At 59.2% G+C, this 53,481-nt stretch carries 61 protein-coding genes (2 of these 61 cut by a window edge); 32 read left to right on the forward strand and 29 right to left on the reverse strand.

The window, feature by feature from the left end:
- Positions 1-189, reverse strand: the 5' portion of a protein-coding gene (locus tag AC6I8F_RS22005) for an ROK family transcriptional regulator (protein ID WP_349844637.1). 981 nt of this gene lie to the left of the window's left edge; 189 of the gene's 1,170 nt are visible here — the first part of the coding sequence; the start codon lies at positions 187-189; its stop codon lies off the left edge, out of view.
- A 265-nt stretch (positions 190-454) separates the two neighbouring features.
- Here AC6I8F_RS22005 and AC6I8F_RS22010 point away from each other — a divergent pair, with 265 nt between their 5' ends.
- From AC6I8F_RS22010 to AC6I8F_RS22030, 5 genes are read left to right on the forward strand one after another with little or no spacing between them, the layout of a single operon-like run.
- A complete protein-coding gene (locus AC6I8F_RS22010; protein ID WP_104093420.1) occupies positions 455-1,693 on the forward strand; it encodes an extracellular solute-binding protein in 1,239 nt (412 codons plus the stop codon).
- 9 nt (positions 1,694-1,702) lie between these two features.
- Entirely contained in the window at positions 1,703-2,614 is a 912-nt protein-coding gene (locus AC6I8F_RS22015; RefSeq protein ID WP_021508901.1) for a carbohydrate ABC transporter permease, read from the forward strand.
- On the forward strand, positions 2,604-3,443 hold the full coding sequence (locus AC6I8F_RS22020; RefSeq protein WP_125310204.1) for a carbohydrate ABC transporter permease: 840 nt from the start codon (positions 2,604-2,606) through the stop codon (positions 3,441-3,443). The genes AC6I8F_RS22015 and AC6I8F_RS22020 overlap by 11 nt, the downstream gene beginning before the upstream one ends.
- The gene (locus AC6I8F_RS22025) at positions 3,443-4,393 is read left to right on the forward strand and encodes a carbohydrate kinase family protein (RefSeq protein ID WP_498029023.1); all 951 of its coding nucleotides are present in this window, start codon (positions 3,443-3,445) and stop codon (positions 4,391-4,393) included. The genes AC6I8F_RS22020 and AC6I8F_RS22025 overlap by 1 nt, the downstream gene beginning before the upstream one ends.
- A gap of 3 nt (positions 4,394-4,396) precedes the next feature.
- Positions 4,397-5,479: an ABC transporter ATP-binding protein gene (locus AC6I8F_RS22030; protein ID WP_498028885.1), complete on the forward strand. Its 1,083-nt coding sequence runs from the start codon at positions 4,397-4,399 to the stop codon at positions 5,477-5,479.
- A gap of 119 nt (positions 5,480-5,598) precedes the next feature.
- Here the strand turns inward: AC6I8F_RS22030 and AC6I8F_RS22035 are convergent, their stop codons facing one another.
- Positions 5,599-7,008 (reverse strand): MFS transporter, encoded by a 1,410-nt coding sequence (locus AC6I8F_RS22035; protein WP_058758997.1) that lies wholly within the window; start codon positions 7,006-7,008, stop codon positions 5,599-5,601.
- Positions 7,009-7,123: 115 nt separating this feature from the next.
- Here AC6I8F_RS22035 and AC6I8F_RS22040 point away from each other — a divergent pair, with 115 nt between their 5' ends.
- The 5 genes from AC6I8F_RS22040 (at position 7,124) to AC6I8F_RS22060 (ending at position 9,302) form a co-directional block, all read left to right on the forward strand.
- Positions 7,124-7,969 carry a helix-turn-helix transcriptional regulator gene (locus AC6I8F_RS22040; protein WP_498028886.1) on the forward strand — a complete coding sequence of 282 codons (846 nt, stop codon included), beginning with the start codon at positions 7,124-7,126 and terminating at the stop codon, positions 7,967-7,969.
- Between the two features lie 99 nt (positions 7,970-8,068).
- Positions 8,069-8,314 (forward strand): AbrB/MazE/SpoVT family DNA-binding domain-containing protein, encoded by a 246-nt coding sequence (locus AC6I8F_RS22045; protein WP_058770344.1) that lies wholly within the window; start codon positions 8,069-8,071, stop codon positions 8,312-8,314.
- A complete protein-coding gene (gene mazF, locus AC6I8F_RS22050) occupies positions 8,314-8,646 on the forward strand; it encodes an endoribonuclease MazF (protein ID WP_498028887.1) in 333 nt (110 codons plus the stop codon). Before AC6I8F_RS22045 ends, mazF begins: the two co-directional genes overlap by 1 nt.
- Before the next feature lie 105 nt (positions 8,647-8,751).
- The gene (locus tag AC6I8F_RS22055; protein WP_021508895.1) at positions 8,752-8,925 is read left to right on the forward strand and encodes a hypothetical protein; all 174 of its coding nucleotides are present in this window, start codon (positions 8,752-8,754) and stop codon (positions 8,923-8,925) included.
- A 29-nt stretch (positions 8,926-8,954) separates the two neighbouring features.
- Positions 8,955-9,302 carry a hypothetical protein gene (locus tag AC6I8F_RS22060; RefSeq protein ID WP_498028888.1) on the forward strand — a complete coding sequence of 116 codons (348 nt, stop codon included), beginning with the start codon at positions 8,955-8,957 and terminating at the stop codon, positions 9,300-9,302.
- 39 nt (positions 9,303-9,341) lie between these two features.
- Here AC6I8F_RS22060 and AC6I8F_RS22065 read toward each other — a convergent pair whose 3' ends face one another.
- Positions 9,342-10,535, reverse strand: coding sequence for a zinc-dependent alcohol dehydrogenase (locus AC6I8F_RS22065; RefSeq protein ID WP_058781047.1), 1,194 nt, complete (start codon positions 10,533-10,535; stop codon positions 9,342-9,344).
- Positions 10,536-10,798: 263 nt separating this feature from the next.
- Between AC6I8F_RS22065 and AC6I8F_RS22070 the strand changes: the two genes are divergently transcribed.
- On the forward strand, positions 10,799-11,506 hold the full coding sequence (locus AC6I8F_RS22070) for a phage antirepressor KilAC domain-containing protein (RefSeq protein ID WP_021508892.1): 708 nt from the start codon (positions 10,799-10,801) through the stop codon (positions 11,504-11,506).
- A 34-nt stretch (positions 11,507-11,540) separates the two neighbouring features.
- Here the strand turns inward: AC6I8F_RS22070 and AC6I8F_RS22075 are convergent, their stop codons facing one another.
- Both AC6I8F_RS22075 and AC6I8F_RS22080 read right to left on the reverse strand, forming a co-directional pair.
- On the reverse strand, positions 11,541-11,756 hold the full coding sequence (locus tag AC6I8F_RS22075; RefSeq protein WP_021508891.1) for a hypothetical protein: 216 nt from the start codon (positions 11,754-11,756) through the stop codon (positions 11,541-11,543).
- 141 nt (positions 11,757-11,897) lie between these two features.
- Positions 11,898-13,169, reverse strand: coding sequence for an NAD(P)/FAD-dependent oxidoreductase (locus AC6I8F_RS22080; protein ID WP_498028889.1), 1,272 nt, complete (start codon positions 13,167-13,169; stop codon positions 11,898-11,900).
- Positions 13,170-13,286: 117 nt separating this feature from the next.
- Between AC6I8F_RS22080 and AC6I8F_RS22085 the strand changes: the two genes are divergently transcribed.
- From AC6I8F_RS22085 to crtB, 5 genes are read left to right on the forward strand one after another with little or no spacing between them, the layout of a single operon-like run.
- Entirely contained in the window at positions 13,287-14,192 is a 906-nt protein-coding gene (locus AC6I8F_RS22085) for a polyprenyl synthetase family protein (RefSeq protein WP_022547229.1), read from the forward strand.
- A gap of 14 nt (positions 14,193-14,206) precedes the next feature.
- Positions 14,207-15,484: a glycosyltransferase gene (locus AC6I8F_RS22090; protein ID WP_498028890.1), complete on the forward strand. Its 1,278-nt coding sequence runs from the start codon at positions 14,207-14,209 to the stop codon at positions 15,482-15,484.
- Positions 15,484-16,650: a lycopene beta-cyclase CrtY gene (gene crtY, locus AC6I8F_RS22095; RefSeq protein WP_498028891.1), complete on the forward strand. Its 1,167-nt coding sequence runs from the start codon at positions 15,484-15,486 to the stop codon at positions 16,648-16,650. Before AC6I8F_RS22090 ends, crtY begins: the two co-directional genes overlap by 1 nt.
- Entirely contained in the window at positions 16,650-18,131 is a 1,482-nt protein-coding gene (locus tag AC6I8F_RS22100; protein WP_058770350.1) for a phytoene desaturase, read from the forward strand. The genes crtY and AC6I8F_RS22100 overlap by 1 nt, the downstream gene beginning before the upstream one ends.
- Entirely contained in the window at positions 18,128-19,057 is a 930-nt protein-coding gene (crtB, locus tag AC6I8F_RS22105) for a 15-cis-phytoene synthase CrtB (RefSeq protein WP_059009308.1), read from the forward strand. Before AC6I8F_RS22100 ends, crtB begins: the two co-directional genes overlap by 4 nt.
- Here the strand turns inward: crtB and AC6I8F_RS22110 are convergent.
- Positions 18,996-19,529: a sterol desaturase family protein gene (locus AC6I8F_RS22110; protein WP_022547228.1), complete on the reverse strand. Its 534-nt coding sequence runs from the start codon at positions 19,527-19,529 to the stop codon at positions 18,996-18,998. The genes crtB and AC6I8F_RS22110 overlap by 62 nt on opposite strands.
- Before the next feature lie 308 nt (positions 19,530-19,837).
- Between AC6I8F_RS22110 and AC6I8F_RS22115 the strand changes: the two genes are divergently transcribed.
- Positions 19,838-21,028: a CynX/NimT family MFS transporter gene (locus tag AC6I8F_RS22115; protein ID WP_211724528.1), complete on the forward strand. Its 1,191-nt coding sequence runs from the start codon at positions 19,838-19,840 to the stop codon at positions 21,026-21,028.
- Positions 21,029-21,030: 2 nt separating this feature from the next.
- On the opposite strand, the gene sfnG is transcribed toward AC6I8F_RS22115, so the two are convergent.
- Positions 21,031-22,125: a dimethylsulfone monooxygenase SfnG gene (gene sfnG, locus AC6I8F_RS22120; protein ID WP_058770353.1), complete on the reverse strand. Its 1,095-nt coding sequence runs from the start codon at positions 22,123-22,125 to the stop codon at positions 21,031-21,033.
- 220 nt (positions 22,126-22,345) lie between these two features.
- The gene (locus AC6I8F_RS22125) at positions 22,346-22,693 is read right to left on the reverse strand and encodes an ArsR/SmtB family transcription factor (protein WP_498028892.1); all 348 of its coding nucleotides are present in this window, start codon (positions 22,691-22,693) and stop codon (positions 22,346-22,348) included.
- A gap of 159 nt (positions 22,694-22,852) precedes the next feature.
- Here AC6I8F_RS22125 and AC6I8F_RS22130 point away from each other — a divergent pair, with 159 nt between their 5' ends.
- The 3 genes from AC6I8F_RS22130 (at position 22,853) to AC6I8F_RS22140 (ending at position 24,861) form a co-directional block, all read left to right on the forward strand.
- Entirely contained in the window at positions 22,853-24,079 is a 1,227-nt protein-coding gene (locus AC6I8F_RS22130; RefSeq protein WP_498028893.1) for an MFS transporter, read from the forward strand.
- 192 nt (positions 24,080-24,271) lie between these two features.
- On the forward strand, positions 24,272-24,592 hold the full coding sequence (locus AC6I8F_RS22135) for a type II toxin-antitoxin system RelE/ParE family toxin (RefSeq protein ID WP_498028894.1): 321 nt from the start codon (positions 24,272-24,274) through the stop codon (positions 24,590-24,592).
- A 17-nt stretch (positions 24,593-24,609) separates the two neighbouring features.
- Positions 24,610-24,861 carry a helix-turn-helix domain-containing protein gene (locus AC6I8F_RS22140; protein ID WP_498028895.1) on the forward strand — a complete coding sequence of 84 codons (252 nt, stop codon included), beginning with the start codon at positions 24,610-24,612 and terminating at the stop codon, positions 24,859-24,861.
- A 73-nt stretch (positions 24,862-24,934) separates the two neighbouring features.
- On the opposite strand, the gene clcA is transcribed toward AC6I8F_RS22140, so the two are convergent.
- Positions 24,935-26,338: a H(+)/Cl(-) exchange transporter ClcA gene (clcA, locus tag AC6I8F_RS22145; RefSeq protein WP_088517419.1), complete on the reverse strand. Its 1,404-nt coding sequence runs from the start codon at positions 26,336-26,338 to the stop codon at positions 24,935-24,937.
- 297 nt (positions 26,339-26,635) lie between these two features.
- Here clcA and glsB point away from each other — a divergent pair, with 297 nt between their 5' ends.
- From glsB to AC6I8F_RS22160, 3 genes are all read left to right on the forward strand, one after another.
- Complete coding sequence (gene glsB / locus AC6I8F_RS22150; RefSeq protein ID WP_222952208.1) at positions 26,636-27,559, forward strand: glutaminase B; 924 nt, start codon at positions 26,636-26,638, stop codon at positions 27,557-27,559.
- 578 nt (positions 27,560-28,137) lie between these two features.
- The gene (locus AC6I8F_RS22155) at positions 28,138-28,554 is read left to right on the forward strand and encodes a DUF2946 domain-containing protein (RefSeq protein ID WP_021508875.1); all 417 of its coding nucleotides are present in this window, start codon (positions 28,138-28,140) and stop codon (positions 28,552-28,554) included.
- Positions 28,555-28,619: 65 nt separating this feature from the next.
- Positions 28,620-30,359 (forward strand): DUF2534 family protein, encoded by a 1,740-nt coding sequence (locus AC6I8F_RS22160; RefSeq protein ID WP_498028896.1) that lies wholly within the window; start codon positions 28,620-28,622, stop codon positions 30,357-30,359.
- Positions 30,360-30,427: 68 nt separating this feature from the next.
- On the opposite strand, the gene ahr is transcribed toward AC6I8F_RS22160, so the two are convergent.
- Together ahr and AC6I8F_RS22170 are read right to left on the reverse strand one after the other, a co-directional pair.
- Positions 30,428-31,444 (reverse strand): NADPH-dependent aldehyde reductase Ahr, encoded by a 1,017-nt coding sequence (gene ahr / locus AC6I8F_RS22165; RefSeq protein ID WP_104187595.1) that lies wholly within the window; start codon positions 31,442-31,444, stop codon positions 30,428-30,430.
- 123 nt (positions 31,445-31,567) lie between these two features.
- A complete protein-coding gene (locus AC6I8F_RS22170; protein ID WP_010616678.1) occupies positions 31,568-31,837 on the reverse strand; it encodes a hypothetical protein in 270 nt (89 codons plus the stop codon).
- Between the two features lie 332 nt (positions 31,838-32,169).
- On the opposite strand from AC6I8F_RS22170, the gene AC6I8F_RS22175 reads away from it, so the two are divergent.
- Both AC6I8F_RS22175 and AC6I8F_RS22180 read left to right on the forward strand, forming a co-directional pair.
- A complete protein-coding gene (locus tag AC6I8F_RS22175; protein WP_498029024.1) occupies positions 32,170-33,066 on the forward strand; it encodes an extracellular solute-binding protein in 897 nt (298 codons plus the stop codon).
- Positions 33,063-33,845, forward strand: a complete 783-nt coding sequence (locus AC6I8F_RS22180; protein WP_059009321.1) for a molybdate ABC transporter permease subunit — start codon at positions 33,063-33,065, stop codon at positions 33,843-33,845. Before AC6I8F_RS22175 ends, AC6I8F_RS22180 begins: the two co-directional genes overlap by 4 nt.
- On the opposite strand, the gene AC6I8F_RS22185 is transcribed toward AC6I8F_RS22180, so the two are convergent.
- The 7 genes from AC6I8F_RS22185 to AC6I8F_RS22215 form a co-directional block, all read right to left on the reverse strand.
- Entirely contained in the window at positions 33,842-34,231 is a 390-nt protein-coding gene (locus AC6I8F_RS22185; protein WP_021508870.1) for a response regulator transcription factor, read from the reverse strand. The genes AC6I8F_RS22180 and AC6I8F_RS22185 overlap by 4 nt on opposite strands.
- 210 nt (positions 34,232-34,441) lie before the next feature.
- Entirely contained in the window at positions 34,442-35,218 is a 777-nt protein-coding gene (locus AC6I8F_RS22190; RefSeq protein ID WP_498028897.1) for an ABC transporter ATP-binding protein, read from the reverse strand.
- Positions 35,218-35,901 carry an ABC transporter permease gene (locus tag AC6I8F_RS22195; protein WP_211724521.1) on the reverse strand — a complete coding sequence of 228 codons (684 nt, stop codon included), beginning with the start codon at positions 35,899-35,901 and terminating at the stop codon, positions 35,218-35,220. Before AC6I8F_RS22195 ends, AC6I8F_RS22190 begins: the two co-directional genes overlap by 1 nt.
- Positions 35,902-35,910: 9 nt before the next feature.
- The gene (locus tag AC6I8F_RS22200) at positions 35,911-36,630 is read right to left on the reverse strand and encodes an ABC transporter permease (RefSeq protein ID WP_058758979.1); all 720 of its coding nucleotides are present in this window, start codon (positions 36,628-36,630) and stop codon (positions 35,911-35,913) included.
- A gap of 12 nt (positions 36,631-36,642) precedes the next feature.
- Positions 36,643-37,491 (reverse strand): transporter substrate-binding domain-containing protein, encoded by an 849-nt coding sequence (locus tag AC6I8F_RS22205; protein WP_021508866.1) that lies wholly within the window; start codon positions 37,489-37,491, stop codon positions 36,643-36,645.
- A gap of 15 nt (positions 37,492-37,506) precedes the next feature.
- Positions 37,507-38,694 carry a M20 metallopeptidase family protein gene (locus AC6I8F_RS22210; protein WP_498028898.1) on the reverse strand — a complete coding sequence of 396 codons (1,188 nt, stop codon included), beginning with the start codon at positions 38,692-38,694 and terminating at the stop codon, positions 37,507-37,509.
- A 271-nt stretch (positions 38,695-38,965) separates the two neighbouring features.
- Entirely contained in the window at positions 38,966-39,865 is a 900-nt protein-coding gene (locus AC6I8F_RS22215) for a LysR substrate-binding domain-containing protein (RefSeq protein ID WP_498028899.1), read from the reverse strand.
- Positions 39,866-39,969: 104 nt separating this feature from the next.
- Between AC6I8F_RS22215 and AC6I8F_RS22220 the strand changes: the two genes are divergently transcribed.
- The 3 genes from AC6I8F_RS22220 (at position 39,970) to AC6I8F_RS22230 (ending at position 41,175) form a co-directional block, all read left to right on the forward strand.
- The gene (locus tag AC6I8F_RS22220; RefSeq protein WP_498028900.1) at positions 39,970-40,674 is read left to right on the forward strand and encodes an SDR family oxidoreductase; all 705 of its coding nucleotides are present in this window, start codon (positions 39,970-39,972) and stop codon (positions 40,672-40,674) included.
- A gap of 208 nt (positions 40,675-40,882) precedes the next feature.
- Positions 40,883-41,014, forward strand: a complete 132-nt coding sequence (locus tag AC6I8F_RS22225) for a hypothetical protein (protein ID WP_256378117.1) — start codon at positions 40,883-40,885, stop codon at positions 41,012-41,014.
- A gap of 29 nt (positions 41,015-41,043) precedes the next feature.
- Positions 41,044-41,175: a hypothetical protein gene (locus tag AC6I8F_RS22230; RefSeq protein ID WP_498028901.1), complete on the forward strand. Its 132-nt coding sequence runs from the start codon at positions 41,044-41,046 to the stop codon at positions 41,173-41,175.
- Between the two features lies 1 nt (position 41,176).
- Here the strand turns inward: AC6I8F_RS22230 and AC6I8F_RS22235 are convergent, their stop codons facing one another.
- The gene (locus tag AC6I8F_RS22235) at positions 41,177-42,109 is read right to left on the reverse strand and encodes an AraC family transcriptional regulator (RefSeq protein ID WP_498028902.1); all 933 of its coding nucleotides are present in this window, start codon (positions 42,107-42,109) and stop codon (positions 41,177-41,179) included.
- 160 nt (positions 42,110-42,269) lie between these two features.
- Between AC6I8F_RS22235 and AC6I8F_RS22240 the strand changes: the two genes are divergently transcribed.
- Entirely contained in the window at positions 42,270-43,004 is a 735-nt protein-coding gene (locus AC6I8F_RS22240; RefSeq protein WP_058758975.1) for an SDR family oxidoreductase, read from the forward strand.
- Between the two features lie 77 nt (positions 43,005-43,081).
- Here the strand turns inward: AC6I8F_RS22240 and corA are convergent, their stop codons facing one another.
- The 3 genes from corA to AC6I8F_RS22255 form a co-directional block, all read right to left on the reverse strand.
- Positions 43,082-44,050, reverse strand: a complete 969-nt coding sequence (corA, locus tag AC6I8F_RS22245; RefSeq protein ID WP_262258342.1) for a magnesium/cobalt transporter CorA — start codon at positions 44,048-44,050, stop codon at positions 43,082-43,084.
- A gap of 96 nt (positions 44,051-44,146) precedes the next feature.
- Entirely contained in the window at positions 44,147-44,467 is a 321-nt protein-coding gene (locus AC6I8F_RS22250; RefSeq protein ID WP_058781029.1) for an AzlD domain-containing protein, read from the reverse strand.
- Positions 44,457-45,131 (reverse strand): AzlC family ABC transporter permease, encoded by a 675-nt coding sequence (locus AC6I8F_RS22255; protein WP_021508855.1) that lies wholly within the window; start codon positions 45,129-45,131, stop codon positions 44,457-44,459. Before AC6I8F_RS22255 ends, AC6I8F_RS22250 begins: the two co-directional genes overlap by 11 nt.
- A gap of 102 nt (positions 45,132-45,233) precedes the next feature.
- Between AC6I8F_RS22255 and AC6I8F_RS22260 the strand changes: the two genes are divergently transcribed.
- A complete protein-coding gene (locus tag AC6I8F_RS22260) occupies positions 45,234-45,782 on the forward strand; it encodes a helix-turn-helix domain-containing protein (RefSeq protein ID WP_058758972.1) in 549 nt (182 codons plus the stop codon).
- Between the two features lie 108 nt (positions 45,783-45,890).
- Positions 45,891-46,412, forward strand: a complete 522-nt coding sequence (locus AC6I8F_RS22265) for a GNAT family N-acetyltransferase (RefSeq protein ID WP_058776198.1) — start codon at positions 45,891-45,893, stop codon at positions 46,410-46,412.
- On the opposite strand, the gene AC6I8F_RS22270 is transcribed toward AC6I8F_RS22265, so the two are convergent.
- From AC6I8F_RS22270 to AC6I8F_RS22285, 4 genes are read right to left on the reverse strand one after another with little or no spacing between them, the layout of a single operon-like run.
- Positions 46,409-47,809 carry an ABC transporter ATP-binding protein gene (locus AC6I8F_RS22270; protein WP_498029025.1) on the reverse strand — a complete coding sequence of 467 codons (1,401 nt, stop codon included), beginning with the start codon at positions 47,807-47,809 and terminating at the stop codon, positions 46,409-46,411. The two genes, AC6I8F_RS22265 and AC6I8F_RS22270, sit on opposite strands and share 4 nt — an antisense overlap.
- A complete protein-coding gene (locus tag AC6I8F_RS22275) occupies positions 47,809-48,585 on the reverse strand; it encodes an ABC transporter permease (RefSeq protein ID WP_498029026.1) in 777 nt (258 codons plus the stop codon). Before AC6I8F_RS22275 ends, AC6I8F_RS22270 begins: the two co-directional genes overlap by 1 nt.
- A 2-nt stretch (positions 48,586-48,587) precedes the next feature.
- Entirely contained in the window at positions 48,588-49,523 is a 936-nt protein-coding gene (locus AC6I8F_RS22280; RefSeq protein WP_346303522.1) for an ABC transporter permease, read from the reverse strand.
- Positions 49,516-51,048 (reverse strand): ABC transporter substrate-binding protein, encoded by a 1,533-nt coding sequence (locus AC6I8F_RS22285; protein WP_498028903.1) that lies wholly within the window; start codon positions 51,046-51,048, stop codon positions 49,516-49,518. The genes AC6I8F_RS22280 and AC6I8F_RS22285 overlap by 8 nt, the downstream gene beginning before the upstream one ends.
- Positions 51,049-51,248: 200 nt before the next feature.
- On the opposite strand from AC6I8F_RS22285, the gene AC6I8F_RS22290 reads away from it, so the two are divergent.
- Positions 51,249-51,434, forward strand: coding sequence for a tautomerase family protein (locus tag AC6I8F_RS22290; protein WP_021508848.1), 186 nt, complete (start codon positions 51,249-51,251; stop codon positions 51,432-51,434).
- Positions 51,435-51,446: 12 nt separating this feature from the next.
- On the opposite strand, the gene AC6I8F_RS22295 is transcribed toward AC6I8F_RS22290, so the two are convergent.
- The 3 genes in view from AC6I8F_RS22295 to AC6I8F_RS22305 are tightly spaced (each overlapping or abutting the next) and all read right to left on the reverse strand, a layout consistent with a single transcriptional unit that may run on beyond the window.
- Positions 51,447-52,205 (reverse strand): ABC transporter ATP-binding protein, encoded by a 759-nt coding sequence (locus AC6I8F_RS22295; protein ID WP_498028904.1) that lies wholly within the window; start codon positions 52,203-52,205, stop codon positions 51,447-51,449.
- A complete protein-coding gene (locus AC6I8F_RS22300; RefSeq protein ID WP_166710565.1) occupies positions 52,202-53,233 on the reverse strand; it encodes a FecCD family ABC transporter permease in 1,032 nt (343 codons plus the stop codon). The genes AC6I8F_RS22295 and AC6I8F_RS22300 overlap by 4 nt, the downstream gene beginning before the upstream one ends.
- On the reverse strand, positions 53,230-53,481 hold the end of the coding sequence (locus tag AC6I8F_RS22305; RefSeq protein WP_498028905.1) for an ABC transporter substrate-binding protein. The gene runs 768 nt beyond the window's last position; the window shows 252 of its 1,020 coding nt (coding positions 769-1,020); its start codon lies beyond the right edge, outside the window — the gene reads right to left on this strand; it ends in the stop codon at positions 53,230-53,232. Before AC6I8F_RS22305 ends, AC6I8F_RS22300 begins: the two co-directional genes overlap by 4 nt.

Consider the following 53,481-nt stretch of genomic DNA (forward strand, 5'->3'; position numbering starts at 1 on the left):
CGGCTGACGGCTGGTGAGCAACTCCGCCTGCTCCAGTTCAGCGACGATATTCGAGACGGTTTGCGGCGTTAACGCGGTCAGTCGCGCCAGCTCGGCACGGGTCAGCTCACCGTGCAGGCGTATCGCTTCGATAATCACCCGGCGATTGTGCGCGCGCGCATGTTCCAGATTGGTTCCCGACGTTTTCATCCTGCTCGCTTCCCTCTTTTTTACATCCGCTGCGGACCGCCGCCTCAATATCTATGATCGGCCACACATTTTACAACCTGTTTACCTGACAGCGGCAAAAATCTGTGCAAAGTAGTGTCGGATGGCAGCGTTGTTTTCTGCCCTGGCACGTCCCTTGCTTTAGCTCACTGCTGTCAGCCACTGCGCGCTGGCAATCTGTGCGCGATATTAAATCAATCAAATTGATTTAATTAAACACCCTCTACTGCATGAAGGCGAGAACGCAATGAAAAATCAGATGAAAGGTTGTTTTGCCGCCGTACTGTTCGCCTGCGCGGGCAGCGCGGCAGCGGCTACCACTACGCTCAACGCCCTGTTTATGACGCAGGCGGCCTACAGTGAAAACGATATCCGCGCCATGACTCAGGCGTTTCAGACAGCGCACCCGGACGTGCAGGTCAATCTGGAGTTTGTTCCTTACGAAGCGCTGCACGATAAGATTGTCGCGGCACGCGGCGCGGGCGGCAACGGTTACGATGTGGTGCTGTTTGATGCCATCTGGCCGGCGGAATTCAGCAAGTTCGACCTGTTGCAGGATGTCAGCAGCCGCATCAGCGCAGATGAAAAAGAGAAAATCTTCCCCGGCGCATTGAACACCGTGGTGTTCAAAGGCAAAACATTGGGCATGCCGTGGATCCTCGACACCAAATATCTCTACTACAACAAAGCGATGCTGGAAAAAGCCGGCATCAAAGATCTGCCGCAAACCTGGCAGCAGGTGATGGATGATGCGCGCATCATTAAGCAGAAAAATATCGTTAAATATCCGCTGGTATGGAGCTGGTCACAGGCGGAAGCGCTGGTGTGTGACTACACCACGCTGGTCTCCGGTTTCGGCGGCAAATTCTATAACAACGGTAAGCTCGATTTCTCAACGCCAGCCTCGCTGCAGGCGGTGAAGCTGATGAAAAGCTCGCTTGATGAGGGCCTGACCAACCCGGCTTCGCGCGAATATCTGGAAGAGGACGTGCGCAAAGCCTTCTCCAACGGCGATGCGGCTTTCGCTCTCAACTGGACCTACATGTACAACATGGCCAACGATGCCAAACAGAGTAAAGTCGCCGGCCAGGTTGGTATCATGCCGGCACCTGGCGATGCGCCCAATCGTTTCGGCGCGGTCAACGGTTCGATGGGTCTGGGCATTGCCAAAGGCAGCAGCCATCCGGATCAGGCGTGGCAGTACATCAGTTACATGACTTCGCAGCCGGTACAGAATAAATACGCCACGCTCAGTCTGCCGATCTGGAAAAGCTCCTACCAGGATCCCGCGGTCAGTAAGAATCAGGAGAGCCTGATCGCTGCTGCCGACAAATCGCTGAATGTCATGCTGTCGCGTCCGGAAACCGCTGATTATTCACGTCTCTCCAACACCCTGCAGCAGCAGCTGCAACAGGTTCTGGTCGGCAGCGCGACACCGGAAGCAGCCATGCAGGCGGTAGACAAAAGTGCGGCGCGTCTGCGTTAAGGGGTCAGTATGCTGAGTTTGCGTCAACGCGAACAACGGCAGGCGTGGGTGCTGCTGGCACCCATGCTACTGGTGATGCTGTTGCTCACCGCTTGGCCGCTGCTGCGCACTATCTGGCTGAGTTTTACCGACGCCGCGCTGATTGGCAGCGGCGGGGAAGCGCCGCAATGGATTGGTCTGGAGAACTATCTCTACGCCATTACCGATGCGGATTTTCAAACCTCGCTGTGGCGCACGCTCTACTTCACCGTGGTGTCGGTAGCGATTGAAGGCGTCATCGGCGTGCTGGTTGCGCTGCTGCTCAACCAGAAATTCGCCGGACGTAACGTGCTGCGCGTGCTGGTGATTCTGCCGTGGGCGCTGCCAACCATTGTGAACGCCATGATGTGGCGCCTCAATTTCAATCCGGACTACGGCAGTATCAATGCCCTGCTGACGCAGCTCGGTATCATTGATGGCTACCGCAGCTGGCTGGGGTCGCCGGCTTCCGCGCTCAACGCAGTAATGTTTGCCGACATCTGGAAAAACTATCCGCTGGTGACGCTGCTGGTGCTGGCGGCGCTGCAGTCGGTGCCGGAGGATCTCTACGAAGCGGCGCGGCTGGATGGCGCATCGGCATGGCGGCGTTTTCGTGCCATCACCTTTCCGGCGATTGTCGGATCGCTCAGCGTGGCGCTGGTGTTACGCACCATCGACGCCTTTAAGATCTTCGACATCATCTATGTGATGACGCGCGGCGGTCCGGTCGACAGCACCAAAACACTGAGCTTTTACGTCTATCAGGAATCCTTCAGCTACCTGCGCGCCGGCAGCGGTGCGGCTTATGCCATGTTAATGACGCTGCTGTGCGCGGTGCTGATCACCCTTTACATGCTATTACTGTGGCGGCAGCGCCGTCGGGGAAGTGCCTATGAAGGTTAAACTGCGTACCTGCGCTAAATACGCGGCGGCGCTGCTGGTGGCGCTCTCTGTCGTGGCACCGATGGGCTGGCTGTTTCTGATGAGCGTCAGCGCCACCAGCGATCTGACTCGCGTGCCGCTGGAATGGCTGCCGCGCCAGTGGGATTTCAGCCGCTACGGCAGGCTGATCTTGCTGGAACCCGGCCAGCCCGGCGCGCTGTTTCTGCATGCGCTGGGTAATAGCCTGCTGGTGGCAACCGGCGCGACGCTGGTGTGCCTGCTGCTGGCGATTCCGGCGGCGTTCAGCTTCTCGCGCTATCGCGGTCGCGACGGCTGGCTGTTCGCGTCTCTGGCCATCTATATGGTGCCGCCGGTGGCGTTTGTGCTGCCGCTCTACTTTCTGCTGCAGCAGTTCGATCTGCTCAACACCCGACCCGGTTTGATCATCGTGTACTGCTCGCTGATTTTGCCGTTTCTCACCTGGATGCTGAAAAACCAGTTTGATGCCCTGCCGCAGGATATCGAACAGGCCGCGCGTCTTGATGGGCTGCGCGTCTGGCAGGTGCTGCTGCGCATTACGCTGCCGCTGGCGAAACCGGTGCTGGGCGCGGCGGCGCTGTTTGGCTGGCTGCTGGCGTGGGATGAATTTTTCTACGCCCTGCTGTTCACCAGTAACATCGCCGCGCAAACCCTGCCGGTCACCATTGCCGGCTTTACCGCAGGCCGCGCCACCGACGATGGGCTGATTGCCGCCGTCGGCATTCTGGCGTCGGTTCCTCCTCTCTTTATCGCTATCTGGCTGCAAAAAACGCTGGTCAGCGGCCTTGCCAGTGGCGGGAGCAAAGGATGATGAGCAATAAGGAAGCCCGCGCCACGCTCTACGTGGTGGGCAATATCAATGTCGATGTTATCATGGGTACGCTGGACAGCTGGCCGCAGCGTGGCACCGAAGTGATGCTGCAGCACAGTGAGCTGCGTCCGGGCGGTTCGGCGGGCAACTGCGCACTGGCGCTGGAAGCGATGCAGGTGCGCCATCGCGCCGTCGCTAATCAGGGCGATGACGGCCTCAGCGCATGGCTGGCGAGCCATTTTCCGCACAGCGCGGCGCACTGGACGCGCTACGCCTGCGAAACCTCGCTCACCGTTGGCGTCACGCACTCCGATCACGAGCGATCGTTCCTCAGCAATCTCGGTCACATTGTGCGGCTCAGCGCGCAGGACGTGTTGAGCCAGCTCCCGGCGCAAGCCAGCAGGGGCGATATCGTGCTGTTGTGCGGCACGTTTCTCTGCCTGCAACTGTATGACGACTATCCGCAGTTGCTGGCCGAACTGCATCAGCGCGGGTTTATCACCGCCGTCGATACCGGCTGGCCGCCGCAGGGCTGGAGCGATGAGGTACGCGTGCAGATCGCCCGCTGGCTGCCGCAGTGCGACTGGCTACTGCTCAATGAAGTCGAAACGCTCGGGCTGAGTGGCGCAGATGATCTGCACACCGGCGCGCACCAGCTTGCGCAACGGCTCAGCGGGCGCGGCGGCTGCGTGGTGAAATGCGGTGCACAGGGCGCGGGCTGCTGGCAACGTCAGCACAGCCTGCAACAGCCTGGTCGCGCGGTCGCGGTGGTCGACACCATCGGTGCCGGCGACAGCTTTAACGCCGGCTTTCTCACCGCGCTGCTGCATCAGCAGGATCTTGCCACCGCACTGCAATGGGGCATTGCGGTGGCCTCACTGGCAATCAGCACGCAGCCACGTCGTTATCCCGACTGGCAACAACTGCAACTATGCGCACAGGAGTTTTAAATTATGGCCGGTGTTGAACTCGTTAAAGTGGCCAAGCGCTACGGTAAACAGTCGGTGCTGCATCCGCTCGACCTGACCATTCCCGACGGCAGCTTTACCGTGCTGGTCGGCCCGTCCGGCTGCGGCAAATCGACGCTGCTGCGCCTGCTCGCCGGACTGGAGAGCCTTTCCGACGGCGCGATTCTGATGGATAAGGTGCAGATTAACGATCGCGATCCCGCCGATCGCGACATTGCGATGGTGTTTCAGAGTTATGCGCTCTATCCGCATCTGACGGTGGCCGAAAACCTGGCGTTTCACATGCAGGTAAAAAAGGTACGCCGCGATGAGCAGCAGCAGAAAATCGCGCGCATCGCCGCGATTCTTGGCATTGATAAGCTGCTGCAGCGCTACCCGCGCGCGCTCTCGGGTGGGCAGCGTCAGCGCGTGGCGATGGGCCGCGCCATGGTGCGTAATCCGCAGGTGTTTCTGTTTGACGAACCGCTCTCTAACCTTGATGCCCAGCTGCGCATGGAGCTGCGCGCCGAGATCAAGTCGCTGCATCAGCGTTTCAAAACCACCATGGTGTATGTCACGCACGATCAGGTAGAAGCGATGACGCTGGCCGACCAGATTGTGGTGATGAAAGAGGGACGCATCGTGCAACAGGGCGCACCGCTGGCGATCTACGATCGTCCGGCAGATACCTTTGTGGCGCGTTTTATTGGTTCGCCGCCCATGAACCTGTTACCGGCACAATTGCTGACGCATGACGGCGTGCCGGGCGTGCAGTGTCAGGACTGGTGGCAGCCGCTGCCCGCGCAGTGGCAGGCGGTGGCACAGGAACGTGAAGGCGCTGCCGTGACGCTGGGGGTGCGCCCGCACGATCTGTGCGAAGTGCAGGACGGCGCGCCTGCGAGGGTAAACGTGGTGGAGATTACCGGGGAATCAACTCTGCTGCACCTTGACTGGCACGGTCATGCGCTGCACATGCAGATGGCCGGACGGCATGCGGCCAGCAGTGGCGCGACGCTGCACATCGGTTTCAATCCGCAAAAAATTCATCTGTTCGATGCCGAAAGCGGTTTACGCCTGGCGGAAACGTAAGCGCGGCGCGGTTTTCAGGTGCCGGGGCGCATCAATGCGCACCCGGCCCAAAAACCTGTTATTACCTTGCAGGATCAGCGTTTACGGTGACCAGACGGGCTGACTTTTTCCCTCCGGCGTCAGCCTTCAGCCGTCACCGGCTGGAACGTCCGACGGTTGACGCTGGTCAGCACCACCAGCAGTGCCATCATCAGCAACTCCACCGCCAGCGTACCGCTGATGGCTGCCAGATGATTACCATGCTGATTGATCTGGGTGAACACGCCGCCGAGCAGCATCGGTCCCAGTCCCAGCGCCGATTGCTGCACGGTAGACAGCACCGCACTGCCTGCGCCGGCCTGATGATGCGGCACCCCGCTCATGCCAATCCGGTAGAAGGTGCTGACAATAAACGACTGGCCAAAGCCAATCAGCGCGGTAGCCGGAATCAACGTAGCAATGCCCACCTGCGGCCACTTCAGCTGCAGCGTCGCGATCAGCGCCACCAGCCCGACCATCTGAATCGCACAGCCAGACAGTAACGTGGCACGTTTACCATAGCGCTCAACCATGCGGGTAGTACGCATTGAGCCAATAAAATAGGCCGCACCCAGGGCAATAAACGCGTTGCCGGACTGGAAAGCGGTCATGCCGATGCCGGATTGCAGCGTCAGCGCCACCGCGAACATAAAGCCGCTCCAGCAGGAGAAGAACAGCACCGCCAGCGTCAGACCAAAACGCACGCTGGAAAGACGCAGCAGCGAGGGCGGCAGCAGCGGCGATCCGCCAGCGGCTTCCAGTCGCAGCGCGCTATGACGCAGCCGATGCAGAAACAACGGAAACAGCGCCAGTAGTAACAGGCACGGCCACGACCAGTGCAGCAGCGGCCCCAGCGCGAGTGCCAGCATTAGACAGCCGATCGCGCCAGCCAGCAGCAGCGTACCGCTCACATCCACCGGCACCCGCTTGAGGTTATGCGTTTCCGGCACGAAGCGGCGCGCGGTCAGCAGGACGAACAGGCAGATCGGCAGGTTGATGAGAAACACGCTGCGCCAGCCGTAGCCGCCAATATCGGCTTTGATCAAAAAACCGCCCAGCACCTGGCCAATAATAAAAGCCAGCCCGCCGATACCGCCGTACAGGCCAATGGCCCGCGCATGCGCCCTGCCCTGCAGCGTAACGTGCAGCGTGGCAAGAATCTGCGGCACCATAAAAGCGGCGCCGACGCCCTGCAGCGCGCGGGCAAACATCAGCATGCCGACGCTGTTAGCGATGCCGCACAATAATGACGCAATGCCGAAGATCCAGACGCCGGCTAAAAACACGCGACGGCGGCCAAAGTTATCGCCCAGGCGTCCGCCCATCGCCAGACAAATAGCAAAAGCGATACCGTACACCGCCACGATCAGCGCCAGCGCGATCGGCGAGGCACGCAGCGATTGCGCCATCGCATCCAGCGCGACGTTAACTATGGAAAAGTCGATCATCGGCAATAGCTGCCCGGCCAGCAGGACCACCAGTCCTGCACGTTGAAGTTGCGATGTCTGCATAGCGTTAACCTTGTTTTTAGTTTCACTACGGCATAGCATCACCTAACCATTAAACGGGTACCAGTTCTTGATTATCATGGTATAATTTCTACCCGTCTCGTCTGGAGAGCTGCTGATGAGCACCGCGCAAACCCTTACCCCCGCTGAGCTGAACAACCGTAAATTACTCGGTACCTTTTTACGTACGCGCCGTGAGAGCCTGGATCCTAACCGCCTCGGTTTACCGCGTATGCGTCAGCGCCGCACGCCGGGTTTACGCCGTGAAGAGGTGGCGCAGCTGGCGGATGTCGGCGTCACCTGGCTGGAACAGGGGCGCGATATCAAAGCCTCCACCAAAACGCTGACGGCCATCGCCAGCGCCCTGCAATGCAATGATGTTGAGACGCAGCATCTGTTTTCGCTGGCCGGACACACCCTGCCATCGACGCGCGTCGCTGCTGCCTGCTGCAAACTCGCCGGACATAATCAGCAAATGCTGGATGCCATTCAGCTACCGGCGATCATCGAAACGCCGCGCTTCGATATCCTCGGCTATAACCAGGCCTGGTGTGCGCTGATGGGCGTCGATTTAGCCCAGATCGCGCCGGAAGAACGCAACTGTATCTGGCTGGCGTTCAACCATGCCGGCTGGCGCAATGTGATGACCGACTGGGACGAAGTGATGCCACAGATGGTGGCGATGTTTCGCGGTCAGATGGGCGAGCATCTGGGCGATCCGCACTGGGAGAGCTTCCTGGCGCGATTGCTGAACAGTTCCGATGAGTTCGCGCACACCTGGCAGCGCTACGAACTGGGCAAGGTGGAAAACCGCGTGAAACGCTTTTACCGTGCCGAAGTAGGCGAAATGACGCTGCGCCAGAATAACTGGTGGTCGGCGTCACGCAACGGCGATCGCCTGCTGGTATATGTGCCGGATGATGCCGCCAGCGCAGCGGCGTTGCAACAGTTAACGGCGCGCTGAATCCTGCCGCTTTCTTAACATGTCAGGCTGAAGGTGTTTATACGTTGTATCAACATCATCACGGCTATACAATGTATACACATTCTTCGGAGGCCTGTTATGACGACCGTCACCTTAAAGAAATGGGGCAACAGTCCCTCGATTCGCATTCCGTCCAGCGTGATGCAATCCGCGTCGCTCAGCGTGGACGATAAACTGGAACTCAGTGTTGAAGATGGCAAACTGATCCTTGTGCCGCTCAGGGAAAAGGTGTATTCACTGGACGCTCTGCTGGACGAGATCACCGACGATAACGTCCATGATAAAATTGATTTTGGACCTTCAGTGGGCAAGGAAAGAATCTGATGGTGTCACGTTTTGTTCCCGATGCAGGCGATCTCATCTGGCTGGATTTTGATCCCACCCTTGGCCATGAACAGGGCGGCCATCGTCCTGCGGTTGTGCTGAGTCCCTTTGCCTATAACACCAAGGTTGGCATGTTGTTGTGCGTCCCGTGTACCACCCAAGTCAAAGGCTATCCTTTTGAAGTTTCCCTTACCGGTAGCCGTGATAGTGTGGCGCTGGCCGATCAGGTCACCTCCATCGACTGGCGCGCCAGGAAAGTGGTGAAAAAAAGCCATGTGACCGCCGACGAACTGAGTGAGATTCGCGCTAAAGCTAAAGCGCTGATTGGCTGACGTCCGTTATCTTTGCCATCGCCACCGATAAGAATGTCCTGCGCTATCCCCAACCTTATTTATCCTGACTATGCTTATCAGACGATAATAAATTCAGGAGAGCGCATGAAACTACTTTATTTCGTTTCGCTTATTGCTGCAGCCGGTTATTTACTGGCTTTCTTACCTAAACTGCGCACCCGTCGCGAGCCTGTGGCTTATTGGGGGTGCTGGGCTTATTTAGGTCTGAACGCGGTATATTGGGCAGTATTTGCGTTTCGCTATTATTTTCTGCGCTAACCGTGGTAACGTCATGAAGGAGTTATGTTATGTCAGAAAACAATCGCGATCGGATGCCCTATTTACTCTATTTTTCCCGTCAGCGTTTACTGGTGGAAAATATCGACGGCCATATCGTTGATATTGGCGGTGCGGAAAGAGTGGGCGATCGTTATCGCTGGCAGCTGGATGGTAAAGATGCCGGGGGAGAAACGGAGCAGGAAGTGGACGAATTACTGGCCGAGGTGGAAAAACACCTGAGCTTTTTGTTCGTCGATGGCCAGTTTACCAGCCTGCCCGATGTCAGTGTTGATTATGGCGATCGGCTCGATAACGCGCCCTCACGGCAAATTGCACTACCCGAGCTCAACGACCGCGATGAAGACATCGTGCGTTAAGCCACAGAAGCAGGCTGCCGTCAGGCAGCCTGTCAGCACTCAGGCCGCCGGCGTGGTACTGGCCATACCGGGCACCAGAATCACTTTGCGGCAATCCTCTTTGCGTTTTTCAAAGATTTCATAGCCGCGCGCGGCCTCTTCCAGCGGCATATGGTGCGTCACAATCTCTTCCGGTGTCAGCAGCCCTTGCTCAATCAGCGACAGCAGGCGCGGTAAATAGGCCTGCACATGCGTCTGGCCCATTTTAAACGTCAGTCCTTTATCGAATGCATCGCCAAACAGGAAGCCGTGGATAAAGCCGGCATACACGCCCGGCACGCTGACCACACCGCCACGGCGTACCGCCGCAATACACTGCCGCAGCGCCTTCCCGCTGCTGCCCTCCAGCTTCAGATTACTCATCACCGTTTCCGTCAGGCTACCCTTGGCTTCAAAACCTACCGCATCGATTACCGCATCAACGCCCCGGTGGCCCTGGGTGTGATCAATGATCCAGCCAGCAGGATCGTCGATTTCATCAAAATTGATCGGCGTAACCCCATAACGCTGGCGGGCAAATTCCAGTCGATAAGCGTTGTGGTCAATCATAAAGATCTCTTCCGCCCCTACCAGGCGCGCGCAGGCGGCACTCAGTAACCCGACCGGGCCGGCGCCAAAAATGGCGACGCTGGAGCCTTTATCCAGCCCGGCATTTTGCACTGCCTGCCAGGCGGTGGGGAGGATATCGGAGAGAAACAGCACTTTCTCATCCGGTAGCGCCAGCGGCACTTTAAACGGCCCGACATTGGCTTTTGGCACCCGGACATATTCCGCCTGGCCGCCCGGCACGCCACCGTACAGTTTGCTGTAACCAAATAACGCTGCAGGCGGGGTAATATTTTTCTTGTTTAAAATAGCACCGCGCCCGCTATTGGTATTTTCACAGGCCGCATACTGATGCAGATGACAAAAGAAACAGTCGCCACAGGCAATAACAAAGGGCACCACAACGCGATCGCCAATTTTTACGTTGGTAACCTCACTTCCCGCTTCGACCACTTCACCCATAAATTCGTGACCAAATATATCACCGTGATCGGTACCGGGAATTTTTCCGCGATAAAGATGTAAGTCGGAGCCGCAAATTGCCGTCGCGGTGACGCGTAAAATAATGTCGTCCGGCTGCTCTAAAATCGGGTCAGGAACAGTTTCAACACGCACCCGATGCGGGCCATGATAAGTTAACGCTTTCATAATCAGCTCCTCATAAATAAGCGTAACGAAAGGCTGTCTTTATTTAACCTGAATCGCTTAAGCCTGGTAGTAATAGTCGAATAGGCAAGCGTATCGGTATCGGGTGCAGAGCGGGGTCCGGCGCAGTTGCGCTTTGTGCGATATCTCGCAGACAGGCATTTCTTACAGCAACGGCTAAAAATAATACTGGATATGCAAACAGTATATTGTATACTTATCCAGCAGTCTGATGGACTGTTCCACGTTTGTAAGAGGTGATACTGATGATGATCTCAACGGAAAGTCTTGCTGCTCTCAACGCAACTCTGCTGATGAGCAGCCGTGAAATTGCCAGAATAACCGGCATCACGCATGGCGAAGTGAAGCGCCTGATTAAAAGCCTGGAAACCGCGCAGCGCCTTTCCCAGCCTGTCACGGTGAATCATTACGAGCATGAAGGTGAGACACGTCAGGAGTTTCAGCTGAATAAACGTGACTCGCTGCTAGCGGTTGCTCGTCTTTCCCCTGGCTTTACCGCCGAACTGCTGGACCGCTGGCAGGAGCGGGAAAAATTCACCCATCTGCCCGATTTCACTAATCCGGCGGAAGCGGCACGTGCCTGGGCAGAACAGTTTGAGCAACGCCGTGCGGCGGAACAGCAACTGGCGCTGACGGCCCCAAAGGCAGAATTCTTTGATCGCTTTGTTGATGTGCATGAGTCGCTGGGCTTTCGCCAGCTGTGCAAAATGCTCAAGGTGAAAGAGCCGGAGTTTCGGCAGTTTCTGCTTGAGCGCAACATTATGTACCGTGACAAAGGTGCGCTGACGCCACAGCAGCACCATCTGCAGGCTGGCTATTTTGCACTGCGCAGCGGAATGGGTGAAAACCAGCATGCTTTTTCACAGGCACGATTCACCGCGAAAGGCGTGAAGTGGGTTGCCAGCCTGTGGGCCGGTCATGTCGCTGCACGGCCGAATGGTGTCGCTGCCTGATATTCAGCCGGTCAGGACGACCGGCTGGATTCGCTTAGCGCTGATGGCGGCGGCGCTGGAGCCGATGGCGAAACTGCCTGACCTCTTCGCGTGACCAGCAGCGAGAGGAGAGCGGCAGGCTGTCATCAACCGCCGCCGGCAGCGGCAATTTCTCCAGCGTGCCACGATTACACATAGCACGCGCCAGCGTGGTACAGGGGATATCAAGGTAATGCGCCATCTGCGGCAGCGTCATCAGGGTGGTACGCATACTCACCTCCATCTGGCTTATGTTTCGCCTTCCATGGTTGAGCAGCCTGACAGATGTCTTTTTGATCGCGATCAGCCTACGCCTTAATTCAGGTTAAAAATTAATCAACCCGCTATCCTGTGGTCTGCGCCATCGCTTCGCTCACTGTGCCGCCGGAAAGTTTCGCTGAATCGGTGCAAACGCGCTGGCGGTTTTACCGATCAGCCGTTGTGGACGGAACTCTTTCAGCAGGTCGCTGGGACCGTCGCCGATCAGTTCTTCTGCCACCAGCCTGCCAATCAGCGGTGACAGCGTGACGCCGCTGTGCGTCACCGCGACATACACGCGCTGATGCGGGGTGACAAAGCCCAGCGCCGGCAACCCATCAGCCGGACGCGCCCGCTGCCCGACGACAATCTGCTCGATCTGCAACGCACCAGCCGTGGCAAACAGCGCACGGTAGCGCTCCCGAAACTGATCGGCGATGGCGCCATGAGTCGACGGCGGCGCGCCCGGATCGGCCAGATGATCGAGATCCAGCGCCTGTAACAGTAACCGCCCGCCGCCGTCCGGCCGCACGTTCAGCTGCGGAGAAATCAGGTTGGTGCCAAGCGATAACGGCTGCGGTGCGGTGCGCGCCAGAAAGCTGCAGGCCACCGCATCAGGCTTGCTGGTGTCAATCAGCGCCAGTTCCAGACCAAGCGTATGCAGCAGCTGATTGGCCCAGCGTCCGGTCGCCAGCACCAGACGATCACCCTGCCACTGCTCACCCTGCTCCAGCTGCACCGTCACGCCTTCCGCATTTTCACTGATGTGCTGAATCGCCTGATGCTGATGCAGTACCGCGCCGTGCGCCTGCGCCTCTGACCACAGCCGTGCCAGATACAGCGCTGGATAGAGCACCGATTCCGTTGGAAAATGCCAGATGCTGCCGTGTACCGCAGACGCGCGCAGTTCAGGAATTTCCTGCTGCAGCTCGGCCAGCGTTCTTTGCCGTGCCGCATAGCCAGCGGCCTGCAAGGCGGTGGCACGCTGCTGCAGTTGCTGTTCGGCTTCACCCGCGCCGGCCCACTCCCAGGTGCCACAAGGTTCCAGCCAGCGCACGCCATTGGTCTGCGTCAGCTGCAGCCGGATATGCTCCTCCATCGCCAGCGCATTGAGGCGGTGATAGCTGGCAGGCTGTTTGCCGTTGGAGTTCACCCAGGCAAATGTGGTGCTGCTGGTGCCCGCGCCCATATGTTGCCGGTCAAAGAGGGTCACCTGCGCGCCCTGCCTTGCCAGCGCCCACGCCACGGCAAGGCCGATCACACCCGCACCGATTACCGCCACTTTTTGCGTCGTCATAGCTGTCTCCTCTGATTGCCCGTCATCATAACAGTCACCGCAGTGAAAACTGGCCTGAGGGTCATAGGAATTACTTCTCAGATTATTCAATAAATAAAAAAAGCGTGACGGTGCGTTAAAGTCGCTTCGCTCGCTGGCGCACTCCCCTTACCGGGTCTACGGTTAATTGAAAAAGCACAAGAATTTAACTAACCATGGAAAGCCGCTATGACCGCCCATGTCGATACCACAGCAAGCCAGGAAAGCGATCTCCTTCAGTTGCATCACGCATTGCAGGCTCATCTTGAACATTTATTGCCTGCCGGGCAGCAGGCCGATCGCGTTCGTGCCGCCATGCGTGCCGGCACGCTGGCACCGGGCAAACGTATTCGTCCGCTCTTGCTGCTGCTGGCAGCACGCGATATGGGCTGTGACGTGGCGCAGCAGGGCATCCTTGATCTTGCCTGTGCGGTCGAAATGGTGCACGCCGCCTCACTGATCCTTGACGACATTCCATCAATGGATAACGCCCGGATGCGACGTGGGCGCCCGGCAATCCACTGTGAATATGGGGAAAACGTGGCGATCCTGGCAGCGGTCGCGCTACTCAGCCGCGCCTTTGAGGTGATTGCACTCGCGCCGGGTCTGCCGGCAACGCACAAAGCCGAAGCCATTGCCGAGCTCTCCTCTGCCGTGGGCCTGCAGGGACTGGTTCAGGGTCAGTTCCAGGATCTGCATGACGGCGCACACAGCCGCAGTCCGGAAGCCATCACCCTCACCAACGAACTGAAAACCAGCGTCCTGTTTCGCGCCACGCTGCAGATGGCGGCGATTGCGGCCGATGCGTCAGTGCAGGTACGTCAGCGTTTAAGCTATTTTGCGCAGGATTTAGGTCAGGCTTTCCAGTTACTGGACGACCTGGCGGATGGCTCTAAGCACACCGGCAAGGACTGTCATCAGGATCAGGGCAAATCCACTCTGGTGCAGATGCTGGGCCCGGAAGGGGCTGAACGTCGTCTGCGCGACCATCTAAGCAGCGCCGATGCACACCTTGCCTGCGCCTGCCATCGCGGTGTCGCCACCCGTCAATATATGCACGCCCTGTTTAATCAACAGCTGGCGATGTTTAACTGAAGCCGGTCATACCTATGGGGCATTTTGCCGTTATTGCGCCACCGCTCTACAGCCACTTTCACGCATTGCAGGCGCTGGCGCAAACGCTGCTGGTGCGCGGACACCGCATCACCTTTATTCAGCAAAGCGATGCACGCACCTTGCTGAGCGACGAGCGTATTGCCTTTGTAGCCGTCGGCGAGCGCACGCATCCTGCCGGATCGCTCTCCAGCGAACTCAGGCGGCTGGCCGCACCGGGCGGGCTGTCGCTGTTTCGCGTGATTCACGATCTGGCCAGCACCACCGATATGCTGTGCCGCGAACTGCCCGCGGTGCTGAAACGCCTGCAGGTCGATGGCGTGATTGCCGACCAAATGGAAGCGGCTGGCGGTCTGGTGGCAGAGGCGTTACAGCTGCCGTTCGTGTCGGTGGCCTGCGCGCTGCCGGTCAATCGTGAAGCGGCCATTCCGCTGGCGGTAATGCCCTTTCGCTTTGCTCAGGATGAGAAAGCGCTGCAGCGCTATCAGGCCAGCAGCGACATCTACGACCGCATCATGCGTCGTCATGGCGCTGTAATCGCTCGTCATGCGCGCGCCTTCGGCCTGCCCGAACGCCATGGCTTACATCAGTGTCTGTCGCCGCTGGCGCAAATCAGTCAGCTGGTGCCCGCTTTTGATTTTCCGCGTCAGCAACTGCCAGCCTGCTATCACAGCGTGGGTCCGCTGCGAACTCCAGTCGCTAGCGGCGCGCTCGCCGCTCCCTGGCCAGCGCTGCGCCAGCCGGTGGTGTATGCCTCGCTAGGCACGCTACAGGGGCATCGTTTTCGCCTGTTTCTGCACCTGGCCCAGGCCTGCCGCAATCAGCAGCTGTCGCTGGTGGTGGCGCACTGTGGCGGGTTGACCGCCAGCCAGGCAAATCAGCTCAGACTGGCCGGTGCTGCGTGGGTGACCGATTTTGTGGATCAGCGGGCGGCGCTGCAGCACGCACAACTGTTTATCACCCATGCCGGACTGAACAGTGCGTTGGAAGCGCTGGAATGCGGCAAGCCGATGCTGGCGCTGCCTATCGCCTTCGATCAGCCCGGTGTGGCGGCACGTATTGAGTGGCACGGCGTCGGCCGGCGCGCCTCACGTTTCAGCCGCGTCGCGCAGCTGGAGCGACACCTGCAACAATTGCTGAATGACGATCGCTATCGTCTGCGTATGTCAGCCATTCAGGCGCAGCTGCAGCGGGCCGGTGGCTGTACGCGCGCGGCGGATATTGTCGAGCAGGCGCTGTGTCAGCAGCAAATCGTGCTGGCGGAGGCCACCTGATGCGCGCACCTTATGATGTCATTCTGGTCGGTGCCGGCCTGGCTAACGGGCTGATTGCGCTGCGTTTACGCCAGCTGCAGCCCGCACTTAAGGTTTTGCTACTGGAGAGTCAGGCGCAGCCGGCTGGCAATCATACCTGGTCGTTCCATCGCGAAGACGTCAGCGAAGCGCAGTTTCGCTGGCTCGAGCCGCTGCTTTCGGCGCGCTGGCCCGGTTATCAGGTACGCTTCCCCACCCTGCGTCGCCAGCTGGATGGTGAATATTGCTCGATTGCCTCTGAGGATTTTGCCCGGTACTTACAGCAGGTGCTCGGTGCCGCGCTACGCACCGCAGCGCCGGTCAGCGAGGTCTCACCCACCGGGGTCAGACTGGCGGATGGCGGGATGTTACAGGCGCAGGCGGTGATTGACGGACGCGGGCTGCAGCCGACACCGCATCTGCAGCTCGGCTATCAGGCATTTGTCGGTCAGGAGTGGCAACTGGCCGCGCCGCATGGCCTGCAGCAGCCAATATTGATGGACGCCAGCGTCGATCAGCAGCAGGGTTATCGCTTTGTTTACACCCTGCCGCTCAGCGCCAGCCGTTTACTGATTGAAGATACCCATTACATCAACCATGCCACGCTGGATGTCGCACAGGCACGCCGGCACATTACTGATTATGCCCACCAGCGCGGCTGGAATCTGCGCCAGCTGCTGCGCGAGGAGCACGGCTCGCTGCCGATCACGCTCAGCGGCGATATCGATCAGTTCTGGCAACAGCAGCACGGACAACCGTGCAGCGGGCTGCGTGCCGGACTGTTTCACGCCACCACCGGTTACTCGCTGCCTGCGGCAGTGGCGCTGGCGGAGAAGATTGCCAGCACGCTGCCCGCCGATGCTCACACGCTGAGCCACTACATCGAATCCTTTGCCCGTCAGCACTGGCGCGAGCAGCGCTTTTTCCGTCTGTTAAATCGCATGCTGTTTCTTGCCGGACGGCCTGAACAGCGCTGGCGCGTAATGCAGCGTTTTTACCGGCTTGACGCCGGATTGATTAGCCGCTTTTACGCCGGGCAACTGCGCCTCAGCGATAAAGCACGCATTCTGTGCGGCAAACCGCCGGTCCCTCTCGGCGAAGCGCTGCGCGCATTGATGATGACCTCTCCGTTACCAGGGAAGAAATAATGAAACGCACCTATGTGATTGGCGCAGGCTTCGGTGGCCTGGCGCTGGCGATTCGTCTGCAAGCGGCCGGCGTGCCGGTCACGCTGCTGGAACAGCGCGATAAGCCTGGCGGGCGCGCCTATGTTTATCAGGATCAGGGTTTTACCTTTGATGCCGGTCCGACGGTGATTACCGATCCCAGCGCTATCGAGGCGCTGTTTACGCTGGCAGGCAAGCAACTCAGTGATTATGTCGACCTGATGCCGGTGACGCCGTTTTATCGCCTGTGCTGGGAAGACGGCAGGCAGCTGGACTACGACAACAATCAGGCGCAGCTGGAGCAGCAGATTGCTACTTTTAACCCGCAGGATGTCGCCGGTTACCGCCAGTTTCTGGCCTATTCACAGGATGTGTTTCGTGAGGGCTATCTGAAACTGGGCACCGTGCCTTTTCTGCATTTCCGCGACATGCTGCGTGCCGGGCCACAGCTGGGTCGGCTGCAAGCCTGGCGCAGTGTCTACAGCATGGTGGCGAAATTTATTCAGGACGATCATCTGCGCCAGGCTTTTTCCTTTCACTCGTTGCTGGTCGGCGGTAATCCTTTTGCAACGTCTTCGATCTATACCTTAATTCACGCACTGGAGCGCGAATGGGGCGTGTGGTTTCCGCGCGGCGGTACCGGCGCGCTGGTTGATGGCATGGCGCGGCTGTTTCGCGATTTGGGCGGTGAACTGCTGCTCAACGCCGAAGTCAGCCAGCTGGAGACCGAGGGTAACCGCATCAGCGGTGTACAGCTGAAGGATGGGCGCCGTTTTGCCGCCGCCGCCGTTGCGTCAAATGCTGACGTGGTGCATACCTACGATCGCCTGTTAAGCCAGCATCCTGCGGCGCGTAAACGCGCGGCGACGCTGAAGCGCAAGCGGATGAGCAACTCGCTATTTGTGCTCTATTTTGGTCTTAATCATGCCCACCCGCAGCTGGCGCATCACACCGTGTGCTTTGGTCCGCGCTATCGTGAATTGATCGATGAGATCTTCAATAGCAGCCAGCTGGCGGAAGATTTCTCGCTGTATCTGCATGCGCCCTGCTCCAGCGATCCGTCGCTGGCACCGGCGGGCTGCGGCAGTTTTTACGTGCTGGCGCCGGTGCCGCATCTCGGTACCGCCGCAATTGACTGGCAACAGGAAGGACCGCGCTTGCGCGATCGCATTTTTGCTTATCTGGAGGAGCACTATATGCCGGGTCTGCGACAGCAGTTAGTGACACACCGTATGTTTACGCCGTTTGATTTTCGCGACACGCTGCACGCGCATCAGGGCTCAGCGTTTTCGCTCGAACCCATTTTGACGCAAAGTGCCTGGTTCCGGCCGCATAACCGCGATGCCGACATCACTAACCTTTATCTGGTGGGGGCTGGCACGCATCCCGGTGCCGGTGTGCCAGGCGTGATCGGCTCCGCGAAAGCGACCGCCCAGTTGATGGTGGAGGATCTGACCGGATGAACCAACCGCCGCTGATTGAGCAGGTCACCCAAACCATGGCGCAGGGCTCCAAAAGTTTCGCCAGCGCTACCCGGCTGTTTGATCCTCCAACGCGCCGCAGTACGCTGATGCTGTACGCATGGTGTCGTCACTGTGACGATGTGATAGATGGTCAGACGCTGGGCGAAGGCGGCACGCAGCACGCGGTGGCGGATGCCCAGGCGCGGATGCGCCACCTGCAAATCGAAACCCGCCGCGCCTACAGCGGTGCCCACATGGATGAACCGGCGTTTCGTGCCTTTCAGGAAGTGGCGCTGACGCATCAGCTTCCCCAGCAGCTGGCGTTTGATCATCTGGAAGGGTTTGCGATGGATGCGCGTGAAGAACGTTACGCGTGTTTCGGGGACACGCTGCGTTACTGCTATCACGTGGCCGGCGTGGTGGGGTTAATGATGGCGCGCGTGATGGGCGTACGTGATGAGCGCGTACTCGATCACGCCTGTGATTTGGGTCTGGCGTTTCAGCTGACCAATATCGCACGGGATATCGTTGAGGACGCGGAGAATGGCCGCTGCTATCTGCCACAAAGCTGGCTGGATGAGGCCGGACTGAGCGCCGCTCAGCTTGCCGATCCGCAACATCGCGCAGCGCTGGCCCCGCTGGCGGCGCGTCTGGTGCGCGAGGCTGAACCTTACTATCAGTCAGCGCGCAGCGGGCTACCCGGACTGCCGCTCCGTTCGGCGTGGGCGATCGCCACCGCGCGCGGCGTCTATCGGGAAATTGGCGTAAAAGTGCAGCATGCCGGTGCCCGGGCGTGGGATGCGCGCCAGCGTACCAGTAAAGGCGAAAAGCTGGCGCTGCTGGTGAAAGGTGCCGGCGTCGCGCTTACTTCGCGCCTTGCTCATCCCCAGGCGCGTCCTGCCGGTCTGTGGCAGCGTCCGCGTTGACACGACGCCCATGGCGCTGGCGCAGCGTCGCCTGCAGCTTGTGCAGCGGCGGGGCGTAAAGAAAGCCAAAGGAAACGCAGCCCTCCCGTCCCCGCACCGCATGATGCATGCGGTGCGCCATATACAACCGCTTCAGATAACCTTTACGCGGAATGTAGCGGAACGGCCAGCGCTGATGGACCAGGCCGTCATGCACCATAAAATAGAGCGCGCCATAAGTCGTCATGCCAGCGCCAATCCACTGCAGCGGCCAGACACCGTTGACACCCAGCCAAATCAGGCCAATCGACAACAGCGCAAACACCACGGCATACAGGTCGTTGAGCTCAAATTTGCTCTCATGCGGTTCATGATGCGACAAATGCCAGCCCCATCCCCAGCCATGCATAATGTATTTATGCGACAGCGCCGCGACGATCTCCATCAGTATCACGGTAGCCAGCAGGATAAGCGCATTCCATAACCAGAGCATCATTGGTCCATTTGCGAAGAGTGAGAGTATAAAGGTGGACGTGGATAGCGAAAGGCGCAAGTCCCCGGCAAAAAAACGCACCGGCAGCGTAAATACCAGCCAGGTCACAGATGCGTGCTGTCACCGTCAGACAAGCAAAGCGGCAAGAAGGTTATCCTGGAAGGCGGCCGGGTGGCTCTGCTTTACATCGATTTAACAGCTGGTTAGTATAGCCAGCGGTTCAGCGGTCCAGGCTGCTGCGTAGGCGTTAACGTCAATCAACGCACCATATGCAGAGACTTTCTGCCTCATTTCCATGGTGCGCAAACATGTCCCATACCGCTTTATCTGCTGATTCTGCCCTGCGTCGTTCCGGCTTTTTCCTGCTACTGCTGTTACTCACCGCCGCCAACTTACGCACGCCCATTACCGCCACCGGGCCGGTGCTGGAAAATATTCGCCTGACATTTGGCCTGAGCGCCAGCGCTGCCGGCGTGATTAACTTTTTACCGCTGCTGATGTTCGCCACGCTGGCACCGCCAGCCGCCTGGTTCGGCAATCGCTTTGGCCTGGAGCGCAGTCTGTGGGGGGCGTTACTCCTGATCGTCCTGGGTTCACTGCTGCGAATCAGCGGCAGCGAAACGGCACTGTGGCTGGGTACGCTGATTCTCAGCAGCGGGATCGCGGCGGCCAACGTCCTGCTGCCGCCGCTGATTAAGCGGGATTACACCGCGCATACCGCGCGTTATATCGGGCTGTATGCCATGACCATGGGCATCACCGCCAGCATCGCTTCCGGCGTGGCCGTGCCGCTGGCCGAACTGAGCAGCGCCGGCTGGCGTCTGTCGCTGGCGGTCTGGCTGATTCCGGCGCTGATCGCGCTGCTGGCGTGGCTGCCGCAGCTGAAAAATCCCGCGACGCATGCGCAGCGCGCGACAGAGGTCACCGTAACGCGTTCGCCGTGGCGTTCCGCGATCGGCTGGCAGGTGTCGCTGTTCATGGCCAGCCAGTCGCTGCTGTTTTATACCCTGATTGGCTGGTTTACCCCGTTCGCACAGGATAATGGCATCAGTCAACTCCAGGCGGGCGGCATGTTGTTCGTCTATCAAATTGTGGCGATCGCCTCCAATCTGGCCTGTATGCGGGCGCTGAAGCAGCTGCGCGATCAGCGTCTGATCGGGCTGCTGGCTTCGCTGTCGATCTTCATCGCGGTGACCGGCCTGCTGCTGGCACCCGCATGGTCGCTATTGTGGCTGATTCTGGCAGGCCTCGGGGCGGGCGCCTCGCTGCTGATCAGCCTGTCACTGTTTAATTTACGCACCCGGGACCATCGCCAGGCCTCGAAACTTTCCGGCATGGCGCAGTGCGTGGGGTACGGGCTGGCAGCGCTGGGGCCGCTGTGCTTCGGCATGCTGCATGATGTCAGCGGCAGCTGGCAGCTCCCGCTGCTGATGCTGTTGGCGGTAAGCGCGCTGCAAATGGCGATGGCGCTGCTGGCCGGACGCGACCGCGCTATCTGACCTCAGACCGTGACGGCGTTAAGCGCCTCCTGTCGTTCCAGTTCGCGCACGCGTGGGATAACTTCACGCCCAAAGAACTCCACCTCTTCATGGAAATGCAGAAACGCCAGCAGCAGTAAATCCACGCCAGCGCGTTTCTGCTCCATGATGCGCTCAGCAATTTGCTGCGGCGTGCCAATCAGATTGGTTTTGAAACCGTCGTTGTATTGCACCAGATCCTCGAAGGAGGATTTGGCCCAGTTGCCCTCGCCTTCCGGCGACGCGCTGCCGGCATTTTTTACCTCATGCTGGAAGCCTTTCACTGCATCCGGATTGGCTTTGGCGATGATCTCCTGCAGCACCGCCTGGGCTTCCTGTTCGCTCTCGCGGGCGATGACAAAACCATTCAGGCCGATTTTAACGGTGTGCTGATTGACGGCGGCTTTGGCGCGGATATCGTCCACCTGCTGGCGTACGCCCTGTGGCGTGTTGCCGTTGGTGAAGTACCAGTCAGACACTCGTGACGCCATGTCCCGCGCGGCGCGCGAGCTGCCGCCCTGGAAAATTTCCGGCAGCGGATCGAGCGGTTTAGGCTTGAGCGCGTAGTCGCGGAAGCGATAAAAATCTCCGGCGAAGCTGAAGCTGCTTTCACGCCAGATGCCGCGCAGGCAGCGAATAAACTCTTCCGAACGCAGATAGCGCTCTTCGTGATCGAGCCAGGGTTCACCAATCGCTTTGAACTCGCCGCGAAACCAGCCGCTGACAATGTTCACCGCGATGCGCGGACCGTACAGATGGCTGATGGTAGCGATCTGCTTCGCCGCCAGCGTCGGGTTCCACGGCCCCGGCAGCAGCGCGGCAATCACTTTGAGTTTTGTGGTGTGGCTCAGCAGATCCTGAGAGAAGGTGACTGATTCGTGCTGATTATCCGCGCCATAGCCGGCGGTGAAGCGAATCTGTGTCAGGGCATAATCGAAGCCAGCGCGTTCAGCGATTTTCGCCAGTTCACGGTTGTACTCCGCGTCCCAGCGCGTGCGCTGCTCGATCTGACTGATAACTAAACCCCCTGAAACATTAGGCACCCAGTAAGCAAACTGCAGCGGTTTTACCTGTGACATAGGTTTCTCCTGAGACTTCTTATAGCTGGATTAACGGAAAATTATCTTCATTAATTCTTTTGGCTATAAGAGGCTATGCAGTGAGCATGCCAGTTCCTGGCAGAGATTAAACGCCTGATTTACGGGCTAACTGAATAAGAGGATGAGGAATGACTGTTGCGGATGCAGCAGCCGCTGTCGCCAGGCTGTTGCAATTGCAGCCACTCCGGCGAAAAGGGCGCTAGTCCGCGTGCTGAAAAGCCTGCAGCGCACTTCGGGTGGCGGCATCGTCGACGGCGGCGCTGAGCAGCGCATCAAGCAGACCAGGAAAGCGCGCGTCCAGATCGTCGCGCCGCAGTGACAGCAGATTCTCGCGGCCAGAGGGTTTTTGCCAGATTACGCCGCTGTCACGCAGTACCCGCCAGTGATGGGTTAAGGTTGATTTGGATACGCCTTGCAGCAGCGAACCGCAGCTGCGCTCCTCCCCCTGTGCCAGCAGCGCGACGACCGCCATGCGCATCGGATTGCCCAGCGCGGCCAGCACATTCTCCAGCCTGATGGCGTCGCGCGACGGATGATTTTCCAGCATTGCTTATCTCTGTAAGGGCGTAAGACAGCAAATTATCCGTGAGTCGGCGGGCGATGTATAGCGCAGTACGAGCGGTGCGCCAATCGCGCTGCGCTAATTTACGATGTCACATTGCTGCTCTATGCTTGTCACCATCTTCCACTCTTTCTTCATCACAACATGAATGCAAATCCGATAGCGCATCCCGCTGCTTTGCGGTCCCTCCAGGCGTTGTGTCTGGTCAATTTTTTCATGGCCGACGTGCGGGATGGACTGGGCCCTTTCCTGGGGATCTTTCTTACCGAGCATGGCTGGAGAGCGGATGATATTGGCTGGGCGATGACTGCCGGCGGTTTAGCCGGTCTGCTGGCTACGCTGCCGGCGGGTCTGGCAACCGATGCCACGCACCATAAAAAAGGGCTGCTGATTCTGGCCTCACTGCTTATTACGCTGGCCACCCTGATGCTGTGGTGGTTTCCTTACGGTGGAGTGGTGGTTGGCTCGCAGGTGGTTACCGGCCTCGCGGCCGCGCTTATTGCCCCGTTACTGACCGGCGTCACCCTCGGCCTGACCGGCTCTCAGGGGTTCAGCCAGCAGATGGGTAGAAACGAGGCGTTCAATCATGGCGGCAATATGACTGCCGCGCTGTTTGCCGGGTTTGCGGTCTGGCTGTGGGGCACCGATGCGGTTTTTATCCTGATGACCGCGATGGCACTGTGCGCATGTTTTGCCGTGGCCGCCATTCAGCGTAACGCGATCGATGACCGCGCGGCGCGCGGCGGTGCCCGACAGCAGGCCGCAGAGCTTCCTGGTTTCTCTGCCCTGCTGCGCAATCCGGTGCTGCTGATTACCGGCCTGACGCTGCTGCTGTTTCACCTCGGCAACGCCGCGCTGTTGCCGATGCTGGGCATTCGCGCGGCGGCAACGCACAGCGGACAGCTCAGCCCCGGTGTTTATACCGCTGCAACCGTGGTGATTTCGCAATGCGTGATGATTCCCGTGGCGCTATTCGCCGCCCGAAACGCCAGCCGCCTCGGTTTCCCGCTGCTGATCACCCTCGCGCTGGTGGTGCTGCCGGTGCGTGCCGGCATCGCCTCCCTGTTCGATGGCACCTATGCGATGGTACCGGTACAGATTCTTGATGGTCTGGCCGCCGGGCTGCTGGGCGTGGCAGTACCGGGCTACATCGTCAGCGTGCTTGACGGCAGCGGACACACCAATGCCGGCCAGAGTTTCGTCATGCTGATGCAGGGCGTGGGCGCAGCATGCAGCCCGGCACTGACCGGCAGCATCGCCGCCGCCTGGTCTTATCAGATCGCTTTCGCCGTGCTCGGCAGCATCGCCCTCGCCGCACTGATGCTCTGGAGCCTCAGCCAGCGCATCAGATGGGTTAAAAGCCGGGCGTGAGGTGATATCAACACGCCCGATCGAATCAAAACTTTCATAGACCAGCGCCTGAAGCTTTGATCGCATCGGGCGTCTCAATCTCCCTGAGTTAATAAACTCCTGCAGACTTAGTCCGCCAGCATTAGCTCAAGGGCTAATATTAGCCCTTGAGCTAATGCCTCTCCTTCCGGTAAAATTATGGAGCTACAGCGAGTGTTTGAGATCATTTATCACGATGCAGCTGAAAATGAGCTGAAAGCCTTACCGCCTATTATCAGAGTGAAATTTGTCAAACTGGTCAGCCGCTTACAGGAAGATCCACGCGCACTTCGTGAGCCCCATACCAAACCCCTGGGTAATGGCTTGTATGAGCTCAGAACTTCAGGCACCGATATTTCGCGTGGAATCTGGGTCTATCAGCGAAATCAAAAGATTTACATGCTGCGAATTTTTATCAACAAAAGTCAAAAAACCCCGGAAGCTGAGATTCAAAAAGCGTTACGTCGTCTGGAGGAGATGCTCAATGAAATATAAAACCCATGATCAGCTACATGAAAGAAATGCTTCAGGATCCTGAATACCGCGCAGCCTGGGAAGCAGAGGAACGAAAAGACCGTATGCAAGCCTTGCTCAAAGCGTGGCGGCAGCATGCCGGATTGACCAGTGCACAAGTGGCTGAGCGGATGGGGGTAAAACCGCCCACGGTTTCGCGCATGGAAAAGAATATTACCTCTGCCAGCTTTGAAACCATTGCGCGTTACGCCAAAGCCTGCGGGATCGATTCTGCCACCGTTGAGTTTTAACAGCACGATAAGGACGGAGAGTGAAGCCGATAGTGTTAATCGGCTTCAACTGTCATGGCCGCCGGAAAAACGCCTAATCCGTCCGGGCGCTGGCGCGGTTAGTGAGTTGTGCTTTGGCCAGGGTGCGCGCCAGGATTGAAGAATAGAGCGGTTTGCCACCAAAGAACTGCGCTGCCAGCGTTGCGCCCAGGCAGGTGATGATCATCGGCAGAATCAGTTGATAGTTATTGGTCATTTCCAGCACCAGCACGATGCCGGTAAGCGGCGCGCGCACCGAGGCGGCGAACAGCGCGCCCATCCCGGCGACGGCAAAGGTGGCGGCTTCCAGCTGATAATGCGGGAACCAGTCGGCGCTCAACTGACCAAAGCAGGTGCCCAGCAGCGTGCCCAGCGTCAGCATGGGCGCAAAAATGCCGCCCGGCGCGCCTGAAGAGAAGCAGCAAATGGTGACCAGCGTGCGCAGCGCGAAGAGAGCAAACAGCGCCAGCGCGCCATAGTGTCCGGTAGCGAAATCCGGAATCAGCGTCGTTCCGCCGCTCACCGCCTGCGGCAGCAGTAAACCCAGCACGCCGCACAGTCCGGCCAGCAGGCTACCGAACAGCACCCAGCGCCCGGTACGTCCGAGATGCAGGCGCTGAAACTGGTCCTGTGCGAGAAATATCAGCCGGTTGAACGCCACGCCGCAGCCGCCAAACAGCACACCCAGCACCAGATAGAGCCACAGCGTCTCGGTGGGCGCGTCACGCAGCTGACCGATATTAATGATGGCTTCATTACCGTTGAGCACGCGAAAGACAATACTCGACATGATCACGCCAACAAACACCGCTTTTATCGATATCAGGCTATAGCGAAACTGCGGGCGCATCTCTTCGATAATGAACAAAATGCCGGCCAGCGGCGCGTTGAACGCCGCCGAAAGCCCCGCCGCGGCACCGGTCGCCAGCAGCGTATGACGCGATTCGGAATCGCGCACGCGAAACAGATCGAGGCACATACCGCCGATGTTGCCGCCAATCTGTACCGTGGGTCCTTCGCGCCCCAGCACCATGCCAGAACCCAGCGCGCCCATGCCGCCGATAAATTTAACCGGCAGCACGCGCCACCAGCGCACCGGGCGCAGCTCTTCCAGCGCGCCCTCGATTTCCGGAATGCCCGAGCCTCCTGCCTCCGGCGCGAAGCGGCGCACCAGAAAATAGCCGATGCCGCCCAGCAGCGCCGAGATAAAAAACGCGCTCAGCAACGCCATGGCCAGGTTATCCGCACGCTCTGTCAGCCAGCCGATCCGCAGGTGGAGAATAAAATTGACCGCGCGATCGAAAGCCACCCCCACCAGCCCGGTGAGGATACCGACCAGCGCGGCCAGCAGCAGCAATGCCAGCGGGGTTTTATCGCGTCGCAGCAGTTTTTGCAGCAGCATAAAGCGCCCGGCGCGCATCGCGTTGGCAGGCTCGGTGGCATCAGGTAAGGCAGACATCGTCATCCTCAATTACAACAGTTGAGCGCATTGGCTGCGCCGGAAAGAGTTTGGGCTTAGCATAACCAAAATCACCTGATCGGTAACTCAATCATTCGCAACATAATTTTACCTCAGGCCGCGCGATGTGGCGTGGGCGCCAGGCTGGGTTGCGATCGGGCGCAACAAACCGGGCAGAAAATCCGCAATGCAGTGCAGGCTTGCTGCAGCATGCTCACAGAATTTTACGCGGTGGATTGACGCGCCGACGGCAAATCACCATGATCGCGCCAGGATTAGTCACCCCGGAGCCACAAGGTGTCGGAACTCAGTAATGCATTGCTTGAAGAGATTGTCACGGACGTACGCCCCCTCACCCGTCAGGGCAAAGTGGCAGATTACATCCCGGCGCTGGCCGGCGTGGATGCCGATCAACTGGGCATCGCCATTGCCACCGCCGATGGACGCAGCTACCAGGCCGGCGATGCAGGCACGCGCTTCTCGATCCAGTCCATCTCCAAAGTCCTGTCGCTTACCGTCGCGCTGACGCTGTACGAGGACGCCGAGATCTGGCAGCGCGTGGGCAAAGAGCCATCCGGCCAGGCATTCAATTCTCTGGTGCAGCTTGAACTGGAACAGGGAAAGCCGCGCAATCCATTCATTAACGCCGGCGCGCTGGTAATGTGCGATTTGCTGGAAAGCCGACTCACCGCGCCGCGCCAGCGCATGCTCGAGTTTGTGCGTCGTCTGGCACAGCAGCCGGACATTCAGTATGACCGTGTGGTCGCGCGTTCAGAGTATGAGCACTCGGCGCGTAACGCCGCCATTGCCTGGCTGATGAAGTCGTTTGGCAACTTCCATAATGATGTCAGTAAAGTAATGGAAACCTACTTTCACTACTGCTCGCTGGCGATGAGCTGCAGCGAACTGGCGCGTACTTTTCTCTATCTCGCCAATCACGGTCGCACGCTGGATGATGAGTGGGCGGTGATCTCTGCACGCCAGGCGCGGCAGGTGAACGCACTGATGATGACCAGCGGCATGTACGACGGCGCCGGTGAGTTTGCCTGGCGCGTGGGCATGCCGGCTAAATCCGGCGTCGGCGGCGGGATTGTCGCAGTGATTCCCGGTGAAATGAGTATTGCCGTCTGGTCACCGGCGCTCGATCATTCCGGTAACTCGCTGGCCGGCACCGCCATGCTGGAGAAACTCACGGAGCGGCTGGGGCGATCGATATTTTAAGGCCCGGCTCATACTGAGAGTCTTCCCTGTAAATGAAAAGAGTTAAACAATGAGCCGCCCGTTTATATCGGTGCGCATAAATGCGCACCCTACGAAAATCGTGTAATTCCTTGCTGATTGCGATCGATGCCGTTATGCCTTGCAATTAAGTTGAAAGTGACCTGATTACAACGGTCCGTATCAATGCGCCGTCATGTGTAAATAGTGCAACTGCCTACAGGCCGCAATAAATGACGTGAGCCCTGCAGTAAAGTTGCAAGTGACCTGTTTATATCGGTGCGGATCAATGCGCACCCTGTGCAAATAGTGCAAATACCTTGTAGGGTCGCCATTAATGGCGACCACAAATTCTGAGCAATGACAGCTCTTGCCATCAGACTCCACTCATCCTTCAGCAATGAGAAATAGTGTTTCTCTAATGTACTCATCAGGTTGCAATTAAGTTAACAAACACACCACGTTAAGTGACCCTTTTCAAAAGGTGCGAATTTTGTCGCTCCCAGCCTCACTTTTATTAACCCTTGTGCGGCAATCGCGTTACACTTCGGCCTCATTTGTTGAAGCACTCAGTATTTGCCATGACGTTTTCCTATCACTTTCGCCAGCGCCTGACCGCCTGCGTCGCCATTGTGGCGGTGCTGCTGCTGTTCGTCGCGCCGATTGTGTCGAAAACGCTGCTGGAGCGGCAAACGCGCATTGACCCCGTGGCGTCGCACAGCCCTTCATCTGCCATGCCAATGCACCATCACGATATGCCGATGGAGATGGCGATGCCGGGCATGATGCATCACAACATGGACGACGGCGAATTTGCCTGTGGCTATTGTGATTTGCTGGTGCATGTTCCGCTGATGATGTGGGTGTTTATCCCGTTCATCTGGCTGATGCTGGTGATCTCGCGCGCCCCACCGCTGCCGCCGCTGGTGGCACCCCGGCCGCGCCGCTTCAGCGGTACCCATCGTCCGCGCGCGCCACCGGTTTTTCTTTCCTGCTGAATCTCATTAATCGGTACAACGCCTGCGCTGTGCCCTGACATTCTCTTATAGGAAGGAAGACGGCTTTGTCTGCTGTTCACTCTGCAGCACCGCGCGGCGCGGTGCTTAATCTGCTACGCCGCTTACACTTTTACATTGGCCTGTTTGTCGCGCCGTTCATCTTCGTGGCGGCGCTCAGCGGCATGCTGTATGTGCTGACGCCGCAGCTGGAAAATCTGATCTACGCTGATGCGCTCACCGCGCAGCCGCAGGGCAATGCGCAACCGCTCTCGGCGCAGATCGCCGCAGCACGCGCCTATGCGGGCGAAAATCAGCACATTTATGCGGTTCGACCTGCGCCCGTCGCGCGCGATACCACGCGCGTACAGTTCAGCGATGCCACACTCGGTCCGTCGCAGTCGCGCGCGGTATTTATCGATCCCTACAGCCTCAAAGTAACCGGCGACATGACGGTGTACGGCACCAGTGGCGTGTTGCCGCTGCGCACCACGCTCGATCTGCTGCACAGCAGCCTGTTACTCGGTGACTTTGGTCGCAACTACAGCGAACTGGCGGCGAGCTGGCTGTGGGTGGCCGCGCTGGGCGGCGTGCTGCTGTGGCTGGGCACGCGGCCAAAACGCCGGCTGAAAACCGTGCGAAAGGGGTTTGCCTTCACCCGGCACTGGCACATCACGCTGGGGCTGACGCTGCTGCTCGGGCTGCTGTTCTTCTCCGTTACCGGCCTCACCTGGTCACAATGGGCAGGTAGCAATATCGATAAGATGCGCACCGAGCTTAACTGGCTGACGCCACAGGTGAATATTGCGCTCAGCGGTGATGCGCCCGCCGCGCCGGCCGATCCTCACGCCGATCACCGCAGTATGCCGGACATGGACATGACAAGCATGCCGATGTCGTCGATGGCGAAACCGGCGGCGCAGCCAGCGAAGTCACTGCCGGCAAATGCCGCCGACGCTGACTGGGATCGCGTGCTGGCGGCGGCGCGTCAGGATGGCATCCGCGCGGCTAAAGTGGAGCTGCGCCAGCCGAAGAGCGAGGGCAAAGCCTGGACTGTCAGCGAGATTGATCGCAGCTGGCCCACCCAGGTGGATGCGGTGTCCGTGAATCCGCACAGCTTCGCGATTGTCGATCACGTCTGGTTTGATCGCTTCCCGCTGGTGGCAAAACTGACGCGCTGGGGCGTCGATGCGCACATGGGCGTGCTGTTTGGCTGGCCTAATCAGCTGTTGCTGGCGCTGTTTGGCCTGGGTTTATGCAGCATGATTGTGCTGGGTTATCGGATGTGGTGGCTGCGCCGCCCGGCGCTGGATCAGGCCAGTCCAGCGCAAACCCTGAGCGCAAGCTGGCTGGCGCTGCCGCACTATGCCAAAGGGGTCTGCCTGATGCTGGCGCTGGCGCTCGGTTATGCCCTGCCGGTGATGGGCGTCAGCCTGCTGGCCTTCGTGCTGGTGGACGTACTGCGCTGGCGCAGACAACAGCGGGCGCCGATGAGCGAAGCGGAAATTCTCGCCGCGCAGCAGTCGCCGCTCGGTATCGTGAGGGCGCGCTTCACGGTGAAACGCAAGGAGATGCGTTACTACCTGCGTGGGCTGTTTATTCTGGCGCTGATTGTCGGAACGGTGATGAGCAATGCGATTATCGGCGGCGTGATCGATCAATACGGCATCCCGTTCAGCCACTGGACGCTGACCATGTATCTGACGCAGGGCTTTATGATCGCGCTTTACACCACGGTGTTCACCGCACTGATGTCGATTCCGCTGTGGTACTTCTTCCTCGGCGAAAAGGATGATTCGCAGGGATAAGGCGTAAAAAACGGCGGATGATCCCCCATCCGCCGTTTTGTCTGACAAATGTCAGCGTGTTATCCGCCTCAGAAATCGGCCTTTAGCACCACGCGGTAATTAGCTTTACCGGCGCGTACGTGATCCAGCGCTTCATTGATTTTTGACATCGGGAACTCTTCCACCTGCGGTGCCACATCGGCGCGTGACGCCAGACGCATCAGCTTACGCAGCTGGCCCGGTGAACCGGTAGACGAACCCGTTACCGCGCGATCGCCCAGAATCAGACTGAACGCCGGCACTTCAAATGGCTTCATCACCGCGCCCACGGTGTGGAACTTACCGTGCGGAGCCAGCGCCTGGAAGTACGGCTGCCAGTCCAGATCGACGGCTACGGTGCTGATAATCAAATCAAATTGCCCGGCCAGCGCGTTCAGCGCCTGCGGATCGCGGCTGTTGACCACACGATCGGCGCCCATGGCTTTGATGGATTCGGTTTTGCTGGCATTCGAACTGAACGCCGTGACTTCTGCACCCATGGCGCGCAGCAGCTTGATCGCCATATGGCCGAGGCCGCCAATACCGATGACGCCGACGCGGCTGGTTGCCGTTACATGGTGCATCAGCAGCGGTTTAAACACGGTAATCCCGCCGCACAGCAGCGGACCGGCAGAGGAGATGTCCATGGATTCCGGCAGCGGAATCACCCACTGCCAGTCGGCGCGCAGATGGCTGGCGAAACCGCCTTTGTTCATGATGGTGGGCACTGAACCGTTCTCACAGTTGACCTGCTCGCCGTTGATGCAGGCATCACAGTGCTGGCAGCTTTTCGCGGTCCAGCCGATACCTACGCGCTGGCCGACCTTCAATCCTTTGTCCTGCGCCGCATCGCCGAGTGCGCTGATGCGACCAATCACTTCGTGACCGGCAATGACCGGATAAGAGGAAATGCCCCACTCGTTATCAATCATCGACAAATCAGAATGGCACACACCGCAGTAATCGACCTCAACCAGCACTTCTTCCGCCGCCAGCGGACCGGTTTCGTACTCGTACGGTACCAGCGCATCACCAGCGTTGTGTGCGGCATAACTTTTGATTTTCATTACTGTCCTCTGTTTTCAGCGTTGTTAACCCAGGAAGTCTAGCAGAGCGTATTGCATGATTATGATTAAATTTCAGCCAATTAGAGTCTGTTAAGCGCAACGGGGAAAGAAAAGCATTTCGCGTTAAAGCGAATCGTGACTGGGCGGACTGCGGAACGCATGGCGCGCCTCTTCTATCAGCTGGCTGGCAGTGACGGTGGGCGGCAAACGCGTCAGCACTTTGCTGGCCTGCCAGTAACACAGCACCATCTCCTCGTTAGTTTCGTTCTCCGCCATTTCCCTTAAGCGCCTGCGCAGGCTCAGCACGTCCAGCGTTTGCTGTTCATCCACCATCTCAGCGATGGTTTGGTTGATGACCTGATGAATAATTTTCCAGGAAAGATCGGCAAACACGTTAAACCTCGTGACGTAGTAACGGGCTCCAGGCAAATGAGGAAAAGGTGCACGCCCAGCGGCATGCAAAATAATCCAACTGGGATAACTATAGCCGCTTATTTAACCAGCAGACGGCTGGCCGCCTGTGTTTGCGGTAGCTCACGGATCGGTAAATGAATTTTTTCTCTCAGCGCGCGTTGCAATGGCACTAAAACCCGGCACTGGCGCGCGACCGCAGGATTTCGCAACAGATTTTACCTTGCGCTAAAACGGAGAATTCCGATAATCGCTATTTACTCATTTATATAGCGATAAGGAATCTCCGCGTGAAGACGCTTACCCTACTGTTAATGACTGCCGCCGGCGGATTGAGTTTACAGGCGCAGGCCGCCATGGATATCCGCGTGACGTATGCCGGTTCGATGGGAAAAGTGATGGATCAGGCACTGGGCCCGGCATTTGCACAACAGCATGACGGTAAGTATGAAGGTCAGGGCCAGGGGGCTTACGGCATGGCGCGCCTGCTGGCGAGCAAAAAAATCACTGCTGACGTGTTCGTGTCTATTACTCCCGGTCCGATGCAGATCCTGAAAGACGCCGGACTGATCGACAACGCAGTACCGGTAGCCAGCACCAGCATGGTGATCGCCTATAACCCGAAGGGGCCGTTTGCGCCGCAGTTTGCCGCAGCCAAAGGCAATGATGGCCGCTGGCTTCAGCTGCTGGCAGCGCCGGGACTGAAATTTGGTCGGACCGATCCGGTAAACGATCCTAAAGGCCAGAACATCATTTTCACCCTGCTACTGGCGCAGAAGTATTACCGGAAGCCCGGCATCGCTGACCACATTCTCGGCGGTTACCAGAATCCCGCACAAACCCATCTGGAAGGTGGCTTGCTGACGCGGCTCGAGAGCGGTCAGGTGGATGCAGCTGCGGGCTATGAAAGCGAAGTGATCTCTGCCCATCTGCCTTACATCGCGCTGCCCGATGAAATCAACCTCAGCAATCCGGCGATGGCGACTAAGTGGTACAACACGGTCAGCTTTAGCGTCAAAGACAGCCAGGGTAAAGATAAAGTGCTGCACACCCAGCCACTGGTCTACTACGCGGCGGTGCTCAGGAATGCGCCGCACGGTACGGCCGCTGGCAAAGCCTTTGTAGATTTCATGCTGAGTCCGTCAGGACAGGCGCTGTTTAAACAGCAAGGCTATGCCGCACCGAAGGGCGATGGGCTTTATACGCCATGAAAATCCGCCATGCTGGCGCGCTGTGGCTGTCGCTGCCCGCCCTGGTGCTGCTGGCCGTACCGTTTATCACCCTGACGGGCGTTACACACTGGCAACACCTGCGGCTGGCGTGGGGTGACGGCGCGGCGATTACCACTTCGCTCAGTCTGGGAGCGATCGCGCTGGTGCTGATTTTTCTGACCGGCTTACCGCTGGCCTGGTGGCTGTCGCAGGCGCGGGGAAAAATACGCTGGCTGGTGGAAACGCTGGTGATGATCCCGCTGCTGACGCCGCCGCTGGCGATGGGAATCCTGCTGGTCAGCGCGTACGGTCCGTACAGTTTGCCCGGCCAGCTGCTGAGCAAGCTGGGCTGGACGCTGGTGAATAATCCCGCCGCCTTTATTCTGGCGCAGTGGTATGGCGCGCTGCCCTACTTTGTCACCAGCGCACGCTCGGCGTTTATCGCGGTGCCGCCGGAGATCCTTGAAGCGGGCCGAACGCTGGGTGCCGCGCCGTGGCCACGCTTCTGGCGGCTGGCGCTGCCCCTGGCCGCACCAGGCCTGGCGTCGGCTACGGCGCTGGCGTGGGTACGGGCGATGGGCGAATTCGGCATTGTGATGATTTTCGCCTGGTTTCCCCACGGTATGCCGGCGCAGCTGTACAACAATCTGCAAAACGACGGCGTGGATGCGGTGTATGTGCTGTTGTGGCTGTTACTGCTGTTTACCCTGCCGGTGCCGCTGCTGTGCGCGCTGGCTTCCCGGCGCGCGCTTTGCGGCAACACGGCGCGGCATCATTAGAGGCTGGCGCGCTGCTCACTCTCACGCATCGCCAGCCGGACCGTCTCCAGCAGCGGTTCAATCTCCAGCGGCCGCGTGAAAAAGGCAAAGGCGCCCTGAGCAAACAAGCGCCGGCAGGCCTCCAGCGTGTCATGCCCGGTCATGATGATCACCGGCAGCAGCGGATGGCGTGCACCCTGCCGGGCCAGCCAGCTCAGGCCGCTACTCTCTGGCTGTCGCACATCAAGCAGCAGACAGCCGCATACGGCTTGCTGACCGGCGGCGGCGGTTTCGAACGATGCCAGGTCGGCAAAGTCGGCGACTTCGTAGTCCACGGTTCGCAGCAGAAATCCCAGCGACTCACGCACGGATACATCATCATCCACTAACCACACCTTCGCGCCCATTACGTACTCCGCCTGTAGAAAAATGAGGAAAATTTCGGCCCTCTCTGTCGCGCGGTGACGCAACAGCAGCCAGACCTGACGGTAGCTGGTTATCGATGGACGTGAAGTGCGCGACAGCGTGCACCTTCCCTGCGCCGATAAAAAAGCCCTCCGTTGAGGGAGGGCGATTTTTCCATAATTTGGCTTAGAACACCATTGGCACAAATCTGGTTAGCTGTTGCGCTGCAGGTGGCTGCTGACAAAAGCGCGACAGCGCGCCGAGATCGGTTCACTGAACACCTGCTGCGGCGATCCGGACTCTTCGATTTTGCCCTGATGCAGAAACACCGCTTTGTTTGATACATCGCGCGCAAACCCCATTTCATGGGTGACGATAATCATGGTGCGCCCCTCTTCCGCCAGGCTGCGGATGACGCGCAGCACTTCGCCCACCAGCTCCGGGTCGAGGGCGGAAGTGGGTTCATCAAACAGTATCGCTTTCGGCTGCTGCGCCAGCGCCCGGGCAATCGCCACGCGCTGCTGCTGACCACCGGAGAGCTGCGACGGCCACGCGTTGCGCTTTTCGTATAACCCGACTTTTTGCAGCAGCGCTTCGGCCTCGGCAACGGCTTCCTGATGACTGCGCTTTTGCACATGGATCGGCGCCTCAATGATGTTCTGCAGCACGGTTTTGTGCGGCCACAGATTGAAGCCCTGAAACACAAAGCCGAGCTGCATGCGCATCAGCTTAATGCGGCGGCGCTGTTCACGGCTCAGCTTTTCGTCCGCGTTATCGAGGGTGACCACTTCATCGCCCACGGCAATCTCACCGGCCTGTGGCACTTCAAGAAACGGGATGCAGCGCAGCAGCGTACTTTTACCGGAGCCGCTGGCGCCGATCAGCGAAATGACGTCGCCATCCTGCGCCGTCAGGCTGATGTCATGCAGCACTTCATTCCCGCTATAACTTTTTCTGAGATGGCTCAGGGCAATAGTGGGTTTATTCATTAACGTGCTCCAGCGTGATAAGGGGACAAACGGCGCTCCAGCAGCGCCACCGCTTTGCTCACCAGCACGGTCAGCAGCAGATAGATAATCGCCGCGCTGATAAACACCTCCAGCGCGCGGAAGGTTTCTGACACGATGGAGTCGGCGATACCGGTCATCTCCATCAGGCTGATGGTACTCACCAGCGAGGTGGATTTGATCATCGAAATGATCTCATTACTGTAGGCCGGCAGCGCCTGACGCACCGCCAGCGGCAGCGTAATGCGCCGCAGCGTGGTGAAGCGCGACATGCCGCTGACTTTCGCCGCCTCCAGCGACTGCACGCTAACCGCATTCAGTCCGCCGCGCAGGATTTCAGCGGTGTAAGCGGCATCGTTGAGAATCAGCGCGATCAAACCGCACCAGTAAGGTTCACGCAGCAGCGGCCACAGCACGCTTTCGCGCACCGCCGGCAGGCTGCCGAGGCCGTAGTAAATCATGAAGATTTGAATCAGCAGCGGCGTTCCGCGGAACAGCCAGACATAAAAACGCGTCACGTAGCTGCCGAGGCGATGCTGACGCAGCAAATTCAGCAGCAGCGCCAGTATCCCGCCGCCCAGCAGGGATAATACCGCCAGGTTGAGCGTCAGCGGCAGTCCGCGCAGCAGCGCCGCCAGCGTGTGCTGTAAAAAGGTGAAATCCATCGTGGCTCCCTACAACCGCGCGCGTTGTTGCCCGCGCATGGCCACTTTTTCCACATAGCGGAAGAAGAAATCTGAACAGGTGGTGATAATCAGATAAATCACCGCGCCTACGCTGTAGAAGAAAAACGGCATCTGAGTGGAATTCGACGCGGTGGAAATCTGGTTCATGGTTTCCACCAGCCCGGTCACCGATACCAGCGCCGACTCCTTAATCACCGATTGCCACTGATTACCCATGCCCGGCAGCGCGGTGCGCAGCGCCTGCGGCACAATCATGCGGCGGAACAACATAAAACGGCCCATACCGGTGACCGTAGCGGCTTCCAGCGTGCCGGCGGGGATCGCGTAAAACGCGCCGCGAAATACGCTGCTCTGATAAGCGCCGGAAATCAGCCCGATGGCGATCGCGCCCGCAACGAAGCCGTTAACGTCAAACGGTCCCTGCAGGCCGATAGCTTCACCGATAAACCCGACCACCTGTCGGCCACCAAAGTAGAACAGGTAGATCACCAGCAGCTCCGGCACGCCGCGAAACAGCGTGATGTAGCCGCTGGCAACACGCTGCTGCCAGCGGCCGCCACCAATCTGCATCCAGCACAGCAGGCTGCCGAGCATCGCGCCCAGCAGCCATGCACACAGCGAGACCGTTACCGTGACGGTGGCGGCGTCCAGCAGCACGCCGCCCCAGCCTTCGTCACCAAAACCTAACAGTTGCCAGTCAATAGTCATAAGCGCTCAGCATTATTCCGCAGGCGCGACGTTCTCGCCGAACCATTTCTCAGACAGTTGCTTCAGCGTGCCGTCTTTGATCATCGACACCAGCGCCTGATCCAGCGCGGCTTTCAGCTCCGGATTGTTTTTACGAATGGCAATCGCCGAACCCTGGCCCAGTACACCACCCACAAAGCCGTAACCGGTGCTGTTTACCGTATCCGCGTGTTTTTTCACATAAGCATTGAGATTGGTGCGCGATGCCATGACCGCATCAACCCGGCCATTTAGCAGATCGGCGAAGGTTTCCGGGCCGGCCTGATAGGTACGGATAGTCGCGACATCACCGAGGTATTTGTTGAGAAAATCGGCCTGAATGGTAGCGACCTGCACCGCAATGGTTTTGCCTTTGAACTTCGCCTTCAGCGCGTCGATGGCTTTGTTCATACCGGCTTCATCAGTCGCCTGTACTACTTCACCGTTGCCCGGCAGGGTATCTACTGCGCTGCCCTTCAGCGTGACGAAGCCCGAAACGCTCACGGTGTACTGATGGGTAAAATCCACTACTTCTTCACGTTTTGGCGTCACGGTGACGGCATCGACCACCGCATCATATTTGCCATCAGCGAGGCCGGGGATCAGTCCGGACCACTTCTGTGCCACGATTTCATATTTGAACCCCGCGCGTTTCGCCAGTTCGGCCACCATATCGGGCTCGTAGCCGACAATTTTGCCGCTCGGCGTGGACTGGTTAAACGGCGGATAGGCCGCTTCGGTGGCGAATTTTAACGTGCCAAAATCTTTGGCCTGAACCACAGCGGCAGCAGCCAGCAGCAACATGCCCGCGGAGGCGGAGAACAGCCCTTTACGCATCATCATAAAACCTCATTATTATCAGGAGAGTAAGTCGATCGCTATACGGGCCAGAGCCTGTGTGCCAGCGTGAATGCTGCGTTCGTCCGGCTGATAGTCGGAGTTGTGCAGATGGTCGTCGCGCCCCGGCGCGCCAGAGCCGATATGGATCTGACAGCCCGGCACACGCTCGGTAAACAGCGAGAAATCTTCAGCGCCAAAGCTGCTGCTGGGTTTTGCCACTACCGGCTTGCCGAACTGATGCGACAGAATCGGCTCCAGTGCATCAATCAGCGCATCATCATTCATCAGCGGCGGTACGCCTCGCTGATAATTGACTTCAATCCGCGTATTGAGCGACAGCGCGACACCGGCACAGATGCGGCGGAAAGCGTCTTCCATGTGAGCGCGCGCCTGCGGTGATTTAGCGCGGATGGTGCCCTGAATCAGGCAGCTGTCGGAGATGATGTTATGGGTGGTGCCGCCGTGGATATGGCCAATCGTCAGCACAGCAGAGTTCGCCGGATCGAGCTCGCGCGACACAATGGTCTGCAGCTGCGTTACCAGGCTGGCGGCGGCAATGATCGGATCGGTACCCATGTGCGGCCGGGCGGCGTGAGTGGATTTGCCGTGAATCACCAGGTCGAATTCATCGCTGGATGCGGTGCTGGCACCGCGCGTCAGGGCGATTTCTCCTGCGGCCAGCTCTGGTTTATTGTGTAGCGTGATCGCCACATCAATGCCGTCCGCTGCGCCGGCAGCAATCATGGCTTGCGCGCCGCTCTCTGGCGTCTCTTCGGCCGGCTGAAAAATCAGCCGCACCGTGCCGCGCAGCTGGCTGCGCAGGTCCGCGAGGATCGCCGCAACGCCGAGCAGCGTAGCCGTGTGGATATCGTGGCCGCAGGCGTGCATTTTACCCGGCCAGATGCTGCTAAACGGCAGGCCGGTTTGCTCATGAATCGGCAGCGCATCCATATCGGCGCGCAGCAGCACGGTCCTGCCCGGCTGCGCGCCGGTAATGTCCACCATCACGCCGGTGCGGCCCACGCCGGTTTGCGGCGTCAGCCCGAGGCGCAGCAACTCCTGCTCCACAATGGCTGCGGTGCGGATGGTGTCGAAACCAAGTTCCGGATGTGCGTGAATATCGCGCCGGATGGCGATGAGGTGCGCCTGCATGCTTTCACTTCTGGCGCTGATATCCCTGGCTAAAAGAATTTTATGATCGGTCATGGTGGTAATACGGTTATGCAGGCTGTCGCCTGGCCGTTATGGCATTTTTATGAAATTCAGCGTTTTATTTATTCACAGCCCTCAGCAGATTGCAACGCACAATTCCTTCCCTTAATTGCTGAATTTGCGTGATATTTTTCTAAAACCCTGCCTGGGCAGGATAAACCTTATAAAATGCATGCTCAGTCAGTTATAACATTCATAATTCGCAGGCGATCATCAGTTTTACTGATTTTGTTATTGAACATAAAAGCATCGCGTTGCTCAGCCATCAATCTTTGCTCTGCTCCGCCTGACTGAGTAGCCACGCACGAACCGCACTCACCGTTGCCTGCTCACGCGGGCGACGCGGAGCCACCAGGTACCAGCCGGCATCAACGGGCATCTCACGATGCCAGGCGGGAACCAGCCGACCGCTGGCCAGATCGTTCTGCACAAAATGCGGGCTGGTCAGTGCGATACCCTGACCACTCAGCGCCGCTTCCAGCGCCAGCGCAGTCTGGTTGAAGCGCAGATGATGCTGATGCTGCAGCGACTGGCCGGGGAACATAAACGCCAGGAACGCTGGCCACAGGTGATGGCCATCGTGCAGCAGCGGATAGCGCAGGCAATTTTCTGGCTGCGCCGCATCGCCGTGTTGTGCCAGCAGCGCCGGGCTGACCACCGCCAGCACCGTCTGGCTAAACAGCAGCATGGCCTCCAGCCCGCTACCAAACGGCGGCCGGCCATAGCGCACCGCCAGGTCGACGCCATCATGGTGAAACTGCACCAGCCGTTCAGAGGCCAGCACGCGCAGGTCGATATCCGGCCAGGCCGCGGTAAATGCCGGTAAACGCGGCAGCATCCAGCGGCTGGCAAAGGTTGGCGTTACGCTCAGCGTCAGGCGATCCGGCTCCGGGCGCAGCGTGCGCGTCGCCTCATCAATCAGCTCGAACGCCTGACGAATGTGCACCGCATAGCCCGCACCGGCAGCGGTCAGCGCCAGCGAACGCGGCAGCCGATCGAACAGTTTCAGGCCCAGGCTGGCCTCCAGGCCGCGAATATGCTGCGCCACCGCACCCTGCGTCACACCGAGTTCTTCAGCGGCGAGGCGAAAATTAAGGTGCCGCGTCACGGCTTCAAATACCCGGAGCGCATTCAGCGACGGTAATGCCTGAAAGCCCTGATTCATCCTGTAGTTTTCCTATCGTCAATTGCCAGCTGAGCTGACTCTCTGCTGCATCTCCCGGCCATTATACTGGCATGACAGGATATTTAATTGATGAGGTTACTCACATGACAGTAGAAAAAATTGCGGTGATTGTCGCAGGTGGCAGCGGTATGGGCGCAGCGGCAGCGGAGAAGCTGGCCAGCGAGGGTTTCAGGGTTGCGATTCTTTCCTCCTCCGGCAAAGGCGAGGCACTGGCGAATCGTCTGGGCGGGCTCGGCATTACCGGTTCCAATCAGTCAGTGGACGATTTGCAGCAACTGATTGATGCCACTCTGGCGCGCTGGGGACGTATTGACGTGCTGGTTAACAGTGCCGGCCACGGTCCGCGCGCGCCGATCCTTGAATTAAGCGATGATGCGTGGCAGCAGGGAATGGAAACCTACTTCCTGAACGTGGTACGCGCTGTACGTCTGGTCACGCCGATCATGCAGCAGCAGGGTGGCGGCAGTATCATTAATATCTCGTCGGCATGGACGTTTGAACCCACCGACATGTTCCCGACCTCGGCCGTGTTCCGTGCCGGTCTGGCTTCTTTCAGTAAAATCTTTGCCGACACCTACGCAGCTGAGAATATTCGTATCAACAACGTCCTGCCAGGCTGGATTGATAGCCTGCCGAAAACGGATGAACGGCGCGACAGCGTGCCCATGCAGCGCTATGGCACGGCTGCAGAAGTGGCGGCTACCATTGCGTTTCTTGCTTCGCCCGGCGCGGCTTATATCACCGGGCAGAATCTTCGCGTGGACGGTGGCGTCACGCGCAGCGTGTAACCGGCTTTGCTGTGCCTGATGGTCACAGCGGCACCTGATGTCCGCTGTGGCTATCGCCTGCCTGATGAGGAATTTTTCAGCCAGTTTTCAAGACTGGTCTTGTCGTTTCGCGGCCTTATAACGCGTCAGAATGTTCTTATTCGCTGACAGAATTTTCTGTTCTCAGCTGCCGGATATTCCCGGTAAAACTTTCTGATTTGAGGTCGCTATGCCACTGCTTCTTCGTATGCGTCTGCACACGCTGCTAACTCCCGAACGCCATCTGATCTGGCGTTTCCTGCTAACGGGCTGTGCATTTTTCTGGATTCTGCTGGTGGTTGCCGTGATGGGGCTGCGCTGATCAGTTGCTGGCTGTTGTGAGGGATGATTATGGTATTAATGTTATCGCCGCGCCTCAGTGCGCTGCTGAGTTTTTCCCGCCGGTTACTGTGCCAGCTGGCACTGGCTGCCAGCCTGCTGTTCTGGATTGGCGTGGTGGTGGCAATCGTCATCACGTACTGACCTAATGTGCCTCTAGCCGCGCGGATAACTGTTCCGGCGGCAGCAGCGCAAATGCGCGTTTCATCACCCGCGCCTCGTCAGCCGGGGTGCGACCAAACATCCGCTTAAACTCCCGGTTGAACTGTGAATCACTTTCGTAACCAACGCGTGCGGCGGCACCGGCGGCAGTGAGATTATCGCGAATCATCATCAAACGCGCCTGATGCAGCCGCAAGGACTTGAGATACTGAATCGGTGAGGTCTGCGTGACGCTTTTGAAATGCAGATGGAAGCGCGGAACGCTCATGCCCGCTTCGCTGGCCAAATGCGGCACATCCAGCGGCTGCTGCCAGTCAGCATGAATGCGCTGCAACGCCCGCGCGATGCGGCCAAAATGCCCCTGATAGGTCAGCGCTGCGTGCACCGCACCGCCCTGCTCACCCAGCAGCACACGAAAGCAAATCTCTTCTACCCGTGCCGGGCCTAAAACCTGCGCTTCCAGCGGATCGCTCAGCGCCTGCAACAGGCGCAGCGTGCTGTCCGCCAGCGTCTCATTTACCGGCGTCGAAATAATGCTGGCTGGTGTCTCCGCCAGCGGAATGTCTGCCGCTGCGACCTGCGTCACCAATCGCGCCAGCGTGGCCGCATCCAGACGGATAGCCAGTCCCAGCAACGGTTCAGCCGAGGTCGCTTCAGTCTCAGCGGAGAACGGCAGCGGCACCGACAACACCAGATAGTGCTGCGCGTCGTAGCGATACATTTTGTCGGCAAGAAACGCCCGCTTCGAGCCCTGACAGATAATGATGATGCTCGGCTCATAAAGAACCGGCGTGCGCGCCCACTGCCGGTCGGCACGCATAAAGCGCACGCCGTCGAGCAGTGAAGCGGTGTAACCTTCCTGCGGTGCCAGCTGGCGCAGCAGCGCGCAGGTTTGCTGTTGTACGGTTTGCGACATAACGGGTTTCCGGTGAGAGGTTCAGGCAAAGCATAGCCAGGTTTCTTCCCTGCTCACAACAGTGACGAGATAATCAGGCAATGATGCGCCATAATCCGGTCTGTTCGCTTAAGCCGGCGTTTTCCACAATAGCCTCGTCAACCAACACGAGGAAACCATCATGGCTCATTCCAATGCGAAAGTGATTATTCTGACCGGTGCCAGCAGCGGCATCGGCGAAGCGATAGCGCGTCTGCTGGCCAGTCAGGGGCATAAACTGGTGCTCGGCGCGCGCCGTACCGATCGGCTGGCAATACTGTGTGATGAACTGCGTGCCAGCGGCGCGCAACTGGATTATCTGGCCACCGACGTGACGCAGCGTGCCGATACGCAGCAGCTGGCCGATTTTGCCCGCGATAAATATGGCCGGGTTGATGTGATGATCAACAATGCCGGCGTTATGCCGCTGTCGCCGCTCAGTTCGCTGAAGGTGGATGAATGGGATCGTATGCTCGATGTCAACGTGCGTGGCGTACTGTACGGCATCGCTGCCGTGCTGCCGGTCATGGAGTCGCAGCAAAGCGGCCATATCATCAATATCGCCTCGATTGGTGCGCTGGCGGTATCGCCGACGGCAGCGGTGTACTGCGCCACAAAATTCGCGGTTCGCGCCATCTCGGATGGCCTGCGTCAGGAATCGCGCCAGCTGCGTGTGACGGTCATTAATCCCGGCGTGGTGGAATCGGAACTGGCGGACACCATCACTGACGAGACCGCACGCGTGGCCATGCAGAGCTATCGTCAGATTGCGTTAAAACCCGAAGCCATTGCGCAGGCGGTGAGCTGGGCCATTAATCAGCCTGGCGAAGTTGATGTCAATGAGATCACGGTGCGCCCTACTGCCAGCGCGCATTGAGGCTAATGGAGCGTGGCGATTTCAGGCTGAAATCGCCCTGGCCTGCGCGTCTGGTGACAGCGCGCAGGCCATCACGCTTACAACCAGCCCGCTTTTTTCAGCCGCCACCACATAACGAAACAAATCACCAGCGTGACCACCAGCGCCGCTGGATAGCCAAAGTGGCTGTGCAGCTCTGGCATGTCTGAGAAGTTCATGCCGTACATACTGAAGATGATGGTCGGCACAATCAGGATTGCCCCCCAGCCGGCCAGCTTTTTATTCACCTCACTCTGCTGTACCGAGACCAGCGCCAGATTGACCTGCATGGCGCTGGCCAGCGTTTCGCGCATATCTTCGGCATCAATCATTACGTGGTGCGCGTGATCCTGCACGTCGCGCAGATAGGCGCGCAGATTTTTCGGGATGATATCTTCATGGAAGCGCACCAGCTGCGGGCAGATCTCTGTCACCGGCATCGCCGCATTGCGCAACGACAGCAGCTGACGCCGCAAATGGTAAACATTCTCCAGCGTGACGCTGTCAAAGCGGGTGGTGAACATGCCGTCTTCCAGGTCAGCAATACGTTCACTCAGCGATTCGGTGATTTTGCTGTAATTGTCGACGATAAAATCGAGGATGCAGTAGAGCGCATAGCCGGGTCCCTGGCACAGCATGGCATGGTTTTTCTCGGCTTTAGCGCGAATCGCTTTATAGCCCTCAACCGAACCGTGACGCACGGTAATCAGGAAATTTTTGCCGAGAAAAAAGTGGGTTTCGCCAAAGCTGATGCGCTGGCGATCTTCCATGTGTGCGGTTTTCACCACGATAAATACCGATTCGCCGTACTGCTCAATCTTGGGACGCTGATGCGCCACCAGCGCATCCTCAATCGCCAGCTCATGCAGGCTAAACTCCTCCTGCAGCGTTTGCATGAACGCCGGATCGGGTTGATACAGGCCAAGCCAGACGAACGATTTCTCCTCTTTCAGCACTTCGCTGATTTGATCGACTTCGACATGCTCTTCGCGTTTGCCGTGGCGATACACCACGCAGTTAATCACCATTTTCGCGTTGTCCTTGTTGTACTCACTATCCCTAATCATAGCTGCAAAGCAGGTGCCAGTGCGCCGTCATCTTTGCGCCGGTCGTCTCGCCGCCGCTTACGGCACGCCAAAATAGCGCAGCAGCGCCGTCATCACCGCCGCACCGATGATTACCAGTATCAATGGCGCGCGACGCCAGGCGAGAAACACCGCGAACAACACGCCGGTCAGTCGCGCGACGCCGGCGAAATCGGTGCCCTCAAACAGCGCGGTGGTGACAGCGACAGCCAGCAGCAGCACCGTTGCCGCGTCGGACAGCATGTTGCGCATACGTTCCGACATGTGCATCCGGCTGCCCAGCCGGTAACCGGCAAAGCGAATCGCATACGTGCCTGCAGCCAGCAGCGCGATGCCGGCAATCACTAAACTATTTTGCATCTTTGCGCTCCCGCCAGCTCAGCAAACCGAGTAAAGAAAACAGCACCGGCATACCGGCTGGCACAAAAGGCGTCGCCAGCACGGACAGCAGTGCCCCGAGGGTGGCCGGAATGCGCGTGCGACGCTGGCGCAGCGCCGGGAAAATCAGCGCGATCAGGATGGCCGGAAACACCGCGTCCAGGCCAATCGCCGACACATCAGGAATAAAGCGTCCAATCACCGCACCGGCAATCACCGTGAGCGGCCAGATGGCAAAAATACCCAGTCCGCAAATCCAGTAAGCCGCCCGACGCTGCGCTAGCTTCGGCTGTGAAATACCGAACACCACGCTCTCGTCATTCATGATATGGCAGCCCAGCAGGCTGCGTCCGCCCTGCCCGACCAGGTCTTTCACCGCAATGCCAAACGGCAGATGACGTGCGTTGACCAGTAAACCAGCAGCGGCAGCGGTTAGCGGACTGCCGCCGCCTGCCACGATGCCAATAAACAAAAACTCGGACGCCCCCGCCAGCACCAGCGTCGAGAGCGCAATCGGCACCCAGAGCGGAAAACCGTCGGCAGCGGCAAGAGAACCATAGGAGAGGCCAACGATGCCGTCGGCCAGACAAACAAGGAAGATCGCTTTCAATACGCCGCGATCAAGCGGTACGGCACCCAGACGCATCACAATTTGATCTCATAACGAACAAGAAAGCCGTTATAATGAACGCGCCGTACGTGTTTTACAAGATGAACAAATCGTTCGATATAAAGAACAGGAGTAATTGTGACCCCGCCCATTGCTATCATTGCCGCCGGACTGGTGCGCGAACGCCAGCGCGCCGGACTTTCGCTGACAGAAGTGGCGCGCCGCGCTGGCATCGCCAAGTCAACGCTGTCGCAGCTGGAGGCAGGCAACGGTAACCCCAGCATTGAGACGTTATGGTCACTGTGTGTGGCGCTGAATATTCCGTTTGCACGGCTGATGGAGCCGGAAGTGAAAAAGATGCAGGTGATTCGGCGTGGCGAAGGCATGGTGGTGTCAGCAGAGTTAGCGGACTTTCAGGCCGCGCTACTGGCCAGCTGCCCGCCGGGCGGCCGCCGCGATCTGTATCTGATTACCAGCCAGCCCGGCGCACCGCGCGCCTCAAAACCGCATCCACCGGGTTCCGTCGAACACATCATCCTGGCACGCGGCCGCGCGCGGGTTGGCCTGATGGAAGCGCCGGTCGAACTGTTCCCGGGCGATTATATTTGTTATCCCGCCGATGAACCGCACATCTTCGAGGCGCTCGAAGCCGACACCATGGCGGTACAGTTGTCAGAGCAGAATTAAAGAAATTTCGCTGCGCCTGACTATCACAATTTCCTATGACTAATTCGGATGATTGCGCTGCGGCGCGGTGGCATGCTGTCAGCATCATTGGCAGAACAGCAGGAACATATGGACATTATTCCCGCGCAGCCGCATCACGCGGCGGCGATACAGAAGATTTACGCCTGGCACGTGCTGCACGGCACCGCAACCTTCGAAACGGAACCGCCGGCGGAGAGTGAAATGCTGCGGCGTATCAATGACGTGCACGAGCGCGGCGGTTACTGGCTGGTGGCTGAAGAGCAGGATCAGGTGCTGGGTTACTGCTATCTCGCGCCGTATCGTCCGCGTTATGCCTACCGCTTCACGCTGGAAGACTCTATCTATCTCGACCCGCAGCAAACCGGACGCGGTATCGGTAAAGCGTTGCTGCAAAAAGCGGTGGCGCTGGCCGAAGCCGCTGGCTTTCGCCAGATCATCGCGATTATCGGTGACAGCGCCAACCAGGGCTCGCTGGGAGTACACCGGGCGCTCGGTTTTGAGCACACCGGCGTGATGAAATCGGTGGGTTACAAACATGGCCGCTGGCTGGACACCGTGGTAATGCAGCGGAGTCTCGGGCCGGGTGACAGCCAGCCGCCCGATCGCTAAGCCGCTTCCATGGCAATCACCCGATGAGTGCCTTTCTCCAGCAGATCGCGGTCATGACTCACCAGCAGCACCGCGCACTGCTGCTCGCGCGCCAGTTCCACGATCAACTGCCATGTTTGCTGCTGCACCAGCGGATCGAGGCGTGACGTCGGCTCATCGGCAAACAGAAATACCGGCCGCAGCAGCATCACCCGCAGCAGCGCGAAGCGCTGCAGTTCGCCGCCGGAGAGCGCCTCTGGTCGCCGCGTCAGCAGCGCGGGATGCAAGGCCAGCCGTGCCATGAGCGCATCGCGCTGTGCCGGCGGGAGAGCGTGACGCCGCAGCACATCGTTGATGCTTTGCCCCAGCGTGCGCTGCGGCGGAAACAGCGCGGAAGGATCCTGATAGATTTTCTGATATTTCAGCGCATCGGCATCAGCGTGGTGCGTTACGCGGCCCTGCTGCGGCGCGAGCAACCCCAACAGCACGTCGCCGAAACTGCTTTTGCCGCTGCCGCTGGCACCGTGCAGGCCAACGATTTCACCGGCGTGCAGCGTGAAATCGCGTGGCACACCCAGCCTTTTGCCCCCGCGCGCCAGCATAATGTCCTGGGCGCTGATCACCGGCCTGGCACCGATCATAGTTTGTTGTCGGGCGGGCCAGCAGGCCGGATCGGCAGCCAGCAGCGCGCGCGTGTAAGGCTGCTGCGGCGACTGTAACACCTGCTGCGCCGGGCCCTGTTCAATCACGCTGCCTTTATGTATCACCAGCACGTCGCCGCCCAGCTGGCGTGCCAGGGCGATGTCGTGGGTGATGGTCAACAGCATGCCGCCGTCGGCCACTTCGCGCTGTAACAGCTGGCTGACTTCGTCGCGGCGCGCCACATCCAGCCCTTTGGTCGGCTCATCGGCAATCAGAACCTGCGCGCCACCGGCACGGGCTGCCGCAAACGCGGCGCGCTGTGCCATGCCGCCGGAAAGCTGCCACGGATAACGCCGTGCCGCCGCGGCCAGGCCAAGCTGCTGCAGATCCTGCTGCGCCGCTGCAGCGCTGGCGGCAGGCGGCAAACCGCGCACGAAGCGATGCCCTTCCGCCACCTGTTGCTGAATCGCCATGGTCGGATCGAGCGATAGCCACGGCTCCTGCGGCAGCGAAGCCAGCGTATTGCCCCACAGCCGACGCAGCTGCGCCGTATCCTGCGGCAGCTGAAAGTGTCTGCCGTTGATCATCAACTCACCGCTGGCCTGCAGCGACGGCGGCAATATCCCCATGATCGCCTGCGCCAGCAGACTTTTCCCCGATCCGGTTTCGCCGAGCAGCGTCAGCGGCTGACCGGGTTGTAGCCGCACATCCACCGGCTCAACCAGTGTTTCAGTCGCTGTGGCAACGCTCAGCCCGGTGATCTGTAATCCCTTCATCATCGCTCCTTTTTCATCAGCAGATTGAGGCTGATCAACAGTAAAAACAGTGCGGCTACCGGCTGCATCAGCAGCCACGGCGCTTCCCACGCAAACGGCAGCAGTTCGGTCATCATCAGGCCCAGCTCCGGCGTGGGCGGACGCACGCCAACGCTGATAAAACCGAGCGCCGACACCGCCATGATGGCGCTGCTGAAAGAGAATAAAGTCAGCGTCAGCAGTACCGGTGCCAGCACAGGCCACAGATGATGACGAAAACGATACCAGGCAGAGAACCCGAGCAGTTTGCTGGCCTGCATACCGGGCGCCTGCACAATTGGCCGCAGCGTGGCACGCGTGACGCGGAAAAATTCCACCCACAGCACCAGCGAAATGCCCAGCCAGAGCATCTGCGGCGCGTCTGGCGCAATGGCGGCCAGCAGCAGTACCAGCAGTAATCCCGGCAGCGCGAGGCACATATCGCCGACGATGCTCAGTAATCGCTCCGGCCAGCCACCGTACAGCGCACTGAGCACACCGGTGAACACGCCCGCTATCAGCGCACTGATCACGCACAGGGCTGCCAGCCCGAGTGACAGACGCAGCGCGGCGCTGAGGCGCGTTAACATATCGCGACCGAGATGGTCGAAACCGAGCAAATGGCTGCGGTTCGGCGTCTGCAGCATCTGCAGCAAATCCTGCTGTAGCGGATCGCCGTGCTGAATCAGCGGCAGCAAAAACGCGTAAGCCAGCAGCGCCGCCAGCAGTACCAGACCCACCCAGCGTGAAAGCGTCATCTTCATGCGCGCGCCCCCCGGGGATCGAGCAGATGACAACCGGCATCCACCAGCATGTTCAGCAGGACAAACAGCAGGCCGAGCGTCATGGCACTGGCCTGAATTACCGGCACGTCACGCGCAAAAATGGCGTGCACCAGAGCGTGACCGATCCCCGGCCACGCAAACAGGGTTTCCACCACCACCACGCCTTCCACCAGCCAGACAAACTGCATGCCAAACCACGTCAGCACCGGCGCGCTCAGATTACGCAGGCCGTGACGCAGCAGCAGGCGCGCGGGTGACAGTCCCTTTTGCGCTCCCCAGCGATAGTAGCCGGACGACACCACCTGCCAGGTGGCTTCGCGCACCACGCGCACGCCGACAGCCGTCAGCGACAATGCCAGCGTCAGTGCCGGCAACAGGAAATGGCGCAGCTCGCCGTGACCGGCGCTCGGCAGCCAGTCGAGTTGCAGCGCGAACAGCAGGATCAGCAGCATGCCGAGTGCAAAATGCGGCACCGATTTCAGCAAGGCGGTCAGCCAGAACAGCGCACGGTCAAGCCGGCCGTTGGCATGGCAACCGGCCCAGATGCCGAGCGGCAGCGTCAGTAGTAACGCCAGCAGCAGCGAGACGCCCGCCAGCGCCAGCGTCTGGCCCAGCTGCCAGCGCAGCTCATCCATCACCGGCTCACCGGAAACCAGCGAGCGGCCAAAGTTAAACTGCAGCAGATCGAAGAGCCAGTGCATCAACGCACTGCCGCCGTTAAGCGCGCCGTTCAGCTCCTGCTGTACCCGCGCCACCGCGTCGGCATCGACGCGATCGTAACCATAGCGCCCCGAGGCGATACGCCACGCCATGTCGCCCGGCAGCGCCTGCACCAGCAGCCAGGTCAGTAATCCTACCGCCAGCACCACGAACAGCGCCTGCGCCATGCGCCAGCTGAGTTGTTTAATCATGGCTCCCCCAGTGCATCTGGCGCAGGCCGAAGTGGCGTTCAAACGGATCGAGTTTGACGCCCTGCAGCTGGCTGTTAACCGCCGCCGACTGCTGATACCAGGCCAGCGGAATCACCGGCAGTTCCTGTTGCAGCGCGCGGGTGATGACGCTGCGCGCCCCGGCGCGGGCTGCGCCATCGGTGGATTGCGTCAGCGTGTGGAGCGCCGCGTCGAAGCCTGCCGCATGCCAGTTCATCGCCCCCCAGTCACCGCCGTGGGTGCCATAATCCTGCAGCAGCGTTCCGGTCGGATCGGGCGTCAGGGCAAAATTACGCGCAAACAGCGCCAGCTGCAGACGGTTGTTGTGGTGCTGCGCCGGGATCTCGCTGGCGTTGGTCGCGTTGATTCGCACGTCTATGCCGACCTGACGCAGCTGCTGCTGAATCACCATCGCCATCAGCGGCAGCTCAGGGCGATCGGGATAGGTCAGCAGCGTCAGGCTGAAGCGCTGGCCGTTGCGTGTCAGTACGCCATCCGCGCCGCGTTGCCAGCCGGCCGACTGTAATAACTGAGCAGCCTGCTGCGGCTGATAGTGCAGCGGCGTGAGTGCCGGGTTGTGCCACTCTGCCATGTTAGGGGGAAACAGCTGGCTGGCTGCGCCCGGATAACGCAGCACCGCCTGCGCCAGCGCGTTGCGATCGATCGCCATGCTGATCGCCTCACGCACCGGCAGTTCCGCCAGCAGCGGATCGACCAGATTAAGCTTCAGCATCAACGTGCGCGGCACCGGAATCGCCGGGATGTGCAGCGACGCTTTGCGTGCCAGCCGCTGCCGGCTGGCGGCATCAAGGTTAAACACGTAATCTGCATCACCGCTTTCTGCCAGCAGCGCACGGGTTTCCGCGCGGCCGGTCGCCAGATAGCTGGCGGCGGCAATCGCCGGTTTCTCGCCCCAGTAATCCGCGAAGCGCGCCACCGTCAGCGACTGCGGCGGCTGGAAGGAAGTGAGCGTAAACGGCCCGCTGCCAATAATGCGCGTGATGTTGCCCTGCGCATCCCAGCTGGCCAGTGCGAGGATTTGCGAGCGGCTTTCCGCCAGGACCGACAGCAGCGGCGTGAAGGGTTCACGCAGCGTGATGGTGACAAGCTGCCCTGCCCCGCTGATGTCGGCGATTGGCGTTTTGTCCAGTAAGCCCGCTTTGCCGCGTGCGGTGTTGAGTGATTTCACCACGGCAACCGCATCCAGCAGCGAGCCATCGTGAAAATGCACGCCGTCGCGCAGCTGGAACTGCCAGCGCAGCCCATCGTCAGAGACCTGCCAGCGCTGCGCCAGCGCCGCCACCGGCTCACCGCGTTCGTTCACTTCTACCAGCGTTTCAACCACATCCATGCGCAACAGAATGTCGCCGGAGAGCGCCGGATCGCTGCCTTTAATTTCAAACGGTGCGGCAATCCGCACCGGTTTTTCGGGGGTGCTCGCCGCCACAACGGCGCAGGAAGCCAGGCCGAGCGCCGCAGCGATCAGCAAATTTTGCATTGATTTCATTAAATTTTCCGAATAAACCGTTACACTATCATCGAATCAATTACGTTATAACATAACAATTCACACTTTAACACACGGTGATTGCAGGGAATTCGTCAGGCGCTTGTTGCCTTTTAACCGTCGCGACAGGTTAACGCTGCGCGCGGCAGCGTGGCTGAGGTATGCTTGAGAAGAACTCTAACCCGTGAGGAAACGCCGTTATGCCAGAGATTGTCGTTTATGCTGCGGAAGGCCGTAGCGTTGAGCAGAAGAAAAAGTTACTCAAAGCCATCACCCAGGCGGTGGTGGATTCGTTTGAGATCGATGCTGATGTGGTCACCGTGTCGATTATCGAAACGCCGAAGCATCATAAATCCAAGGGCGGCGTGCCGTTCGACGAACGTTAAGATCAGCCCGGTTCAGGCGTACTGAATATTCATGGTGCCGCGCTCGCTGCGGTTGACGATGGCCTCGACCTGCCACGTCCGCTGAATCAGGGCAGGCGTCAGCACGGCGGCGGGCTCACCGCTCGCCACCACTTGCCCTTGCTGCAGCACCACCAGATGCTGGCAAAATTTTGCCGCCAGATTCAGGTCGTGCAGGGCCACAATCACCGTGACCGGCAGTGCGGCAATCAGCCGCATTAGCTCAAGCTGAAACTGAATATCCAGATGGTTAATCGGCTCATCCAGCAACAGAATATCCGGCTGCTGCGCAAGCGCACGCGCGATCTGGCAGCGCTGGCGTTCGCCACCGGACAGGCGCTGCCACGACCGCCCGGCCAGCGCATCCAGTTTCATCAGCGACAGCGCGTGCTGCACCGCCGTTTCATCTGCCATCCGCCATGGGCTGAACGCGTTGCGATGCGGCGCCCGTCCCAGACGCACGATGTCGCTGACGCACATCTCAGCTTCCATTTCGGCATGCTGCGGCACGAAGGCCAGCGTACGGGCACGCTGCCGCCGGCTGAGTTGGTTCAGCCGCGTGCCGCCCATCTCCAGCCCGTCATAAGCACAGGGCTGAACGCCCGCCAGCGCACGGATTAGCGTCGATTTGCCCGAGCCATTAGGGCCGAGCAACCCGACCGTTTGTCCCCGCTGCGCCGCAAAACTGATGTCAGATAACACGCTGCGCGCCTGTAGCATCACGCTCAGTTTATCCACCGCGACATACTTCATGATTTCTCCCGGTTGCGATACAGAATCAGGGCGAACACCGGGGCGCCGACTAACGCCGTCACCACGCCTATTGGCAGCACCTGATGGGTGATTAACGTGCGCGATACCAGGTCGGCAATCACCATGAAATGGCAGCCGCCCAGGAATGCGAGCGGAATCGTCACCAGATGACGCGGCCCGGCAATCATGCGGGTGATATGCGGGATCACCAGCCCGACAAAACCGACCGCACCAATCGCGCTGACAATCACCGCCGTCACTAACGCAGTGGTCAGCAGTAATACGATGCGCACCGCTGAAACCTGCGTGCCGAGTGTCGCGGAGACTTCCGCTCCAAATGAGAAGGTATCCAGCGCGCGCGCATGGTAGAGCACAGTCAGCAGACCGGCGAGGGTTACGGCAAAACACAGTAATGCATCTGCCCAGCGTACACCGCTCAGGCTGCCGAGCAGCCAGAACATCACGCCGCGCGACTGCTCTGCATTGGCCGCCGTGCTGACAATGTAAGCGGTCAGCGCATTAAATAATTGCGTCCCGGCAATACCGGCCAGAATGATGCGCGCGGTGTTTTCCCGCATGCCGCCGGAGAGCAGAACAATCAGCATAAATGCAAGACAGGCACCGCCAAACGCGCCGGCACCGGTGGTGATGGCGCCGCCGCCGATGCCAAGCAGCATCACGCACACCGCGCCGGTTGATGCGCCGGCGGAAATCCCCAGCAGATAAGGGTCGGCCAGCGAATTGCGCAGCAACGACTGCAACACCAGCCCACACAGTGCCAGCCCGCCGCCGCTGCTCGCCGCCATCAGCGCGCGGCTCATGCGGTATTGCCAGACGATGCCGGCTTCCAGCGCCGGCAGGTCGTAATGCGTGATGCCAAGACCATTGGTGATGGCCTGCGCGGTCAGGGTAAAGCTGATCGCGACATCGCCGGTCGCCGCGGCCAGCGTCATCATCACCGGCAGGCTGAGCGCGCCCGCAGCAATCAGCAGGCCGGTGCGCCAGTAACAGACAGTATGAGCGCTCATCGGGCAGGTGCGAAAGCAGCGATCTGCTGACCGATCAGCTCCACGGCCTCTACGTTGCGCAACGAGGGATTCAGTGACATGGCCGGTACCACCACAATGTGGCCGTTTTTCACCGCTGGCATTTCACGCGTCACCGGATCGCTTTGCAGAAAGTGTTTTTTAACCGCGACGTCATCGGCGGGATAGAGCCGCCGCGCCATGCTGGCAATAACGATGATGTCCGGCTGCGCGGAGACAATGTGCTCCCA

The sequence above is a fragment of the gamma proteobacterium symbiont of Axiagastus rosmarus genome (assembly GCF_059730925.1).

What these genes read in the sequence shown, in the direction of transcription:
- mazF (WP_498028887.1), top strand. Translation starts at nt 8,314, where the DNA reads ATGGTGTCACGTTTTGTTCCCGATGCAGGCGATCTCATCTGGCTGGAT.
- AC6I8F_RS22115 (WP_211724528.1), top strand. Translation starts at nt 19,838, where the DNA reads ATGTCCCATACCGCTTTATCTGCTGATTCTGCCCTGCGTCGTTCCGGC.
- AC6I8F_RS22075 (WP_021508891.1), bottom strand. Translation starts at nt 11,756, where the DNA reads ATGCGTACCACCCTGATGACGCTGCCGCAGATGGCGCATTACCTTGAT.
- AC6I8F_RS22045 (WP_058770344.1), top strand. Translation starts at nt 8,069, where the DNA reads ATGACGACCGTCACCTTAAAGAAATGGGGCAACAGTCCCTCGATTCGC.
- AC6I8F_RS22055 (WP_021508895.1), top strand. Translation starts at nt 8,752, where the DNA reads ATGAAACTACTTTATTTCGTTTCGCTTATTGCTGCAGCCGGTTATTTA.
- crtY (WP_498028891.1), top strand. Translation starts at nt 15,484, where the DNA reads ATGCGCGCACCTTATGATGTCATTCTGGTCGGTGCCGGCCTGGCTAAC.
- AC6I8F_RS22060 (WP_498028888.1), top strand. Translation starts at nt 8,955, where the DNA reads ATGTCAGAAAACAATCGCGATCGGATGCCCTATTTACTCTATTTTTCC.
- AC6I8F_RS22265 (WP_058776198.1), top strand. Translation starts at nt 45,891, where the DNA reads ATGGACATTATTCCCGCGCAGCCGCATCACGCGGCGGCGATACAGAAG.
- AC6I8F_RS22200 (WP_058758979.1), bottom strand. Translation starts at nt 36,630, where the DNA reads ATGACTATTGACTGGCAACTGTTAGGTTTTGGTGACGAAGGCTGGGGC.
- AC6I8F_RS22295 (WP_498028904.1), bottom strand. Translation starts at nt 52,205, where the DNA reads ATGAAGTATGTCGCGGTGGATAAACTGAGCGTGATGCTACAGGCGCGC.
- AC6I8F_RS22230 (WP_498028901.1), top strand. Translation starts at nt 41,044, where the DNA reads ATGGTATTAATGTTATCGCCGCGCCTCAGTGCGCTGCTGAGTTTTTCC.
- AC6I8F_RS22210 (WP_498028898.1), bottom strand. Translation starts at nt 38,694, where the DNA reads ATGACCGATCATAAAATTCTTTTAGCCAGGGATATCAGCGCCAGAAGT.
- AC6I8F_RS22185 (WP_021508870.1), bottom strand. Translation starts at nt 34,231, where the DNA reads ATGGGCGCGAAGGTGTGGTTAGTGGATGATGATGTATCCGTGCGTGAG.
- crtB (WP_059009308.1), top strand. Translation starts at nt 18,128, where the DNA reads ATGAACCAACCGCCGCTGATTGAGCAGGTCACCCAAACCATGGCGCAG.
- clcA (WP_088517419.1), bottom strand. Translation starts at nt 26,338, where the DNA reads ATGTCTGCCTTACCTGATGCCACCGAGCCTGCCAACGCGATGCGCGCC.
- AC6I8F_RS22205 (WP_021508866.1), bottom strand. Translation starts at nt 37,491, where the DNA reads ATGATGATGCGTAAAGGGCTGTTCTCCGCCTCCGCGGGCATGTTGCTG.
- AC6I8F_RS22035 (WP_058758997.1), bottom strand. Translation starts at nt 7,008, where the DNA reads ATGCAGACATCGCAACTTCAACGTGCAGGACTGGTGGTCCTGCTGGCC.
- AC6I8F_RS22125 (WP_498028892.1), bottom strand. Translation starts at nt 22,693, where the DNA reads ATGCTGGAAAATCATCCGTCGCGCGACGCCATCAGGCTGGAGAATGTG.
- AC6I8F_RS22015 (WP_021508901.1), top strand. Translation starts at nt 1,703, where the DNA reads ATGCTGAGTTTGCGTCAACGCGAACAACGGCAGGCGTGGGTGCTGCTG.
- AC6I8F_RS22025 (WP_498029023.1), top strand. Translation starts at nt 3,443, where the DNA reads ATGAGCAATAAGGAAGCCCGCGCCACGCTCTACGTGGTGGGCAATATC.
- AC6I8F_RS22180 (WP_059009321.1), top strand. Translation starts at nt 33,063, where the DNA reads ATGAAAATCCGCCATGCTGGCGCGCTGTGGCTGTCGCTGCCCGCCCTG.
- AC6I8F_RS22275 (WP_498029026.1), bottom strand. Translation starts at nt 48,585, where the DNA reads ATGACGCTTTCACGCTGGGTGGGTCTGGTACTGCTGGCGGCGCTGCTG.
- AC6I8F_RS22030 (WP_498028885.1), top strand. Translation starts at nt 4,397, where the DNA reads ATGGCCGGTGTTGAACTCGTTAAAGTGGCCAAGCGCTACGGTAAACAG.
- AC6I8F_RS22280 (WP_346303522.1), bottom strand. Translation starts at nt 49,523, where the DNA reads ATGATTAAACAACTCAGCTGGCGCATGGCGCAGGCGCTGTTCGTGGTG.
- AC6I8F_RS22065 (WP_058781047.1), bottom strand. Translation starts at nt 10,535, where the DNA reads ATGAAAGCGTTAACTTATCATGGCCCGCATCGGGTGCGTGTTGAAACT.
- AC6I8F_RS22140 (WP_498028895.1), top strand. Translation starts at nt 24,610, where the DNA reads ATGAAAGAAATGCTTCAGGATCCTGAATACCGCGCAGCCTGGGAAGCA.
- AC6I8F_RS22020 (WP_125310204.1), top strand. Translation starts at nt 2,604, where the DNA reads ATGAAGGTTAAACTGCGTACCTGCGCTAAATACGCGGCGGCGCTGCTG.
- AC6I8F_RS22220 (WP_498028900.1), top strand. Translation starts at nt 39,970, where the DNA reads ATGACAGTAGAAAAAATTGCGGTGATTGTCGCAGGTGGCAGCGGTATG.
- AC6I8F_RS22040 (WP_498028886.1), top strand. Translation starts at nt 7,124, where the DNA reads ATGAGCACCGCGCAAACCCTTACCCCCGCTGAGCTGAACAACCGTAAA.
- AC6I8F_RS22155 (WP_021508875.1), top strand. Translation starts at nt 28,138, where the DNA reads ATGACGTTTTCCTATCACTTTCGCCAGCGCCTGACCGCCTGCGTCGCC.
- AC6I8F_RS22285 (WP_498028903.1), bottom strand. Translation starts at nt 51,048, where the DNA reads ATGAAATCAATGCAAAATTTGCTGATCGCTGCGGCGCTCGGCCTGGCT.
- AC6I8F_RS22085 (WP_022547229.1), top strand. Translation starts at nt 13,287, where the DNA reads ATGACCGCCCATGTCGATACCACAGCAAGCCAGGAAAGCGATCTCCTT.
- AC6I8F_RS22250 (WP_058781029.1), bottom strand. Translation starts at nt 44,467, where the DNA reads ATGCAAAATAGTTTAGTGATTGCCGGCATCGCGCTGCTGGCTGCAGGC.
- AC6I8F_RS22290 (WP_021508848.1), top strand. Translation starts at nt 51,249, where the DNA reads ATGCCAGAGATTGTCGTTTATGCTGCGGAAGGCCGTAGCGTTGAGCAG.
- AC6I8F_RS22255 (WP_021508855.1), bottom strand. Translation starts at nt 45,131, where the DNA reads ATGCGTCTGGGTGCCGTACCGCTTGATCGCGGCGTATTGAAAGCGATC.
- AC6I8F_RS22100 (WP_058770350.1), top strand. Translation starts at nt 16,650, where the DNA reads ATGAAACGCACCTATGTGATTGGCGCAGGCTTCGGTGGCCTGGCGCTG.
- AC6I8F_RS22300 (WP_166710565.1), bottom strand. Translation starts at nt 53,233, where the DNA reads ATGAGCGCTCATACTGTCTGTTACTGGCGCACCGGCCTGCTGATTGCT.
- AC6I8F_RS22110 (WP_022547228.1), bottom strand. Translation starts at nt 19,529, where the DNA reads ATGCTCTGGTTATGGAATGCGCTTATCCTGCTGGCTACCGTGATACTG.
- AC6I8F_RS22215 (WP_498028899.1), bottom strand. Translation starts at nt 39,865, where the DNA reads ATGAATCAGGGCTTTCAGGCATTACCGTCGCTGAATGCGCTCCGGGTA.
- AC6I8F_RS22235 (WP_498028902.1), bottom strand. Translation starts at nt 42,109, where the DNA reads ATGTCGCAAACCGTACAACAGCAAACCTGCGCGCTGCTGCGCCAGCTG.
- corA (WP_262258342.1), bottom strand. Translation starts at nt 44,050, where the DNA reads ATGGTGATTAACTGCGTGGTGTATCGCCACGGCAAACGCGAAGAGCAT.
- AC6I8F_RS22010 (WP_104093420.1), top strand. Translation starts at nt 455, where the DNA reads ATGAAAAATCAGATGAAAGGTTGTTTTGCCGCCGTACTGTTCGCCTGC.
- ahr (WP_104187595.1), bottom strand. Translation starts at nt 31,444, where the DNA reads ATGAAAATCAAAAGTTATGCCGCACACAACGCTGGTGATGCGCTGGTA.
- AC6I8F_RS22270 (WP_498029025.1), bottom strand. Translation starts at nt 47,809, where the DNA reads ATGAAGGGATTACAGATCACCGGGCTGAGCGTTGCCACAGCGACTGAA.
- AC6I8F_RS22240 (WP_058758975.1), top strand. Translation starts at nt 42,270, where the DNA reads ATGGCTCATTCCAATGCGAAAGTGATTATTCTGACCGGTGCCAGCAGC.
- AC6I8F_RS22070 (WP_021508892.1), top strand. Translation starts at nt 10,799, where the DNA reads ATGATGATCTCAACGGAAAGTCTTGCTGCTCTCAACGCAACTCTGCTG.
- sfnG (WP_058770353.1), bottom strand. Translation starts at nt 22,125, where the DNA reads ATGTCACAGGTAAAACCGCTGCAGTTTGCTTACTGGGTGCCTAATGTT.
- AC6I8F_RS22225 (WP_256378117.1), top strand. Translation starts at nt 40,883, where the DNA reads ATGCCACTGCTTCTTCGTATGCGTCTGCACACGCTGCTAACTCCCGAA.
- AC6I8F_RS22130 (WP_498028893.1), top strand. Translation starts at nt 22,853, where the DNA reads ATGAATGCAAATCCGATAGCGCATCCCGCTGCTTTGCGGTCCCTCCAG.
- AC6I8F_RS22195 (WP_211724521.1), bottom strand. Translation starts at nt 35,901, where the DNA reads ATGGATTTCACCTTTTTACAGCACACGCTGGCGGCGCTGCTGCGCGGA.
- AC6I8F_RS22090 (WP_498028890.1), top strand. Translation starts at nt 14,207, where the DNA reads ATGGGGCATTTTGCCGTTATTGCGCCACCGCTCTACAGCCACTTTCAC.
- AC6I8F_RS22175 (WP_498029024.1), top strand. Translation starts at nt 32,170, where the DNA reads ATGACTGCCGCCGGCGGATTGAGTTTACAGGCGCAGGCCGCCATGGAT.
- AC6I8F_RS22190 (WP_498028897.1), bottom strand. Translation starts at nt 35,218, where the DNA reads ATGAATAAACCCACTATTGCCCTGAGCCATCTCAGAAAAAGTTATAGC.